This is a genomic window from Streptomyces sp. UG1 (genome assembly GCF_049974585.1).
Classification (GTDB): domain Bacteria; phylum Actinomycetota; class Actinomycetes; order Streptomycetales; family Streptomycetaceae; genus Streptomyces.
In genome coordinates, this window is the sequence record NZ_JBNGGG010000064.1 from 1 (window position 1) to 43,407 (window position 43,407).

36 protein-coding genes, 2 tRNA genes and 1 pseudogene are annotated in these 43,407 nt (G+C 70.3%); 30 read left to right on the plus strand and 9 right to left on the minus strand.

Features of this window, described 5'->3' with window-relative positions; translation table 11 throughout:
• Positions 1-73: 73 nt before the first annotated feature.
• A complete protein-coding gene (locus tag ACP4J3_RS46275; protein WP_426543502.1) occupies positions 74-634 on the minus strand; it encodes a CGNR zinc finger domain-containing protein in 561 nt (186 codons plus the stop codon).
• A gap of 337 nt (positions 635-971) precedes the next feature.
• Positions 972-1,385: an SsgA family sporulation/cell division regulator gene (locus ACP4J3_RS46280; protein WP_004002642.1), complete on the minus strand. Its 414-nt coding sequence runs from the start codon at positions 1,383-1,385 to the stop codon at positions 972-974.
• 191 nt (positions 1,386-1,576) lie between these two features.
• Between ACP4J3_RS46280 and ACP4J3_RS46285 the strand changes: the two genes are divergently transcribed.
• From ACP4J3_RS46285 to ACP4J3_RS46315, 7 genes are all read left to right on the plus strand, one after another.
• A complete protein-coding gene (locus ACP4J3_RS46285; RefSeq protein ID WP_426543504.1) occupies positions 1,577-2,032 on the plus strand; it encodes a TIGR02611 family protein in 456 nt (151 codons plus the stop codon).
• An 88-nt stretch (positions 2,033-2,120) separates the two neighbouring features.
• Positions 2,121-2,192, plus strand: a tRNA-Val gene (locus ACP4J3_RS46290).
• 392 nt (positions 2,193-2,584) lie between these two features.
• On the plus strand, positions 2,585-3,874 hold the full coding sequence (locus ACP4J3_RS46295) for an ABC transporter substrate-binding protein (RefSeq protein WP_426543506.1): 1,290 nt from the start codon (positions 2,585-2,587) through the stop codon (positions 3,872-3,874).
• Entirely contained in the window at positions 3,874-4,872 is a 999-nt protein-coding gene (locus ACP4J3_RS46300) for a carbohydrate ABC transporter permease (RefSeq protein WP_426543508.1), read from the plus strand. The genes ACP4J3_RS46295 and ACP4J3_RS46300 overlap by 1 nt, the downstream gene beginning before the upstream one ends.
• The gene (locus ACP4J3_RS46305; protein ID WP_426543510.1) at positions 4,872-5,753 is read left to right on the plus strand and encodes a carbohydrate ABC transporter permease; all 882 of its coding nucleotides are present in this window, start codon (positions 4,872-4,874) and stop codon (positions 5,751-5,753) included. Before ACP4J3_RS46300 ends, ACP4J3_RS46305 begins: the two co-directional genes overlap by 1 nt.
• Positions 5,754-5,765: 12 nt before the next feature.
• On the plus strand, positions 5,766-6,365 hold the full coding sequence (locus tag ACP4J3_RS46310; RefSeq protein WP_426543512.1) for a hypothetical protein: 600 nt from the start codon (positions 5,766-5,768) through the stop codon (positions 6,363-6,365).
• A 154-nt stretch (positions 6,366-6,519) separates the two neighbouring features.
• On the plus strand, positions 6,520-9,261 hold the full coding sequence (locus tag ACP4J3_RS46315; protein ID WP_426543514.1) for a Tat pathway signal sequence domain protein: 2,742 nt from the start codon (positions 6,520-6,522) through the stop codon (positions 9,259-9,261).
• A 77-nt stretch (positions 9,262-9,338) separates the two neighbouring features.
• Here ACP4J3_RS46315 and ACP4J3_RS46320 read toward each other — a convergent pair whose 3' ends face one another.
• A complete protein-coding gene (locus ACP4J3_RS46320; protein ID WP_426543516.1) occupies positions 9,339-11,969 on the minus strand; it encodes an SCO7613 C-terminal domain-containing membrane protein in 2,631 nt (876 codons plus the stop codon).
• A 101-nt stretch (positions 11,970-12,070) separates the two neighbouring features.
• Here ACP4J3_RS46320 and ACP4J3_RS46325 point away from each other — a divergent pair, with 101 nt between their 5' ends.
• Both ACP4J3_RS46325 and ACP4J3_RS46330 read left to right on the plus strand, forming a co-directional pair.
• Entirely contained in the window at positions 12,071-12,529 is a 459-nt protein-coding gene (locus tag ACP4J3_RS46325; protein WP_426543518.1) for an SRPBCC family protein, read from the plus strand.
• Between the two features lie 39 nt (positions 12,530-12,568).
• Positions 12,569-12,640 (plus strand) — tRNA-Val (locus tag ACP4J3_RS46330).
• Between the two features lie 85 nt (positions 12,641-12,725).
• Here ACP4J3_RS46330 and ACP4J3_RS46335 read toward each other — a convergent pair.
• On the minus strand, positions 12,726-13,451 hold the full coding sequence (locus ACP4J3_RS46335) for a 3'-5' exonuclease (protein ID WP_426543520.1): 726 nt from the start codon (positions 13,449-13,451) through the stop codon (positions 12,726-12,728).
• Between the two features lie 167 nt (positions 13,452-13,618).
• Here ACP4J3_RS46335 and ACP4J3_RS46340 point away from each other — a divergent pair, with 167 nt between their 5' ends.
• The 3 genes from ACP4J3_RS46340 to thrS all read left to right on the plus strand — a co-directional run bounded on the left by ACP4J3_RS46340 (position 13,619) and on the right by thrS (position 17,679).
• The gene (locus ACP4J3_RS46340) at positions 13,619-14,185 is read left to right on the plus strand and encodes a DUF4365 domain-containing protein (protein WP_426543522.1); all 567 of its coding nucleotides are present in this window, start codon (positions 13,619-13,621) and stop codon (positions 14,183-14,185) included.
• Positions 14,182-15,411, plus strand: coding sequence for a hypothetical protein (locus ACP4J3_RS46345; RefSeq protein ID WP_426543524.1), 1,230 nt, complete (start codon positions 14,182-14,184; stop codon positions 15,409-15,411). Before ACP4J3_RS46340 ends, ACP4J3_RS46345 begins: the two co-directional genes overlap by 4 nt.
• 291 nt (positions 15,412-15,702) lie before the next feature.
• Entirely contained in the window at positions 15,703-17,679 is a 1,977-nt protein-coding gene (gene thrS / locus ACP4J3_RS46350) for a threonine--tRNA ligase (protein WP_426543526.1), read from the plus strand.
• A 29-nt stretch (positions 17,680-17,708) separates the two neighbouring features.
• On the opposite strand, the gene ACP4J3_RS46355 is transcribed toward thrS, so the two are convergent.
• Positions 17,709-18,368: a potassium channel family protein gene (locus ACP4J3_RS46355; protein WP_426543528.1), complete on the minus strand. Its 660-nt coding sequence runs from the start codon at positions 18,366-18,368 to the stop codon at positions 17,709-17,711.
• Between the two features lie 78 nt (positions 18,369-18,446).
• Between ACP4J3_RS46355 and ACP4J3_RS46360 the strand changes: the two genes are divergently transcribed.
• Positions 18,447-18,995 carry an HIT family protein gene (locus tag ACP4J3_RS46360; RefSeq protein ID WP_426543530.1) on the plus strand — a complete coding sequence of 183 codons (549 nt, stop codon included), beginning with the start codon at positions 18,447-18,449 and terminating at the stop codon, positions 18,993-18,995.
• A gap of 138 nt (positions 18,996-19,133) precedes the next feature.
• Here ACP4J3_RS46360 and ACP4J3_RS46365 read toward each other — a convergent pair whose 3' ends face one another.
• Complete coding sequence (locus tag ACP4J3_RS46365) at positions 19,134-20,795, minus strand: hypothetical protein (protein WP_426543532.1); 1,662 nt, start codon at positions 20,793-20,795, stop codon at positions 19,134-19,136.
• A 202-nt stretch (positions 20,796-20,997) separates the two neighbouring features.
• A complete protein-coding gene (locus ACP4J3_RS46370; protein WP_426543534.1) occupies positions 20,998-23,196 on the minus strand; it encodes an elongation factor G-like protein EF-G2 in 2,199 nt (732 codons plus the stop codon).
• A 218-nt stretch (positions 23,197-23,414) separates the two neighbouring features.
• Between ACP4J3_RS46370 and pgsA the strand changes: the two are divergent.
• From pgsA to ACP4J3_RS46445, 15 genes and pseudogenes are all read left to right on the plus strand, one after another.
• Positions 23,415-24,178, plus strand: a pseudogene (gene pgsA / locus ACP4J3_RS46375) (phosphatidylinositol phosphate synthase).
• Positions 24,175-25,083, plus strand: a complete 909-nt coding sequence (locus ACP4J3_RS46380; RefSeq protein ID WP_426543536.1) for a phosphatidylinositol mannoside acyltransferase — start codon at positions 24,175-24,177, stop codon at positions 25,081-25,083. Before pgsA ends, ACP4J3_RS46380 begins: the two are co-directional and overlap by 4 nt.
• On the plus strand, positions 25,080-26,255 hold the full coding sequence (locus ACP4J3_RS46385; protein WP_426543538.1) for a glycosyltransferase family 4 protein: 1,176 nt from the start codon (positions 25,080-25,082) through the stop codon (positions 26,253-26,255). Before ACP4J3_RS46380 ends, ACP4J3_RS46385 begins: the two co-directional genes overlap by 4 nt.
• Before the next feature lie 190 nt (positions 26,256-26,445).
• Entirely contained in the window at positions 26,446-26,988 is a 543-nt protein-coding gene (locus tag ACP4J3_RS46390; RefSeq protein WP_426543540.1) for a hypothetical protein, read from the plus strand.
• A gap of 129 nt (positions 26,989-27,117) precedes the next feature.
• Positions 27,118-28,023: a pyridoxal 5'-phosphate synthase lyase subunit PdxS gene (pdxS, locus tag ACP4J3_RS46395; protein WP_426543542.1), complete on the plus strand. Its 906-nt coding sequence runs from the start codon at positions 27,118-27,120 to the stop codon at positions 28,021-28,023.
• Between the two features lie 13 nt (positions 28,024-28,036).
• Positions 28,037-28,645, plus strand: coding sequence for a pyridoxal 5'-phosphate synthase glutaminase subunit PdxT (pdxT, locus tag ACP4J3_RS46400; RefSeq protein WP_426543544.1), 609 nt, complete (start codon positions 28,037-28,039; stop codon positions 28,643-28,645).
• Positions 28,646-28,693: 48 nt separating this feature from the next.
• Entirely contained in the window at positions 28,694-29,446 is a 753-nt protein-coding gene (locus tag ACP4J3_RS46405) for a YebC/PmpR family DNA-binding transcriptional regulator (RefSeq protein WP_188286953.1), read from the plus strand.
• A 110-nt stretch (positions 29,447-29,556) separates the two neighbouring features.
• A complete protein-coding gene (ruvC, locus tag ACP4J3_RS46410) occupies positions 29,557-30,096 on the plus strand; it encodes a crossover junction endodeoxyribonuclease RuvC (RefSeq protein WP_426543546.1) in 540 nt (179 codons plus the stop codon).
• Positions 30,093-30,698 (plus strand): Holliday junction branch migration protein RuvA, encoded by a 606-nt coding sequence (ruvA, locus tag ACP4J3_RS46415; protein WP_426543548.1) that lies wholly within the window; start codon positions 30,093-30,095, stop codon positions 30,696-30,698. Before ruvC ends, ruvA begins: the two co-directional genes overlap by 4 nt.
• Positions 30,699-30,755: 57 nt before the next feature.
• On the plus strand, positions 30,756-31,823 hold the full coding sequence (gene ruvB, locus ACP4J3_RS46420; RefSeq protein WP_426543550.1) for a Holliday junction branch migration DNA helicase RuvB: 1,068 nt from the start codon (positions 30,756-30,758) through the stop codon (positions 31,821-31,823).
• A gap of 176 nt (positions 31,824-31,999) precedes the next feature.
• Positions 32,000-32,497 (plus strand): preprotein translocase subunit YajC, encoded by a 498-nt coding sequence (gene yajC / locus ACP4J3_RS46425; protein ID WP_426543552.1) that lies wholly within the window; start codon positions 32,000-32,002, stop codon positions 32,495-32,497.
• A gap of 132 nt (positions 32,498-32,629) precedes the next feature.
• On the plus strand, positions 32,630-34,369 hold the full coding sequence (secD, locus tag ACP4J3_RS46430; RefSeq protein ID WP_426543554.1) for a protein translocase subunit SecD: 1,740 nt from the start codon (positions 32,630-32,632) through the stop codon (positions 34,367-34,369).
• Between the two features lie 3 nt (positions 34,370-34,372).
• Positions 34,373-35,485 carry a protein translocase subunit SecF gene (gene secF / locus ACP4J3_RS46435; protein ID WP_426543556.1) on the plus strand — a complete coding sequence of 371 codons (1,113 nt, stop codon included), beginning with the start codon at positions 34,373-34,375 and terminating at the stop codon, positions 35,483-35,485.
• Positions 35,482-36,021 carry an adenine phosphoribosyltransferase gene (locus tag ACP4J3_RS46440; RefSeq protein WP_426543558.1) on the plus strand — a complete coding sequence of 180 codons (540 nt, stop codon included), beginning with the start codon at positions 35,482-35,484 and terminating at the stop codon, positions 36,019-36,021. The genes secF and ACP4J3_RS46440 overlap by 4 nt, the downstream gene beginning before the upstream one ends.
• A gap of 349 nt (positions 36,022-36,370) precedes the next feature.
• Entirely contained in the window at positions 36,371-38,893 is a 2,523-nt protein-coding gene (locus ACP4J3_RS46445) for a RelA/SpoT family protein (protein WP_426543560.1), read from the plus strand.
• 56 nt (positions 38,894-38,949) lie between these two features.
• On the opposite strand, the gene ACP4J3_RS46450 is transcribed toward ACP4J3_RS46445, so the two are convergent.
• Together ACP4J3_RS46450 and ACP4J3_RS46455 are read right to left on the minus strand one after the other, a co-directional pair.
• Positions 38,950-40,179: a DUF349 domain-containing protein gene (locus tag ACP4J3_RS46450; protein WP_426543562.1), complete on the minus strand. Its 1,230-nt coding sequence runs from the start codon at positions 40,177-40,179 to the stop codon at positions 38,950-38,952.
• A gap of 135 nt (positions 40,180-40,314) precedes the next feature.
• Complete coding sequence (locus ACP4J3_RS46455) at positions 40,315-41,133, minus strand: peptidylprolyl isomerase (RefSeq protein WP_426543564.1); 819 nt, start codon at positions 41,131-41,133, stop codon at positions 40,315-40,317.
• 180 nt (positions 41,134-41,313) lie between these two features.
• On the opposite strand from ACP4J3_RS46455, the gene ACP4J3_RS46460 reads away from it, so the two are divergent.
• Both ACP4J3_RS46460 and hisS read left to right on the plus strand, forming a co-directional pair.
• The gene (locus tag ACP4J3_RS46460; RefSeq protein ID WP_426543566.1) at positions 41,314-42,021 is read left to right on the plus strand and encodes an MBL fold metallo-hydrolase; all 708 of its coding nucleotides are present in this window, start codon (positions 41,314-41,316) and stop codon (positions 42,019-42,021) included.
• Between the two features lie 11 nt (positions 42,022-42,032).
• A complete protein-coding gene (gene hisS, locus ACP4J3_RS46465; RefSeq protein WP_426543568.1) occupies positions 42,033-43,295 on the plus strand; it encodes a histidine--tRNA ligase in 1,263 nt (420 codons plus the stop codon).
• The last annotated feature ends 112 nt before the right edge of the window (positions 43,296-43,407 follow it).

The following is a 43,407-nucleotide window of genomic DNA, read 5'->3' on the forward strand; positions in this document are numbered from 1 at the left end:
GGTCCGCTACGAAGCGACCGTGCTGGTCGCAGCCATCAACGAGTGGCTGTGACCAGCACTTTCACAACAGGCCCTAGCCGGCCGCTTCCTTGCGGCGGGCCCGGTAGGCGGCCACATGCAGACGGTTTCCGCAGGTGCGGCTGTCGCAGTAGCGCCGCGAACGGTTGCGGGAGAGATCCACGAAGGCGTGCCGGCAGTCCGGCGCCTCACAGCGCCGCAGCCGCTCCTGCTCCCCGGCCACCACGAAGAAGGCCAGGGCCATACCGCAGTCCGCCGCCAGATGGTCGGCGACGGAGGCGCCTGGGGCGAAGTAGTGCACATGCCAGTCGTAGCCGCCGTGGTCCGTGAGCTGCGGCGTGGTGCCCGCGGCGGCGACCAGCTCGTTGATCAGACTCGCGGCGGCCCGGGCGTCCGGCGCCGAGAAGACCGCGGCGAACCGCCCGCGCACCTTGCGCACCGCCGACAGATCGAACTCCGACAGCACCCCGACATCGCTGATTTCGTGCTTTCGTACGAACTCCTTGAGCGCCGCGACATCCGGCAGCCCCTCCGGCGTCCCGTCGTCCTCCGGTGCGGTGTTCACCAGATCCACCACGGCATCGAGAGCACACCGGGTGTCATGGGTGATCAGCACGTTTCGCTCCCTGGCCTGGAGGGGTCGGGCGCGGTGCCCGCCGATGCTGGCCGATGGTAGTGGCTCGCGAAGCCCGCACAGGGGCCGCGCTCGCACATTGCTGCGATTACAACGCCGCAGGGGTGCCGACGGTTCCCGCCCGGGGCTGGTTCTCTCGACGGCCCTCGCCGCAGCCCTCCTCGCAGCCCCTGTCGCACCACGAGCCCCGTCACCCACACGCAACACCAACGCCGCCCCCGCGGAGCGGAGACGGCGCTGCTGTGTGCCGTATGCGGTTGTCTTGGCCCGAGCCGTCTCCCCGAGTCGACGGCGCCGGGCGGCTTCGTGGGACCTCGCCCTAACTTTCCGCCAGGATGTGAGAGAGCTCCTGATCGAGATCGAAATGCCGATGCTCCGTGCCGGGGGGCACGGCGGCGTCCGTCCGCTTCAGGAACGACTCCAGAGCCCGTGCGGGCGCCTCGAGCAGCGCCTCGCCCTCCGGGGAGCTCAGGGCGATGCAGACGACGCCCTGACCATGACTGCGCGACGGCCAGACGCGGACGTCGCCGGTGCCGGTGGGCCGGTGCAGGCCCTCCGCGAGGAGGTCGCGGGCGAACACCCACTCGACGGTCTCCTCGGCTCCGGTGTGGAAGGTGGCGTGCACGGCGTAGGGGTCGGCCGTGTCGTACCGCAGGCCTGCGGGGACAGGCAGGGAGGACTCGCTCGACACAACGAGGCGCAGGTGCAGCTCGCAGCTGACCGTGGTGTTCATAAGCGCCAGGGCCTTTCGCTCAGTGTGCGCTCGGGGATTCGCACGTCGGCGAAATCGACATGCCACCTACGGTGCCGTTGTAAACCCCTCTGAGTGTTTTGCGTGGCTTTACGTAACTCTTCCGGCCGAGAACCCGTTCGCGAGGTAGGACCATTCCGGTGACTCGTTTCCCTCCGGTAGGGTCTGGCCGTATGAATACGGGGAGTAACGAGCCGGGCGGGGTTGCCGTGGCGACTGACGAGACTGAAGTGGACGGTGTGAACCGCGACGAGCAGGGCCTGGGCTCGAGAGCGCCGGAGTTCATCAAGGCGCGCAGGGTGCTGCACCTGAGCTGGCAGGTGGGCGTGTTCATCATCGGTCTGGCGATAGTGATCGCCGGCATCATCATGCTGCCGTTGCCCGGTCCCGGCTGGGTCGTGATCTTCGGCGGCATGGCCGTCTGGGCGACCGAGTTCGTCTGGGCCCAGCTCGTGCTGCGCTGGACCAAACGCAAGGTCACCGAGGCGGCCCAGAAGGCGCTCGATCCGAAGGTGCGGCGCCGCAACATCATCCTGACGTCGATCGGCCTCGTGATCGTCGGTGTGCTCGTCGGGATCTATCTGTGGAAGTTCGGCATCGTCATGCCCTGGAAGATCAAGGACCAGTGATCCGCGCGGGGGGTGCGGACGTCGGCCGGTACGGGTTCGCGCTGGTCACACGCACCCCCTGACATGGGGTAATGTTCTTCCTGCGCCCGGGCGATTAGCTCAGCGGGAGAGCGCTTCGTTCACACCGAAGAGGTCACTGGTTCGAACCCAGTATCGCCCACCCGGATCCGGCGGCCCGTCTGCGACAGTGCGGACGGGCCGTCGGCGTTTCCACCTCTGACGCCTCGGGCGGCGGTGCCCGTGCGGTCCCGGCCCGTTCAAGGTCACGCCCCGTCAGCTCGCCCGCCGTCGGGCGGCTTTCGGTCGACCGATGTCCGCGCATCGGTGCCCGCTCCCCGTTCGATCCATCGGCCGGACGCCCCTCACCTGCGAGATCGCACCGCCGACCCGGTCGGTCCGCTCTGATGCGCCGTCAACTCGCCGCGCAGGCCCACAAGAAATTCCTGTCCGAATCATTGACGCACCCCGAGGCCCTCCGTAACTTGTGCCAGCAAGCGCTTACTTGAAACGATTCATGCAGGCGGCATCGACGCTGCGGGGAGGGGCCCGACTGTGGGTACCAACAGGAATGTCGACAGGCGCACGATCCTGAAGGCGGCCGGCGCCACGGCCGCCACGCTCGGGCTGGCCTCGACCACGGCCTGCGGGGGTGACGGGGGCACCTCCGCCGACGGGACGGTGACGATCCGTTACGCATGGTGGGGCGCCGAGGACCGCGCCCAGCGGATCAACAAGACCATCGACCTCTTCCACAAGAAGTACCCGAAGATCAAGGTCAAGACAGACTTTCAGCCGTACACGGACTTCTGGAAGAAGTTCAACACCCAGGCCTCCGGAGGGAATCCGCCGGACGTCTTCCAGAATGCCATTGGATTCCTGCGCAAATACGACGCGAAGAATGTGCTGCTCGATCTCAGCGAGCAGGTCAAGGCCGGCAACCTCTCCATGGACGGATTCCGCGCGGGCCTGGAGAAGTTCGGCGAGATCGACGGAAAGCTCCTCGGCGTCCCGGTCGGCTCCAACTCCATGGCCCTCGTCATCGACAAGCCCGTCTACACCAAGGCCGGCGTGACGCCGGAGCAGGGCTGGACCTGGGACGACTACCACGCGGCGATGCGGAAGATCCGCGACAAGGCGGGACGCGCCGGCGACACCGGCCCGTACAACGTCATGTACCTCTATGACCTCTATCTGCGCCAGAACGGCAAGGCGTTCTTCACCGAGGACGGACTCGGCTTCACCGAGGCGGATCTGACGGACTGGTGGACGAAGGCCGAGAAGAGCGTGGAGGAGGGGCTCTACGCCGACCAGAAGAAGGTCATCCAGATCAAGCCCAAGTCAGCGGTCTCCGGGGAGATCGCCGCCGGCGAGTTCACCTGGGACAACTTCACCATCCGCTACACCGCCGAGGGCAAGAGCGAGTACGGCCTGGCCCCCATCCCGACCACCGACGGCAAGAAGACCGGCCAGTACCTCGGCTCCCTGATGCTCAGCGCCTCCAAGCGCACCGAGCACCCGAAGGAGGTCGCCCAGTTCATCGACTTCATGGTGCACGACCCCGAGGTCGCCAAGATCATGGGCTACGACCGGGGGGTGCCGGCCACGCAGGCGCAGTTCGACGCGTTCGAGCCGACGGACGAGGTCAACAAGGCGATCGCCGCCTACGAGACGTCCCTCGTCGAGGCGGGGGTCCTCGAACCGATCACCCCGCATCCGGCCGGCGCGGACATCTGCGAGGCCGCCTTCCTGCGCATCGGTGAGGAACTGGGCCTGGGCAAGCGCTCGGTCGGTGACGCCGTCAAGCAGTTCTTCACCGAGTCGAAGACGGCACTCGCGGGCTGATGGGAACCACCGTGACACACGCCCCTGCGATGGAGGGCCTGGCCAAGGACTCCGAGCCGCGGCACGGTCCGGTGGGGCCCGAGCGACCCGCCGCCCTCAAGCGGCGGGTCCGCCGGGAGAACCTGGCCGGCTATCTCTTCATGTCCCCCTGGATCGCCGGGTTCCTGCTGCTCACAGCGGGTCCGATGGTCGCCTCGCTCTACTTCGCCTTCACCGACTACAACCTCTTCGACGCGCCCCAGTGGATCGGCCTCGACAACTTCTCCGAGATGTTCGGCGACCCGCGCTGGCGCCACTCGGTGCGGGTGACGCTCTGGTACGTCGTCGTCGGCACGCCGCTCAAGCTGCTCGCGGCGCTGGGCGTCGCCCTGCTGCTGGCGCAGAAGCGGCGCGGGCAGGCGTTCTACCGGGCCGCCTTCTACGCCCCTTCGCTGATCGGTGCGAGCGTCTCCGTCGCGATCGTGTGGAAGGCGATCTTCTCGGACGACGCGATCGTCGACCGCACCCAGAAGATCTTCGGGATCGACGTCGGCGGCTGGACCGGTGACCCGGACCTGATCATCTACAGCCTGGTGGCGCTCACGGTCTGGCAGTTCGGCGCCCCGATGGTGATCTTCCTCGCCGGACTCAAGCAGGTCCCGCGGGAGCTGTACGAGGCGGCCGAGGTCGACGGGGCCGGCAAGCTGCGGCGGTTCTGGAACATCACCCTGCCGATGATCTCCCCCGTCCTCTTCTTCAACGTCCTGCTGGAGACCATCCACTCCTTCCAGATCTTCAGCTCGGCGTACATCGTCGGCGGTGGCGCCGGAGGCAACGCCTGCGGTCCGGCCGACGGATCGATGGTCTACACCTGCTATCTGTACGTCCAGGGCTTCGAGAACAGCCGGATGGGCCTGGCCTCCGCCATGGCCTGGATGCTGCTCGTCGCGGTCGCCCTGGTGACGGCGGTGCTGTTCTGGTCCCAGAAGCGCTGGGTGCACTACGAGGAGGGCGCCTGATGAGCACCCACGATCTCTCGACCGCGCGGGCGTCGGGGGCGCTGCGCCGCAGGCTGCCCGGTTCCCTCGCCTGGCACATCGGGTCGCTGGTGATCCTCGCGGTGATCCTCTACCCGGTGATCTGGGTCATCGGCGGCTCCTTCAAGAAGAGCGAGGACATCGTCGGCAGCCTGGACCTGTTCCCGGGCGACCCGGTCCTGGCCAACTACACGAGCCTGGCCGACGGCATCGCCGACATCTCCATCTCCACCTTCTTCTTCAACTCGCTCTTCCTCGCGGTCGGCTCGGTGATCGGGATCGTGGTGTCCTGCTCGCTGACCGCCTACGCCTTCGCGAGGATCCGGTTCGCGGGCCGGAATCTGCTGTTCACACTGATGATCGGCACGCTCCTGCTGCCGTACCACGTGCTGCTGATCCCGCAGTACGTGCTGTTCCGCAACATGGAGATGATCAACACCTACACCCCGCTGCTGCTGGGGAAGTACCTGGCCACGGAGGCGTTCTTCGTCTTCCTGATGGTGCAGTTCATGCGGAACCTGCCCAAGGAACTCGACGAGGCGGCCCGTCTCGACGGCTGCGGGCACTTGAGGATCTACTGGTCGATCATGCTGCCGCTGTGCCGGCCGGCCCTGATCACCAGCGCGATCTTCACCTTCATCAACTCCTGGAACGACTTCATGGGCCCGCTGATCTACCTCAACGAGCCCGACAAGTACACCGTCTCCCTCGGCCTGAAGATGTTCGTCGACCAGGAGGGCCTGGCGAACTACGGCGGCATGATCGCCATGTCGCTGGTCGCCCTGCTGCCGGTCCTCGCCTTCTTCATGGCCTTCCAGCGGTATCTGATCGACGGCATGGCGACGTCCGGACTGAAGGGCTGAGGGGCGGTCACGATGGCTGGGGCGCGGGTGAAGGCTCGTACGGCTCGTGGGGAGTCGGTGTTCGCCGAGCGGTTCGGCGTCTTCGCCGAGTGCCTGCTCACCGGGGTGTGGATCGCGGTGGCCTCGCTGGGGGTGGTCACCTACCCGGCCGCCTTCGCCGCCGGGGCCCGGCATCTGCGGCGCCGTATCGCCCATGAGGGCGGTGGCCTGCGGGAGTTCGTCGCCGACTTCCGGGCCGCGGTGCGCGGCGGGTGGGTCGTCGGGCTCGCCGGGTGGGCCGTGGCCGCCGCGGTCTGGGTGGACGTCCAGGCCGCGCGGGCCGGGATTCCCGGTGGGCCGCTCGTCGGGGCGATCGGGCTGTTCGCGCTGATCGGGGCCGTCGTGGCGCTGCTGCGGGCGGCGGCCTCCTGGACGCCGGACGCCGGTTGGCGGGCGCTGCTCGCGGGCGCCGGGCGGCGCACCGTGCTCGATCCCGCCGGGTCCTTCCTGATCATCGGAGGGCTGGCCGTCGTGGCCGCCTCCGCCTGGTTCTCCGCGCCGCTGGCGGTGCCCGTCCTCGGGGCCGTCGTGGCCGCGGCCGTCGCCGTGGAGGAGCGCTACCGGCACCGCTGAGCGGCGGTGCCCCCGCACCCAGCACGCAGTCGGCACCGCAGACGCGCGGTGCCCTCGCACCAGGTCGGCGCCCCGGGCGCCGTACCTCTCACTGTCATGCCCCTGACCGCTTGCAAGGAAGTTCTCCCGCACGGAAAGGAAAGGCTGCATCTCTATGTCTCCCATCCCTCGCAGGTCCCTCATCAAGGCGGCCGCGGTCGCCGGAGCCGCCGCGCAGTTCAGTTGGGCACTAGGGGCGAACGGCGCACAGGCCGCGCCGAGAGCCGAGGCGGCCGACGCCGATCCCGTGACCCTGGACTGGCTGGAGGACGGCGGCCTGGGCGCCGCACCCGGCTCCACCGTGGGTGTGCCGTGGCCGAAGGGCGCGTACGAGGCGGACCAGACGTTCGCGCTGACGGACGCGGACGGCAACGCCGTGCCCGTGCAGTCCTGGCCGATCGCCTACTGGCCGGACGGCTCGCTGAAGTGGACGGCCCACGCGGTGAGTTCGGGCGACGGCAAGCTCACCCTCGCCGCCGGTGAGGCCGCCGTACCCGCCAAGAAGGTCACCGTCGACAAGAGCGGCGGCACCATCGACGTCTCGACCGGCGTCATCACCGCGAGCATCGGCAAGTCCGGCGCCACGCTGATCAAGTCCGTCAGGCGCGGCTCCACCGAGATCGCCAGGAACGGCCGGCTCGTGCTGATCCGCCAGCCCGAGATCGAGGACGAGGACCAGGGCGCGGTCAGGACCGAGCGCTTCGAGGGGGCCATCTCGAAGGTCGACGTCGAGCAGGACGGCCCCGTCCGCGCGGTCGTCCGCATCGACGGCAAGCACCGCAAGGGCAGCCGGAGCTGGCTCCCCTTCTCCATCCGCCTCTACTTCTACGCGGGCGCCGACTCCTTCCGCATGGTGCACACCATCACCTACGACGGGAAGCAGGAGCCGGGCAAGGCCGGCGGCGACTTCATCCGCGGCCTCGGCATCCGCTTCACCGTGCCGATGCGCGACGAGGCCTACGACCGCCACATCCGCATCGGCGGCGAGGGCACCGGCCTGCTCCGCGAGGCCGTCAAGGGCATCACCGGACTGCGCCGAGACCCGGGCGCGGCCGTGCAGGCGGCCCAGTTCAAGGGCGAGAAGCTGCCCGACCCGTCCACCTGGGACCAGCGGGTGACGACCCGGCTCCAGTACATCCCCGAGTGGGGCGACTACACCCTCTCCCAGCTCTCCGCCGACGGCTTCACCCTGCGCAAGCGCACCAAGAAGGGCTACGGCTGGGTCGGCGCCGGCGGTGGCCGGCGGGCGTCCGGCTTCGGGTACGTCGGCGGCGCGAGCGGCGGGTTCTCCTTCGGCCTCAGGGACTTCTGGGAGAAGTTCCCCGCCCAGCTCGACATCCGCGACGCCCACACCGACGAGGCCGAGGTCACCATGTGGCTCTGGTCGCCCGAGGCCCAGCCCATGGACCTGCGCTTCTACCACGACGGCATGGGCCAGGACACCTACCCCGAGCAGCTCGAAGGCCTCAACATCACCTACGAGGACTACGAGCCCGGCTTCGGCACCCCCTACGGCATCGCCCGTACCTCCGAACTCCTCTTCTGGGCCAACGACTCGACCCCGAGCGCCGAGAAGCTCGCCGAACAGGTCGAGGCCGTACGCACCCCGCCGCAGCTCGCCGCCCCGCCCAAGCAGCTCATCAAGGCGGGCGTCTTCGGCGGACTGTTCGCCGAGCCCGACCGCTCCACGGACGCCAAGGCGAAGATCGAGGACCACCTCGACTTCCTCTTCACCTATTACAAGGACCAGGTGGAGATGCGCCGCTGGTACGGCTTCTGGGACTACGGCGACATCATGCACTCCTACGACGAGGCGCGGCACCAGTGGCGTTACGACGTCGGCGGCTACGCCTGGGACAACTCCGAGCTCTCGCCGGACCTGTGGCTGTGGTTCGCCTACCTGCGCTCCGGCCGCGCCGACATCTACCGCTTCGCCGAGGCCATGACCCGGCACACCGGCGAGGTCGACGTCTACCACCTCGGCAAGTGGGCCGGGCTCGGCACCCGGCACGGCGTCCAGCACTACGCGGACAGCGCCAAGCAGCAGCGCATCGCCAACACCACGTACCGCCGCTACTTCTACTTCCTCACCGCCGACGAACGCGTCGGCGACCTCATGCACGCCAACGTCGACTCCGACGAGACCTTCCTCGTCCTCGACCCCATCCGCAAGATCCGCACCGAGCCGTACGAGCCGGACCGCAACGCCCTCTCCATCGGCTTCGGCACCGACTGGAGCGGACTGGTCTCCGCCTGGCTCACCGAGTGGGAGCGGCGCGGACCCAAGTGGGAGAAGGCCAAGGCCAGGGTCCTGTCCACGATGGAGACCATCGCCGCCCAGCCCAACGGCTTCGTCCAGGGCAACGCACTGTACGACCTCGACACCGGGAAGTTCGCCATCGACAAGGAGCCCAAGGTCGGCGTATCGCACCTGTCGGCGATGTTCGGCCTGGTCGAGCTGTGCGCCGAGCTGATCGACCAGGTCGACATGCCGAAGTTCAAGGAGGCCTGGCTGGACTACTGCCGCTACTACAACGCCAGCAAGGCCGAACAGGCCGCGCGCTACGGCTCCAACTTCGGCACGCTGCTGCTCTTCCAGGGCCACTCGCGCCAGGACGCGTACGCCGCCGTGCAGTTGGGCGACGACGCGCTGGCCGCGCGGGCGTGGCAGCAGTTCTACAACAGCCGGGACACCTGGGACTACAAGGAGTCCACGGACTGGTCCACGAAGAAGATCGAGGGGCCGACCGCGCTGGTCCCCGGGAGCGAGGCGTCGTGGGTGTCCACGAACGCGACCGCGCTGTATGGGTTGGCCGCGATTCAGAACTTGGCGCTGGTGGGCGACAAGATGCCGTGATGTTTCGCCGGGGGCGGAGGGGAACTGCGGGTCCGTGGTGGCTGGTCGCGCAGTTCCCCGCGCCCCTTTGGGGCGCGTCAGCTCATCCTTCCCAGAACGTCCCGCATGCGCCGGACGTCCCGCAGGCGCTGCTCGTACGTCGCCCCCAGTGCGAGCAGGAGGAGTCCGGCCAGGGCGGGCGGCACCCAGCGGGGGAGGGCGTCGGTCACCTGGGCGATGTACGGGGCGAGTTCGTGCAGGGCGTCCAGGGCGAGCGCCGAGGCGCCGATCAGCAGCGGTGCCTGGAGGTGGTGCCGGGCGCCCAGCAGGGTGATCGCCAGGGCGGCGAGGCCCAGCAGCAGGGGGCGCGTCCAGTGCACGTCGCCCCAGGCCGCGAGGAGGCTCGGCACGAGGGTGGCGGCGAGTCCGGGGCCGTACGCCGTCCAGGACGAGACCTGCGGATCGCGGCGCCTGCGCAGGGCGCCGACCAGCAGCGCCGGGACGGTGACCGGCAGGGTGTACGCCTCGGGCATTCCGACGTCCCAGGCCGCCAGGCGTACCCACGTGGCCAGCACGAAGAGCGCGGCGGAGGCGTAGCCGACGGGGCGGCGGTCCGGGCGGATCGCCGTACCGGCGGTGATCACCCCGCACAGCGCCAGGACCAGGGCGAGCATCGGCAGGTCGGCCGTGGCCGCGGCCAGTCCGACGGCGAGCAGCGCGGCGAACGCGCCCGCCACCTCGACCGGCACCGCAGCCCGCGCGTCACCGAGCCGTGCCGCGAGCAACGCCGCCGCCACCGGGACCGCCAGGACCAGCAGGGCGGTGTACTGCGGCGCCCAACCTGCCGCAGCACCGGTCGCGCAGGCGAGCGCGGTGGCGTACGCGAGCGCGGCCGGGGCCGTGAACGGCGTGAGGTGCCGCTTCCAGGAGGCCGCCGCGAACAGTGCCGTGAGAGCGGAGAGCACGGCGAGGGTCGCGGGCTCGGTGGACAGGGAGAGGAAGGCGAGGGGGAGGGAGGTGAGGAGGGCGAGGACGGTGGCCGTCGAGCGCGGGGTGGGGAAGCCGACGGGGGCGGAGGGTGCCGAGGGCTCCTGGGCGGCCGTCGAGGGCTCCGCCGCAGCCGCCGAGAGCCCCTCCGACGTCGCTGAGGGCTTCGCCGTGGCTGTCGCGGATTCCTCCGATGCCGTTGAGGGCTTCGCCGTGGCCGTCGAAGATTCCTCCCACGTCGCTGAGGGCTCCGCCGCAGCCGCCACGGACTCCTCCGACGCCACGGATGGCTCCACCGTCGCCGTACCCGGCCCCACGTGCTTGACCGGCGGAAGCCACGCGGCCGTCGCCAGCGCCCCGGCCGTCGTCACCCCGAGGGCCACCAGCCCCACGGCATACGGGACTTCGAGCACCGCCGGAAGGACCAGCGCCGTCGCCCACGCCGGCAGCAGCGCGCCAGTCAGGGCTCGGGGGCGCCACGCCGCGTCCCGCATCGCGACGAGCAGGACCGCGGCGACGATCGCCAGGACGACCGGCACCGTCTCCGCGTTCGGCGGCCACGACGCGTAGACCGTCACCGCCTGACGCACGTCGCCCGGCGCCCCGGACCACACCCGCTCCATCCACGCGACCGGACCCAGCAGGGCGATCCCCACCAGCGGCAGCGTCCACAGCACGGCGAGCCCCTGTACGGCGACGGAGGCCCGGGTCAGCCCGCCGCGTACTGTCTCCGGCAGCCGGTCCACCCGTACCGTCGCGAGCAGCGCGATCCCGCACGCCAGATACGCCGGAACCGTCCACGCCTCCGGCAGCGCGGAGCGGGCCGTGCCGCCGAGCGCGGCGACCGTGAGGAGGCCGGCGGTGACGGCGAGGCCGCCCGCCTGCTGCTCGGCGACCCGCTGCCAGGCCGCCGTCAGCGCGATGCCCGCCGCGAAGAGGAGGAGCGCCGCCGCACGGGCGGCGGCGCTCGGGCCGGTGGCCGTCCATGACAGCCAACCGGCGGCCCATACGCCCCAGGCGCCCATGCCGTACGCACCGATCGCGGCGGTGATCCGTACGGACCCGGCGGGCACCCGGAGCGCCACACCCGTGTCGAACCCGGCCGTCACCAGCACGGCGGCCGTGATCCCGAACAGGCCGGCGTCGGCCGCCACCGCCCAGAGGGTGAGCGGGAGTTGGGCGGCGACCAGCGCGGCGGGCAGCGGCAGACGCAGCTTTGAGGTGCGCGGCAGCAGGCCGTACGCCGTCCACAGCGCCGCCAGTACCGCCGATGCGGCGGCGGCGTAGCCGGTGGCGTCCACGTCGGGCAGGCCGACCTCGTGCAGCGCGTACGCGTCGAGCACGGTCAGCGCGAGCCCGAGCCCGGCCACCGACCCGGCTGTCGACCGCAGGCCCCGCTTCAGCAGCGGCACCGGCGCGGCCAGCACCGCCACCGTGGCCCCGCCGAGCACCAGGGCCCGCCCGGCGATCCCCAGGTGACCCCAGCCGACCAGCGTGAACGCCATCGCGGCGATGGTCAGCAGAACTCCGCCGAGTGCGAGCAGGACGTTCTGGACCCGGGGCGCCGAGGCCTCGGGGCGCGGCGGTGCGACGGGGGCCGGGGCCGACGGGGGCGTCGCCGCTTGCAGCGCGGTGACCAGCCAGGCCCGACGGTGCAGCAACTGGGCCCGGCGGGCGTCCAGTTGGCGCAGCTCGAAGTCGAGGAGCCGCAACTCCTCGGCCGGTGGCGGAATGTGCGTCATGGCAGAAGTGTGGTCCGCGTCACGTCGTACGGCATGAGTGCGCGTACTCAGAACGTACTCAGATGCGGGGGAAACCCACCGCACACGGGCAGACTCGGCGCATGGACTGGAGCCACTACCGCTTCCGCACCCGGTGGGCCCTGCCCGCACCGCCCACCGCCGTGTACGACGTGCTGGAACAGGCCGAGGACTACCCCCGGTGGTGGCCCCAGGTGCGCGAGGTGAACCGGATCGACGACACCAGCGGCGTGATCACGATCCGCTCCGCCCTGCCGTACGACATGGTCTTCGTCGCGCGTGCGGTGCGGCGGGACCGGGAGGCCGGAGTGCTGGAGATCGCCATGTCCGGGGACTTCGACGGCTGGGCGCGCTGGACCATCACCCCGCGCGGCCCCGGCAGCCTCGTCCGGTACGACCAGGAGGTCGATGTGAACAAGCCGCTGCTGCGGCGGTTCGCGGTGCCGGGGAGGCCGGTCTTCCGGGCCAACCACTGGCTGATGATGCGCGCCGGGCGGCGGGGCCTGCTGGCCCACCTGGCCGGTGGTCATCAAGCGGTTTGAAGGAAACGCGCGGGGACCTGTATTGTTCAGTGCGTTCCCGGGCGATTAGCTCAGTGGGAGAGCGCTTCGTTCACACCGAAGAGGTCACTGGTTCGAACCCAGTATCGCCCACCGGGAGAAGGCCGGTCCGTCCGATGCGGACCGGCTTTTTTCGTTGCTCAGGCCTTGCTCAGCGTTGCTCCGGCTTTTTCGTCGCTCACGCCGCCGCCGGCAGATCCGGGCGCAGTGGCCACGCCGGGTCCACCGCCTCCTCGCTGCCGCTGCGCGCGAACCACGCCTGCAGACCGCGCGCCTGTGCCGCGTGCCACACCGCCTGGAGCGTGTGCAGCTCGGCCGGGGACAGCCGCTCCAGACGGGCCGCGAAACGGCGCCCCACCGCCCGTACGACCTCCAGCGAGGCCAGTGCGTCGGCCGCCGCGTCGTGCGCGCCGTCCAGCGTGACGCCGTAGTGCGCGCACAGGTCGGTCAGGGTGCGGCGGCCCTTGCGGTAGCGGTCCAGATGCTTGTCCAGGACGCGCGGGTCGAGCACCAGCAGCGGCGCCCGCTCGAACCAGTGGCCCAGGGACGACGCGCGATGCCGGCGCAACTCGCGGTCCAGCAGCGTCAGATCGAACGGTGCGTTCATCACCACTATGGGCCGGCCCGCCGCGGCCTGCCCGGACAGTTCCTCCGCCATCTCCTGCATCACCGGCGCCGGCCAGCGGCCGTTGCGCTGGAGATGATCCTCCGTCAGTCCGTGCACCGCCGTCGCCGCCTCGGGCACCGGAACACCCGGGTTCACCAGCCACCGGGTCACCCGCGGCCGGGTGCCCGGGGCGTCCTGGACGACGACGGCCGCCGAAACGATCCGGTCGGTCTCGACGTCCACGCCTGTCGTCTCCGTGTCGAATGCCGCCAGCGGGCCCTCATACCAGCACGCCATACCTACACAACCCCTCGTTCACCCACGGCAGATGACGTACCGTCTTCTGCCCGTTTGGTGATACCCGGGCCGTTTGCGGCGTACGCCGGAAGGACACAACAGGAGTGCGGGTCCTTGCAGTTCAGCGACCCGGACGGGGATTCACTTGGCGTGGAAGGCTGTTCGTCATGGCGATAGCGCAGCCCGAGCGGGGCGGGCTGCTGCCCGAACGCACGGGCCCTCATCGCGGTTCACTCGCCACCACCGCCTGCATGGAGACACTGCAGGTGGGCTATCTGCACGCCGTCGCGGCGGCGGCCGGGTGCTCGCTGTCGCAGCCGTTCCCGGACAACGGCATCGACTGGCACGTCAGCCACAGCGCGCCCGGCCACACGGTCGACGACGAGGTCACCATCAAGGTGCAGCTCAAGGCGACGTACCAGATCCCGCCGAACCCGCCCGGCCGTTCCTTCTCCTTCACGCTCGACAACGACCACCTGGCGAAGCTCGCCCGCACCCCGGTGTCGGTGCACAAGATCCTGGTCGTGATGATCGTGCCCCGTTCGCGGGATCAGTGGCTGCGCGCCGGCCACGACCGGCTCGATCTGCGGCACTGCTGCTACTGGGTCAATCTGGCCGGACACCCGATCACCGGGCGGCGCCGCACCACCGTGCGGATACCGACCGCGCGCATCTTCGACGACCGGGCGCTCTGCGAGATCATGACGCGGGTCGGGACGGGAGGCAGACCATGACGCATCGCCCCCTGGAGGAACCACTACGACCGGTACGGCCGCACCCCGTCGACGCCTCCTGGGACCGTCCCCCCGAGCCCGGCGACGTCGACCCCGCCGTGCTCGGCGCCCTGCTGCGCCGGCACGGCTGGCAGCGGCGCGGGGGAGCGGCCGGCCGCTACGGCCGCTGGACCCCGCCCGGACCGGGCGGCAGCGGCACCAGCCTGCTCGTCCCCGAGTCCCGCGCCTTCCCCGACAGCGACGACCTGCTCGGCGAGGCGCTCCTCGCCCTGTCCCGCAGCGGCACGCCCTCCGCGCGCGAGGTGCTGGTCGGACTCGCCGTGCCCAGCGACGAGATCCGCTGGTGGCGGGACGCGCCGAGCGGGCCCGCGGGGGCCGCGCCCTGGACCGTCGAAGAGGAACTGCGCACCGCGGCCCGCCAGATGCTCCTCGCCGCCGCGCTCGCCACACGCGCGCGTGCCGGCTACTACGGCGCCCGGCACCGCCGCTCGGCCGCCGCGATGCTGGAGAACGTCCTCGTCGGCTCCGGCGCCGGCGGCCACCACCTCGCCGCCTTCGTGCCCGTCGGCACGGGCCGCCCGCTCGCCGTACGCCTCCACCAGGCCCTGTACGCCGCCCGCGAGGCCATCGACTACCAGCGCGCCACCGGCGGCATGGACGCCTTCGACGGCGCCGTCGAGGCGGGTGTCAGCCGCGAGCTCACCGAAGCGCTGGTGGCGTTGGTGCGTGGCACCGAGGGCGCGCGCGTCGCCGTCGAGTGGGCGCCGGCGGCCGGCGTGCCCGAGGACTGCGGGGCCGGTGTCGAGCCCGTCGAGTTCTCGCCGGGCGACCTGCCGGTGCTGCGCGAGGCCGCGGCGCGCTATCTGCGCGAGGAGCCGTCCGTGCCGGTCAGGCTCACCGGCGCGGTCGTACGGATGCGCAGGTCCGGGCCGCGCGGCGAGGGCACCGTACGGCTGCGGGTCATCGCCGGAGCCGAGGTGCCGCACGTCCGGCTGACCCTGGACGAGGAGTCGTACCGGATCGCCGGTCACGCCCACCTCGTCGGGCTGCCGGTGCGCGTGCACGGGAGGCTGGAGAGCCGGGGCGGCTTCCGCAAGATCACCGGGGCTTCCGGCGTCGTACCGGTCCAGGTGGACGAGGCCGAACGGGACCGGCTGATGAAGTCGCTCCAGGAGGATCTGGACTTCTTCGAGGAGGCGTGCGGCGGGGAGGACGCCGGGGACTGAGGGGGGCGGTTGCGGGGCTGGGCCTTGCAGCTGAGGTGTGGAAGGTCTGGCTCGGTCGCGGAGCCGGCTCCGGTTCGGCAGTGCCCTGAAGGGGCGCGGGGCTGTATCGATGTGCGGCTTCGCCGCGTGGGCGCGACCCGCCACGACGAACCCGCAGACGACCGCCGACCCATCGCGGCCCTCCCAGCGGAGCGTGACCGTTTCGCGGTCGACCGTCCGGGGTCGGTACGATCGCGTAATGCGCGCGCTCCTGGTATGGCGCCGCACCCCACCTTCAGTCAGGAGAGACCGGTGTCAGACGTCCGTGTGATCATCCAACGCGATTCCGAGCGGGAAGAGCGCGTGGTGACGACGGGCACTACGGCCGCCGACCTCTTCGCCGGCGAGCGCTCGATCATCGCCGCGCGCGTGGGCGGCGAGCTCAAGGACCTGTCGCATGTGCTCGCGGACGGCGAGGAGGTCGAGGGCGTCGAGATCTCCTCCGAGGACGGCCTGGGCATCCTGCGGCACTCCACCGCGCACGTCATGGCGCAGGCCGTGCAGGAGCTCTTCCCCGAGGCCAAGCTGGGCATCGGCCCGCCCGTCAAGGACGGCTTCTACTACGACTTCGATGTCGAGAAGCCGTTCACGCCCGAGGATCTCAAGGCCATCGAGAAGAAGATGCAGGAGATCCAGAAGCGGGGGCAGCGTTTCTCCCGCCGGGTCGTGACCGACGAGGCGGCGCGTGCGGAGCTGGCCTCCGAGCCCTACAAGCTGGAGCTGATCGGCCTCAAGGGCTCCGCCTCGTCCGACGACGGCGCGGACGTCGAGGTCGGCGCCGGTGAGCTGACGATCTACGACAACCTGGACGCCAAGACCGGCGACCTGTGCTGGAAGGACCTCTGCCGCGGTCCGCACCTGCCGTCGACCCGCGCGATCCCGGCGTTCAAGCTGATGCGCAACGCGGCCGCCTACTGGCGCGGCAGCGAGAAGAACCCGATGCTCCAGCGCATCTACGGCACCGCCTGGCCGTCCAAGGACGAGCTGAAGGCGTACCTGGACTTCCTCGCCGAGGCCGAGAAGCGCGACCACCGCAAGCTGGGCAACGAGCTCGACCTGTTCTCCGTCCCGGAGCAGATCGGCTCCGGTCTCGCGGTCTTCCACCCCAAGGGCGGCGTCGTCCGCCGCGTGATGGAGGACTACTCGCGCCGCCGGCACGAGGAGGAGGGCTACGAGTTCGTCTACACCCCGCACGCGACGAAGGGGAAGCTCTTCGAGACGTCGGGTCACCTGGACTGGTACGCCGAGGGCATGTACCCGCCCATGCAGCTCGACGAGGGCGTGGACTACTACCTGAAGCCCATGAACTGCCCGATGCACAACCTGATCTTCGACGCGCGCGGTCGTTCCTACCGTGAACTGCCGATGCGCCTCTTCGAGTTCGGGACCGTGTACCGGTACGAGAAGTCGGGCGTCGTGCACGGCCTCACGCGCGCGCGTGGCTTCACCCAGGACGACGCGCACATCTACTGCACGCGCGAGCAGATGTCGGAGGAGCTCGACAAGACGCTCACCTTCGTCCTCGGCCTGCTGCGCGACTACGGCCTGACCGACTTCTACCTCGAGCTGTCGACGAAGGACCCGGAGAAGTTCGTCGGCTCCGACGAGGTCTGGGAGGAGGCGACCGAGACGCTGCGCCAGGTCGCCGAGAAGCAGGGCCTGCCGCTGGTGCCGGACCCGGGCGGTGCCGCCTTCTACGGGCCGAAGATCTCCGTCCAGACCAAGGACGCCATCGGCCGCACCTGGCAGATGTCGACCATCCAGCTCGACTTCAACCTGCCGGAGCGCTTCGACCTGGAGTACACCTCCGCGGACGGCTCCAAGCAGCGCCCGGTCATGATCCACCGGGCCCTGTTCGGCTCCATCGAGCGGTTCTTCGCGGTGCTCCTGGAGCACTACGCGGGCGCCTTCCCGGCGTGGCTCGCCCCGGTCCAGGCGATCGGCATTCCGATCGGCGACGGGCACGTGGACTACCTGGAGAAGTTCGCCGCGGCCGCCAAGAGGAAGGGCCTGCGCGTCGAGGTCGACTCGTCCTCGGACCGGATGCAGAAGAAGATCCGCAACGCCCAGAAGCAGAAGGTGCCCTTCATGGTCATCGCGGGCGACGAGGACATGGCCAACAACGCCGTCTCCTTCCGCTACCGCGACGGCTCGCAGGAGAACGGCATCCCGTTCGACGAGGCCATCGCGAAGATCGCGAAGGTGGTCGAGGAGCGGACGCAGGTCTGACCGGGCCGTGACCGAGGCCCCCGGAAGGCTCAGCCTTCCGGGGGCCTCTTGTCGCCCTCGCGGGAGAAGATCTGCAGCAGCCAGGAGGAGAACGACCCCGTCACGGCGCCGAGCAGGGCCAGCCCGCCGGCCATCATCCCCATCGCGATCGCCCGGCCGCCTGCGGTCACCGGCGTGATGTCGCCGTAGCCGACCGTGCTGATGGTCGCGGCGGCCCACCACACCGCGTCCCCGAACGTTCGCATGGTGGTGCCGGGCGCCCCGCGCTCCTGCTGGAACACCGCGAGGGCGCCGGCGAAGCCGAGGAGCAGGGTCGACAGGCTCGCGTAGGCGATCACGCGGGCGTGCAGGGAGAGCCGGGGCGCCCCCTGCCGGTGCTGGATGGCGTCGTAGAGCGGCACGATCCGCAGCGGGCGCAGCAGCGGCAGGACGACCACGACCGTGTGCAGGAAGTGGGTCCTGACGAAGCGCGGGAAGCGCAGCCCGCTGAGGATCCAGCACACCATGTAGTCCGTGGCGAACAGCAGCCAGAGCGCGAGCAGCGTGAACCAGCACACGCCCCGCCAGCCCGGGGGCATGCTCACGGCAAGGACGCGGGCGGCATAGGTGGCCAGGAAGAGCAGCGAGGCGAAAAACAGCGGGATCTCGGTGCGCTGTTCCCAGCGGGTGTAAAGGCTGTCGTCGTCCACCGGCCAAGCTTGGCCGGTGCCCGTGGCCCGGCCGCCCCGGCGACACGCCGTGAACGGACGAAGCCATATGCTGCACGCATGACGAGTGAGCCGGAGCAGCAGTGGGGAGTGGGGATCCAGGACGCCTTCCAGCGCCTGTGGACGCCCCATCGGATGGCCTACATCCAGGGTGAGAACAAGCCGACCGGTCCTGGTGCGGACGACGGCTGCCCCTTCTGCTCGATCCCGGCCAAGTCCGACGAGGACGGGCTGGTCGTCAGGCGCGGTGAGCAGGTGTACGCGGTCCTCAATCTCTACCCGTACAACGGCGGCCACCTGATGGTCGTGCCCTACCGTCACGTCGCCGACTACACGGACCTCACCGAGCCGGAGACCATCGAGCTGGCCGCGCTGACCAAGCAGGCGATGACCGCGCTGCGCACCGCCTCCGGCGCCCACGGCTTCAACATCGGCATGAACCAGGGCACGGTCGCAGGCGCCGGCATCGCGGCCCACCTCCACCAGCACATCGTCCCGCGCTGGGGCGGCGACACGAACTTCATGCCGGTGGTGGGCCACACGCGGGTGCTGCCGCAGCTCCTGGCCGACACGAGGAAGATGCTGGCGGAGGCGTGGCCGACGGCGTGATCGGTCGGCCGACGGTGACACCGATCAGCCCGTCCGGCGTTTGAGGACGAGGCCGCTGAGGCCGAAGGGGGGGTCTGGGGGCACAGCCCCCAGGGCCGGCAACCCGGGCCCGCCCCACCCGGCTCAACCGCCGGAGGCCTACGCGTCGTAGACGTCGGCCTTCCGCGGCGTCGGATCCTGCACGGCCGTACTCAAGAACGCCGAGCGCGTGCCGAACTTCTCCGTATTCACGCCGTTCTCCTCCAGCACCTTGATCGCCGAGGCATGCACCACCCGCAGCACCGGCGTGGCGGCGCGCAGCGCGTCGTCGGCCATGAAGCGGTGCCGCCACGGCTGATCCGCCCACGCGTGCCGCAGTCCGAACGGCTCGGGCAGCCCGATCGTCCCGCCGAGCCAGTTGAGCAGCGGCGGATACCAGGAGATCGGGGCCCGGACCGCCAGCCGCACCACCTCGTCGCTGTTGACCAGCGGAAGCTTGATCTTGCGGGTCTCCCACGGCTTGAACGACTTGGTGACCTCCTTGGTCGGGGCCTCGGGCTTGTCGTGGAACAGCCCGTTCACCGGGCCGAGGGCGTGCCCGGTCACCTCGATGCGCAGCGTCTCGTGCAGCACGGTCACCGTGATCAGCATCGTGATGATCAACTGCCCGTCCCACAGTGTCCACTGCACGCCCAGGTAGTGCCGGTCACCGCTGCCGAACTGCTGCTTGTTGCAGATGTCCTGGATCGCGTGCGACTTCACCTGGTACGCCTCGACGTCCGTGCCCTCCGGACGGGACACCGCCTTGGCGCCCTCGGCGATCGGCGTGACCACCCAGTGCCGTATCGAGGGCTTCGGGAAGCCGCCGGTGTTCAGCGGGCCGCGCTCCAGCATCCGCAACTGGTCGTGGATCGAGCGGATCACGTCCCAGCTACGGAAGGGGTGGATCTCCCGGGTGGGGTCGGCGGGCACCAGGTCCTCGGCCAGTTGCCAGCTGCCCCAGCGCGTGCCCATGCCGAGTATCCCCTTGGGCCCGGCGTAGAACACGGAGTTGGACTGCTGTTCGGCGCTGAGCTTGGCCAGGGACTGGCGCAGTTGCTCGGCCTGGGTCTCGGTGGGGCTGGTCGGCACCGCCTCCGGCACCTTCGCGCCGACGCTGCTGCCGGCCAGCAGGCTGTCCCACCGCTCCCGCAGGTCCTTCGCGGTGCGCTCGCAGACCTGCTTGGCCCAGAACCAGCCGAGGACGGGCATGACGACCGAGGCTCGCGCATACCAGGCCCAGAAGCCGGTGAACGGCATGCGGATGAAGAAGATCACGGCGAGCGCGCCCGCGGCGACGAGCAGCACCGAGGCGAGCGCGCCGCCCCGCTTCTGGTCCCGCTTGGCGATCGTGGTGCGCAACTGGAAGACCAGCAGCCACAGCAGCAGGCCGGGCAGGAACAGCACGCCGCAGATCACCGTGATGGCGCTCAGCAGCCGGTCGCGGTCCTTGCGGATGTTGTTGGCGGCCAGGCAGTGCTCGACGACGACCTGCGGCTCGGTGCCGAAGGACTGGATCAGGGGCTTGCGGCCGCTGCCGAGCATGCGGTCGACCACGGCCCGCGAGTAGGCCTCACCCAGGTTGGGCCGGAAGATCTTGGCCCACTTGCGGCCTTCCTTGACATCGGTCTGATGCCATTCGTTGTCGGCCTTCTTGATGTCCTCGTAAGGGTTGTCGCGATAGGCCGCCGAGGCCAGCGCGAACGTCGCCGTCTGGCTCTCGCCCGCCACGCGAGGCACCTGCGGACCGAAGATGTCCGCGTAACCGCTCTCAACGGTCATTCCCGCCCCCGATCGCCGCACTGTCGCTTCTGCGGCCTTCCCGACTTCCGTACTGCGCACACCTGTTGATCAATGTTCAGAGTATCCCCAGGCACCGACAATCGTCGGCGGACGGCCAAAGCCGCCCGCCGACGCGGAGGGGAGCGTTCCGCAAGGGCCGTTCGGTGGCGCTCAGGGGCCACTTGGCGGCGCCCGGCGCCAACTACGAGGCGTCGCGCGCCTCTTCACGAATCCTTTCCGCGATCTGCGGCGGCATCGGTTCGTGCCGCGCGTAGGAACGGTTGAAGCGCGCGGTGCCGTGCGACAGCGAGCGCAGATCGACGGCGTACCGGCCGATCTCGATCTCGGGCACCTCGGCCTTGATCAGGGTGCGGCCACCGCTGGTCTGCTCGGTGCCGAGGACGCGGCCGCGCCGCCCGGACAGATCGCTCATCACGGCGCCGACGTAGTCGTCGCCCACGAGCACGGACACCTCGGCCACCGGCTCCAGCAGATGGATCTTCGCGTCGGCCGCCGCCTCGCGCAGCGCGAGCGCGCCCGCCGTCTGGAACGCGGCGTCGGAGGAGTCCACCGAGTGCGCCTTGCCGTCGAGCAGCGTGACCCGGATGTCGACGAGCGGATGACCGGCCGCGACACCCCGGGCCGCCTGGGCCCTGACGCCCTTCTCCACCGACGGGATGAACTGCCGGGGCACGGCGCCGCCGACCACCTTGTCCACGAACTCGATGCCCGAGCCGCCCGGCAGCGGCTCCACCTCGATCTCGCAGATCGCGTACTGCCCGTGGCCGCCGGACTGCTTCACATGCCGCCCGCGGCCCGCCGACTTGTCCGCGAACGTCTCCCGCAGCGAGACCTTGTGCGGCACGACGTCGACCTGGACGCCGTAGCGGCTGCGCAGCCGTTCCAGGGCGACGTCCGCGTGCGCCTCGCCCAGCGCCCACAGCACCACCTGGTGGGTGGACTGGTTCTGCTCCAGCCGCATCGTCGGATCCTCGGCGACCAGCCGGGCCAGGCCCTGCGACAGCTTGTCCTCGTCCGGCTTGCTGTGCGCCTGGATGGCCAGCGGCAGCAGCGGATCGGGCATCTGCCAGGGCTCCATCAGCAGCGGATCGTCCTTGGCCGAGAGCGTGTCGCCGGTCTCCGCGCGGCTGAGCTTCGCCACACACGCCAGGTCGCCGGCGATGCAGTGGCTGAGCGTGCGCTGCTGCTTGCCGAAGGGGGCCGAGAGGGCGCCGATCCGCTCGTCGACGTCGTGGTCCTCGTGCCCGCGGTCCTCCAGACCGTGCCCGGAGACGTGCACCGTCTCGTCGGGGCGCAGCGTGCCGGAGAAGACCCGTACCAGCGACACCCGGCCGACGTAGGGGTCGGACGCGGTCTTCACGACCTCCGCGACCAGCGGCCCGCCCGGATCGCACGGCTTGAGCTCGCGCGGTTTGCCGTCGATCGTGGTCACCGCCGGCGCCCGGCGCTCCAGCGGGGTCGGGAAGCCCCGCGTGATCAGCTCCAGCACCTCGACCGTGCCCAGGCCCTGGCGGGCTCCGTCGGTGGCGGGCGCCGCGGCCAGGACGGGGAAGAACGTGCCGCGCGCGACGGCCCGCTCCAGATCCTCGATCAGCGTCTTGACGTCGACCTGCTCACCGCCGAGATAGCGGTCCATGAGGGTCTCGTCCTCGCTCTCGGCGATGATCCCCTCGATCAGCCGGTTGCGGGCCTCCTCGATCCCGGGCACCTGGTCCTCGCCCGGCTCGGACTCCTTGCGCTCCCCGGTCGCGTACTCGAACAGCTTCTGCGACAGCAGCCCGATCAGACCGGTCACGGGCGCGTGCCCGTCCGCGCCCTGCGGGCCGTGCAGCGGCAGATACAGCGGGAGCACGGCGTCGGGGTCGTCCCCGCCGAACGCCTCCGCGCAGATCCGCGTCATCTCCTCGTAGTCGGCCCGCGCGGACTCCAGGTGGGTGACGACGATCGCGCGCGGCATGCCGACGGCCGCGCACTCCTCCCACACCATGCGGGTCGAGCCGTCCACGCCGTCCGAGGCGGAGACGACGAAAAGGGCCGCGTCCGCCGCTCGCAGACCGGCCCTCAGCTCCCCGACGAAGTCGGCGTACCCGGGGGTGTCCAGAAGGTTGACCTTGATGCCGTCCCATTCGACCGGCACCAGGGAGAGCTGCACCGAGCGTTGCTGCCGGTGCTCGATCTCGTCGTAGTCGGAGACCGTGCCGCCGTCCTCCACGCGGCCCGCCCGATTCACTGCCCCCGCGGTGAGCGCGAGAGCTTCCACCAACGTGGTCTTGCCCGATCCGGAGTGGCCGACCAGCACCACATTCCGTACGGACGCGGGGTGGTCGGCCGCTGTAGCCCTGCCGGCGGCTCCAGGGTGTGCGTTCGCCTTGTCGCCCATGATCCTGCCTCCCGTACACGGTGAGGTCACTGTGGGCGCGGACACGCGGATCCGCGTGCGATGGCGGCTCCGGTGACGCCCGCGGTCCTTCGAGCTTTCCACTCCCGTCACGGTGCGTCCATACGGCGGACGCGATCGCGCCGTCCCACGCCGGTGGATCTCCCCGCCGACCCCCGCAACGAGTGCCCGGCGGTCGCACTGACGCGCGCGTGGCTACGATGGGCCAGCCGGTGGCCAGCAGGGGCCGCACGGTGCCACACCGACCCTCGGGAAGGCCATGCTGAACAAGTACGCGCGTGCGTTCTTCACGCGTGTCCTCACGCCGTTCGCCGCATTTCTGATCAGGAGGGGCGTCAGCCCTGACACGGTCACCCTGATCGGCACCGCCGGTGTGGTCGCGGGCGCCCTGGTCTTCTACCCCATGGGCGAGTTCTTCTGGGGCACGGTCGTGATCACGCTCTTCGTGTTCTCCGACCTCGTCGACGGGAACATGGCCCGCCAGCTCGGCCGCTCCAGCCGCTGGGGCGCCTTCCTGGACTCCACCCTCGACCGGGTCGCCGACGCCGCGATCTTCGGCGGCTTCATCCTCTGGTACGCCGGTGACGGCGACGACCTCGTGCTGTGCGCGGTGTCGATCTTCTGCCTGGCCAGCGGCCAGGTGGTGTCGTACACCAAGGCCCGCGGCGAGTCGATCGGCCTGCCGGTGGCCGTCAACGGCCTGGTCGAGCGCGCCGAGCGCCTGGTGATCTCGCTGGTCGCGGCCGGTCTCGCGGGCATGCACAAGTTCGGGGTACCCGGCATCCAGTACCTGCTGCCCGTCGCCCTGTGGATCGTCGCCGTCGGCAGCCTCGTCACGCTGATCCAGCGGGTCGTCACGGTCCGCCGCGAGTCGGCCGAGGTGGAGGCCGCCGAGGGAGCGCAGGAGAAGCCGCAGAACGCCTCTCAGCAGAACGCCTCTCAAGGGAGCGAGGCAGCCAAGTGAGTGCCCAGGAGCGGCTCACGGACGCGCTGTACGGGCTCGGCTGGGGCACGGTCAGGAAACTCCCCGAGCCGGCCGCCGTACGCCTCGGGCGCACCATCGCCGACATCGCCTGGAAGCAGCGCGGCAAGGGCGTCCAGCGCCTGGAGAGCAACTACGCGCGCGTGGTGCCCGACGCGAGCCCGCAGCGCCTCGCCGAGCTCTCGCGCGCGGGCATGCGCTCGTATCTGCGCTACTGGATGGAGTCCTTCCGGCTGCCCGCCTGGAGCGCCGAGCGCATAAAGAACGGCTTCGACCCCAAGGACGTCCACCACCTCACCGACGGCCTCGCCTCCGGCCAGGGCGTCATCCTCGCCCTGCCGCACCTGGCCAACTGGGACCTCGCGGGCGCCTGGGTCACCACCAAGCTGCAGACGCCGTTCGCGACGGTCGCCGAGCGCCTCAAGCCCGAGACGCTCTACGACCGCTTCGTCGCCTACCGCGAGGGCCTAGGCATGGAGGTTCTGCCGCACAGCGGCGGCACCGCCTTCGGCACCCTGGCCCGCAGGCTGCGCGACGGCGGCCTGGTCTGCCTGGTCGCCGACCGCGACCTGTCCGCCTCCGGCGTCGAGGTCGACTTCTTCGGCGCCACGGCCCGGATGCCGGCCGGACCGGCACTGCTCGCCCAGCAGACCGGGGCGCTGCTGCTCCCCGTGACGCTCTGGTACGACGACTCCCCGGTCATGCAGGGCAGGGTCCACCCCCCGGTCGAGGTACCCGGGACAGGTGACCGGGCCGAGAAGACGTCTGTCATGACACAGGCGCTGGCCGACGCCTTCGCCTCGGGAATCGCCGAACATCCGGAGGACTGGCACATGCTCCAGCGCTTGTGGCTCGACGACCTCGACCCCACGAAGGGACCCTCGTGAGGATCGGCATCGTCTGCCCCTACTCCTGGGACGTCCCAGGCGGCGTCCAGTTCCACATCCGCGACCTCGCCGAGTACTTCATCCGGCTCGGCCACGAGGTGTCCGTCCTCGCCCCCGCCGACGACGACACCCCGCTCCCGCCGTACGTCGTCTCGGCGGGCCGCGCCGTCCCCGTGCCGTACAACGGCTCGGTCGCCCGTCTGAACTTCGGCTTCCTGTCGGCGGCCCGGGTGCGCCGCTGGCTGCACGACGGCCGGTTCGACGTCATCCACATCCACGAGCCGACGTCACCGTCGCTCGGCCTGCTGACGTGCTGGGCGGCCCAGGGCCCCATCGTCGCCACCTTCCACACCTCCAACCCCCGCTCCAGGGCGATGATCGCCGCGTACGCCATCCTCCAGGCGGCCCTGGAGAAGATCAGCGCCCGGATCGCGGTGAGCGAGTACGCCCGGCGCACGCTGGTGGAGCACCTGGGCGGCGACGCGGTGGTCATCCCCAACGGCGTCGACGTCGACTTCTTCGCCAAGGCCGAGCCCAACCCCGACTGGCAGGGAGACACGATCGGCTTCATCGGCCGCATCGACGAGCCCCGCAAGGGCCTGCCGGTCCTGATGAAGGCTCTGCCGAAGATCCTCGCCGCCCGCCCGCAGACCAGGCTCCTCGTGGCGGGACGCGGCGACGAGAAGGAGGCGGTGGAGAGCCTCCCCGCCGAACTGCGCGCCCGCGTCGAGTTCCTCGGGATGATCAGCGACGAGGACAAGGCCCGCTTCCTGCGCAGCGTCGACCTGTACGTCGCTCCCAACACCGGCGGCGAGAGCTTCGGGATCATCCTGGTCGAGGCGATGTCGGCCGGCGCCCCCGTCCTCGCCTCCGACCTCGACGCCTTCGCCCAGGTCCTCGACCAGGGCGCGGCCGGCGAACTGTTCGCCAACGAGGACGCGGACGCCCTCGCCGAGGCGGCCGTACGCCTCCTGGAGGACCCGGCGCGCCGGGCGGAACTGCGGGAGCGGGGCAGCGCGCACGTACGCCGCTTCGACTGGTCGACCGTCGGCGCGGACATCCTGTCGGTGTACGAGACGGTGACGGCGGGCGCGGCGGCGGTGGCGGCGGACGAGCGGGCCGGGGGCGGCGGGAGCGGGTTGCGGGCCCGGTTGGGGTTGGCGCGGGAGTGACGGGGCGCCTGGGGGCTTTCGGCGCCGGTTGATGTAAAGGCGCCGGTCGGTGGAAATCAGCCCGTCCGGCGTTTGAGGGCGAGGCCCCCTTCAGGGCCGAAGCGGGGCTCTGGGGGCGACCGCGTCCGGCAACGGCACCACCAGCGCCCCGCACGGCGTACGGCTCACCCCGCGGAGCTAAGGTGCGGCCGTGACCGCAACCCTCATCTGGATCCTCGTCGCCCTCGTCGTCATCGGCCTCTACCTGAGTTGGACCGCGGGCCGCCTCGACCGGCTGCACGCCAGGATCGACGCGGCGCGCGCCGCGCTCGACGCGCAGTTGCTGCGCCGTGCCTCGGTGGCCCAGGAGCTGGCCACCTCCGGCGTACTGGATCCGGCCGCGTCGATCGTCCTGTACGAGTCCGCCCACGCCGCCCGCCAGGCCGAGGAGGAGCTGCGGGAGGTCGCCGAGAGCGACCTCAGCCAGGCGCTGCGGGCGGTGTTCTCCGTGCCCCAGCAGGTGGAGGCCGTACGGGAGGCGCCCGGGGGCGAGGAAGCGGCCCGTGAGCTGACCGAGGCGGTCCGCCGGGTACCGATGGCCCGGCGCTTCCACAACGACGCCGTACGGGCCGCCAGAGCGCTGCGCAGGCACCGCAAGGTCCGCTGGTTCCGGCTGGCCGGCCACGCGCCGTTCCCCATGGCCTTCGAGATGGACGACGAGCCGCCGGCGGCCCTCGCCGACCGGGCCGCCTGACCAGCGCGTTCGCGCCACCGGGCCGGAAAAGGATCCACCGGCTGCTCATTGGCCCTTGCTGTGGCCTGGTCCGCTCCCGTTTCCTCGGTGCTTGCAGTAACCCTCTTTTTCCACCGAGTGAGGTCACCCGTGTCCATCTCCGAAATCCAGACCCCCGAGACCGGTACCGCCCGCGTGAAGCGCGGCATGGCCGAGCAGCTCAAGGGTGGCGTGATCATGGACGTCGTCACGCCGGAGCAGGCGAAGATCGCCGAGGACGCGGGCGCCGTCGCCGTCATGGCCCTGGAGCGGGTTCCGGCCGACATCCGCAAGGACGGCGGCGTGGCCCGTATGTCCGACCCGGACATGATCGAGGGCATCATCGACGCCGTCTCGATTCCGGTCATGGCCAAGTCCCGCATCGGCCACTTCGTCGAGGCCCAGGTCCTGCAGTCCCTCGGCGTCGACTACATCGACGAGTCCGAGGTCCTCACCCCGGCCGACGAGGTCAACCACTCCGACAAGTGGGCCTTCACGACCCCCTTCGTCTGCGGCGCCACCAACCTGGGCGAGGCCCTGCGCCGGATCGCCGAGGGCGCGGCCATGATCCGCTCCAAGGGCGAGGCCGGCACCGGCAACGTCGTCGAGGCCGTCCGCCACCTGCGCCAGATCAAGAACGAGATCGCCAAGCTGCGCGGCTTCGACAACCACGAGCTGTACGCCGCCGCCAAGGAGCTGCGCGCCCCGTACGAGCTGGTCAAGGAGGTCGCCGAACTCGGCAAGCTCCCGGTCGTGCTGTTCTCCGCCGGCGGCGTCGCCACCCCGGCCGACGCCGCCCTGATGCGACAGCTCGGCGCCGAGGGCGTCTTCGTCGGCTCCGGCATCTTCAAGTCGGGCGACCCGGCCAAGCGCGCCGCCGCCATCGTCAAGGCGACCACCTTCTACGACGACCCGAAGATCATCGCGGACGCGTCCCGCAACCTCGGCGAGGCCATGGTCGGCATCAACTGCGACACCCTCCCCGAGGCCGAGCGCTACGCCAACCGCGGCTGGTAAGGCACCGGATTCCATGAGCGACACCCCCGTCATAGGCGTCCTGGCCCTCCAGGGCGACGTACGGGAGCACCTCATCGCCCTGGCCGCGGCCGACGCCGCGGCCAGGCCGGTGCGGCGCCCCGAAGAGCTCGCCGAGGTCGACGGCCTCGTCATCCCCGGCGGCGAGTCCACGACCATCTCCAAGCTGGCCGTCCTCTTCGGCGTGATGGAGCCCCTACGCGCGCGCGTGCGCGACGGCATGCCCGTCTACGGCACCTGCGCCGGCATGATCATGCTCGCCGACAAGATCCTCGACCCGCGCTCGGGCCAGGAGACGATCGGCGGCATCGACATGATCGTGCGCCGCAACGCCTTCGGACGCCAGAACGAGTCCTTCGAGGCGGCCATCCACATCAAGGGCGTGGCGGGCGATCCTGTGGAGGGCGTCTTCATCCGCGCCCCCTGGGTCGAGTCCGTCGGCGCCGAGGCCGAGGTCCTCGCCGAGCACGACGGCCACATCGTCGCGGTCCGCCAGGGCAACGCGCTGGCCACGTCGTTCCATCCGGAACTGACCGGCGACCACCGCGTGCACGGCCTGTTCGTCGACATGGTGCGCGCGAACCGGGCAGCCGAGTCCTTGTAGGATCTCTGGCGTTCGTTCATAGATGGGTTACGCGAAGGAGACAGGCAGATGTCCGGCCACTCTAAATGGGCCACGACGAAGCACAAGAAGGCCGTCATCGATGCCAAGCGCGGCAAGCTCTTCGCGAAGCTGATCAAGAACATCGAGGTGGCGGCGCGCATGGGCGGCGTCGACCTCGACGGCAACCCGACGCTCTACGACGCCGTTCAGAAGGCCAAGAAGCAGTCGGTGCCGAACAAGAACATCGACTCCGCGATCAAGCGCGGTGGCGGTCTCGAGGCCGGCGGCGCCGACTACGAGACGATCATGTACGAGGGCTACGGCCCGAACGGCGTCGCGGTGCTCATCGAGTGCCTCACCGACAACCGCAACCGCGCCGCCTCCGACGTCCGCGTCGCCATGACCCGCAACGGCGGCTCCATGGCCGACCCCGGCTCGGTGTCGTACATGTTCAGCCGCAAGGGCGTCGTCATCGTCCCCAAGGGCGAGCTGACCGAGGACGACGTCCTGACCGCCGTCCTGGACGCGGGCGCCGAGGAGGTCAACGACCTCGGTGAGTCCTTCGAGGTCATCAGCGAGGCCACCGACCTGGTCGCGGTCCGCACCGCCCTGCAGGAGGCCGGCATCGACTACGACTCCGCCGACTCCAGCTTCGTGCCCTCCGTCCAGGTCGAACTGGACGAGGAAGGCGCCAAGAAGATCTTCAAGCTGATCGACGCGCTCGAGGACAGCGACGACGTGCAGAACGTCTTCGCCAACTTCGACGTCAGCGACGAGATCATGGAGAAGGTCGACGCGTAACGCCGCCGCGAGCTGTACGGCTCAACGGGCCGACGGGACACACCCGTCGGCCCGTCGCATTGTCAGCGGTACCCGATAGCCTGCACAAACAGGCGATCGAAGGAGGGGCGGTGCGCGTACTCGGGGTGGACCCCGGACTGACGCGGTGTGGTGTGGGCGTCGTCGAGGGGGTCGCGGGCCGTCCGCTGACGATGGTGGGCGTCGGCGTCGTCCGCACGCCGGTGGACGCCGAGTTGGGCCATCGCCTGGTCGCCATCGAGCACGGCATCGAAGCCTGGCTGGACGAGCACAGGCCCGAATGCGTCGCCGTGGAGCGGGTGTTCAGCCAGCACAACGTACGCACGGTGATGGGCACCGCCCAGGCGAGCGCCGTCGCCATGCTCTGCGCCGCCCGCCGCGGCATCCCCGTGGCACTGCACACCCCCAGCGAGGTCAAGGCCGCCGTCACCGGAAGCGGGCGCGCCGACAAGGCCCAGGTCGGCGCCATGGTGACCCGGCTGCTGCGGCTCAGCGCCCCGCCCAAGCCGGCCGACGCCGCCGACGCCCTCGCGCTCGCCATCTGCCACATCTGGCGCGCCCCCGCGCAGAACCGACTCCAGCAGGCCGTCGCCCTGCACACCGCCAAAGCACCGAAAGGCCGTACGGCATGATCGCCTTCGTCAGCGGCACAGTGGCCGCACTCGCTCCGGACGCCGCGGTCGTCGAGGTGGGCGGGGTCGGCATGGCCGTCCAGTGCACGCCGAACACCCTGTCCACGCTGCGCCTCGGCCAGCCCGCCAAGCTGCACACCTCGCTGGTGGTCCGCGAGGACTCCCTCACGCTGTACGGCTTCGCGGACGACGACGAGCGGCAGACGTTCGAGCTGCTCCAGACCGCGAGCGGCGTCGGCCCGAGGCTGGCCCAGGCGATGCTGGCGGTGCACTCGCCCGACGCCCTGCGCAGAGCCGTCGCCACCGCCGACGAGAAGTCGCTCACCGCCGTCCCCGGCATCGGCAAGAAGGGCGCCCAGAAGCTGCTCCTGGAGCTGAAGGACCGCCTGGGCGAACCGATCGGCGCGCCCGCCGTCGGCGCCCCGGTCACCCAGGGCTGGCGCGACCAACTGCACGCCGCGCTGATCGGCCTCGGCTACGCGACCCGCGAGGCCGACGAGGCGGTCGCCGCGGTGACCCCGCAGGCCGAGGCCACCGAGGGCACGCCGCAGGTCGGCCAGTTGCTGAAGGCGGCGCTGCAGACCCTCAACCGAGCACGCTGACCGGCCACGTGAAGACACCCGCGTACGACACCCATTGCGACCCCCGAGGCACACTCAATGAACTGGGACGACACGACCGACACCCCCACCCCCGAGCGGCTGGTGGACTCTGTCGCCGACCGTGAGGACCAGGCCGTCGAGGCCGCCCTGCGCCCGAAGGACCTGGGCGAGTTCATCGGCCAGGAGAAGGTGCGCGAGCAACTCGACCTCGTCCTGCGCGCCGCACGCGCGCGCGGCGCCACCGCCGACCACGTGCTGCTCTCCGGTGCGCCCGGCCTGGGCAAGACCACCCTGTCGATGATCATCGCGGCCGAGATGGGCGCCCCCATCCGCATCACCTCCGGCCCCGCCATCCAGCACGCCGGCGATCTCGCCGCGATCCTCTCCTCCCTCCAGGAGGGCGAGGTCCTCTTCCTCGACGAGATCCACCGCATGTCCCGGCCCGCCGAGGAGATGCTGTACATGGCGATGGAGGACTTCCGCGTCGACGTGATCGTCGGCAAGGGTCCGGGCGCCACCGCCATCCCGCTGGAGCTGCCCCCGTTCACCCTGGTCGGCGCCACCACGCGCGCGGGCCTGCTGCCGCCCCCGCTGCGCGACCGCTTCGGCTTCACCGCGCACATGGAGTTCTACGAGCCCGTCGAACTGGAGCGCGTCATCCACCGCTCCGCCAACCTGCTCGACGTCGAGATCGAGGCCGACGGCGCCACCGAGATCGCGGGCCGCTCCCGCGGGACCCCCCGTATCGCCAACCGCCTGCTGCGCCGGGTACGCGACTACGCTCAGGTCAAGGCGGACGGGATCATCACCCGGGACATCGCCGGAGCCGCCCTCGCCGTGTACGAGGTCGACGAGCGCGGCCTGGACCGGCTCGACCGCGCCGTCCTCGAGGCCCTGCTCAAGCTGTTCGGCGGCGGTCCCGTCGGGCTGTCCACGCTGGCGGTCGCGGTGGGGGAGGAGCGCGAGACCGTCGAGGAGGTGGCCGAACCCTTCCTGGTGCGGGAGGGCCTGCTCGCCCGCACTCCCCGTGGCCGGGTCGCCACCCCCGCCGCATGGGCCCACCTCGGCCTCACCCCGCCCCGCTCCGCCGCGGGAAACGGACAACAGGACCTGTTCGGGGCGTGATGGATCTGTGACGGCGAGCTCAGTGGCCGGAGCAGGAACCCCGGTGCCATGCTGAGCGTTGTTCCATGCGCGGATGCTCGCTTAGACTCCGCCGATGCCGCCTTTGTCGGCGGCACACAAATCCCCCAACCATCAGGCCGCTCACCATCGCGGTCGTGTGAAGGAAGTTCCGACCCGTGAGTCTCGTGACCCTCCTCCCGTTCATCGTGCTCATCGGGGCCATGTTCCTGATGACCCGGTCGGCCAAGAAGAAGCAGCAACAGGCCGCCGACATGCGGAACCAGATGCAGCCCGGATCCGGTGTCCGCACGATCGGGGGCATGTACGCCACCGTCAAGGAGGTCAGCGACGACACCGTCCTCCTCGACGCCGGCCCGGGCGTGGAGCTCCTCTTCGCCAAGAACGCGATCGGTGCCGTCCTCTCCGACGACGAGTACAACCGCATCGTGCACGGCATCGAGCACGACCTGAAGTCCGACGTCGTCCCGGACGACGCCTCCTCCCTCACCGAGACCGACGAGCCCGCCGCTGCCGCCGCCTCCGACGAGAAGTCCGTCGACCTCGGTAAGAAGGACGAGACGGAAGAGGCGGACGCGCCGTCCGACGCCGTGACCGCCGACGCGAAGGCGGACGACGAGTCGAAGAAGACCGACGGCGACTCCGACGCGAAGTAGCCATGTTCCGGGGCGCGCGGGCCGCGCCTGCGCGCCCCCGGGCATGCCGACTTCGCACGGGATCCCGACACCATGCCATGGCCGCCCGTCCCCCGACCCGGGGCGAGACGGCCCGAGAGGGAGTACGAGAAGGTGGCAGCACCTAAGAGGGGCCGGAACGCGAGCGCCCAGAGCAAGCCAGGGCGCTCGCTGGCCCTCATCCTGATCGCCATCGCGGCGCTCACCGGGGGAATGTTCGCCTCGGGGCACACCACTCCGCGACTCGGCATCGACCTGGCCGGCGGCACGAGCATCACGCTGGAGGCGCGCAACGAGCCCGGCCAGCCCAACGCGATCAACAAGACCAACATGGACACTGCGGTCGCGATCATGGAGCGCCGCGTCAACGGTCTCGGCGTCCAAGAAGCCGAGGTGCAGACGCAGGGCAACAGCAACATCATCGTCAACATCCCCAAGGGCACCAACTCCAAGCAGGCCCGGGACCAGGTCGGCACCACCGCCAAGCTCTACTTCCGCCCGGTCCTCGCCACCGAGGTCTCCGGCGGCGCCGCGACTCCCACGCCCACGCCGAGCGCCTCCGGCAGCGCCCCGGCCGACTCCGGCGACAAGGCGACCGACAAGGCGACTCCCTCCGGCTCGGCCAGCCCGTCGGCGAGCTCCACCACCCAGGGCCGCGCGGTCACCGACGCCCTGAAGGCCGACCCCACGCCGTCCGACAGCGCCTCTCCCTCCGCGAGCGGCAGCCCCACCGGTGACCCGGCGAGCGGCAAGCTCGAAGCGCAGTACGCCGCCCTGGACTGCACCAAGGAGTCGGCCCGCGCCAAGGCGGGCGACGGCGCCAAGCCCTCCGAACCCACCGTCGCCTGCGGTCAGAACTCGCAGGGCCAGTGGCAGAAGTACATCCTCGGCCCCGCCGAGGTCGACGGCACCGACGTCGACGACGCCCAGGCCGTCTTCAACACTCAGTCCGGCGCCGGCTGGACCGTGACCATGAAGTTCACCGGCGCGGGCGCCAAGAAGTTCGCCGACATCACCGGCAAGCTGGCCAAGAACCAGTCCCCGCAGAACCAGTTCGCCATCGTCCTGGACGGCGACGTGGTCTCCGACCCCTTCGTCCGCGAGGCCCTGACGGGCGGCAACGCCGAGATCTCCGGCAACTTCAACCAGGAGTCGGCCCAGAGCCTCGCCAACATGCTGTCGTACGGCGCGCTCCCGCTGTCCTTCGTGGAACAGAGCGTCACCACCGTCAGCCCCGCCCTCGGTGGCGACCAACTGGAGGCCGGTCTGATCGCCGGCGCCATCGGACTCGCCCTGGTCGTCCTCTACCTGCTGGTCTACTACCGCGGCCTGTCGTTCGTCGCCGTCCTCTCGCTGCTGGTCTCCGCCGCCCTCACCTACACGATCATGTCGCTGCTGGGCCCGGCCATCGGCTTCGCACTGAACCTGCCGGCGGTGTGTGGTGCGATCGTCGCGATCGGTATCACCGCGGACTCGTTCATCGTGTACTTCGAACGCATCCGGGACGAGATCCGCGAGGGCCGTTCGCTGCGCCCCGCGGTCGAGCGGGCCTGGCCGCGCGCCCGGCGCACCGTCCTGGTCTCCGACTTCGTGTCGTTCCTCGCCGCGGCCGTGCTGTTCGTGGTCAGTGTCGGCAAGGTGCAGGGCTTCGCGTTCACGCTCGGCCTGACCACTCTGCTCGACGTGGTCGTCGTCTTCTTCTTCACCAAGCCCCTGATGACGATCCTCGCCCGCAAGAAGTTCTTCGCCGGCGGTCATCGCTGGTCGGGTCTCGACCCGAAGAGCCTGGGTGCCAAGCCGCCGCTGCGCCGCACCCGCCGTCCCTCCGCCCCCATCGAACCGAAGGAGGCGTGAGAGATGTCCAAGCTCGGCGACCTCGGCGCCCGACTGCACCGTGGCGAGATCGGTTACGACTTCGTCAAGAACCGCAAGATCTGGTACGGCATCTCGATCCTGATCACCATCGTCGCCATCGCCGGCCTGGCCGTGCGCGGCCTGAACATGGGCATCGAGTTCCAGGGCGGCGCCGTCTTCAACACTCCGAAGACGAGCGTGTCGGTCTCCCAGGCGGAGGAGTACGCGGAAGACGCCTCCGGCCACGACGCGATCGTCCAGAAGCTCGGCAACGACACCCTGCGTATCCAGGTCGCCGGTATCGACACCGACCGCGCCGACCAGATCAAGGAGGAGCTCGCCAAGGACCTCAGGCTCGACCCGGAGCGGCTCAACGCCGAACTGGTCGGCCCCAGCTGGGGTGACCAGATCGCCAACAAGGCCTGGCAGGGCCTCGGCATCTTCCTGGTCCTCGTCGTGATCTATCTGGCGATCGCCTTCGAGTGGCGCATGGCGGTCGCCGCCTTCGTGGCCCTGATCCACGACATCACCATCACGGTCGGCATCTACTCCCTCGTCGGCTTCGAGGTCACGCCCGGTACGGTGATCGGTCTGCTGACGATCCTCGGTTACTCGCTCTACGACACGGTCGTCGTCTTCGACAGCCTCAAGGAGCAGACCAAGGACATCACCAAACAGACCCGGTGGACCTACAGCGACATCGCCAACCACTCGATCAACAGCACTCTGGTCCGCTCCATCAACACCACCGTGGTCGCGCTGCTGCCCGTGGCGGGGCTGCTGTTCATCGGTGGCGGTTTCCTCGGCGCCGGCATGCTCAACGACATCTCGCTGTCGCTGTTCGTCGGTCTCGCGGCCGGTGCGTACTCCTCGATCTTCATCGCCACGCCGCTCGTCGCCGACCTCAAGGAGCGCGAGCCGCAGATGAAGGCCCTGCGCAAGCGCGTGCTCGCCAAGCGAGCCCAGGCCGCGACGCAGGGCGGGCTCCCGGACACCCCGGTCACCGACGACGAAGGCGACGAGCCGGAGGACGCCGCCCCCGCGGTCGTCGGCCCGCGCCACCAGCCCGCGTCCCGCAACCGAGGCCGCGGCCGACCTTCGGGGAAGCGCCGATGACCGACGTCAAGGAGCTTCTGCTCAGCCGCATCCGCGATGTGGCGGACTACCCGGAGCCGGGCGTGATGTTCAAGGACATCACCCCGCTCCTGGCGGACCCGGCCGCGTTCACGGCGCTCACCGACGCGCTGGCCGAGATCGTCGGGAACACCGGGGCCACGAAGATCGTCGGCCTGGAGGCCCGCGGCTTCATCCTCGGCGCCCCGGTCGCCGTCCGCGCGGGCGTCGGCTTCATCCCGGTGCGCAAGGCGGGCAAGCTCCCCGGGGCGACCCTCAGCCAGGCGTACGACCTGGAGTACGGCTCGGCGGAGATCGAGGTCCACGCCGAGGACCTGAACTTGGGCGACCGCGTCCTCGTCATCGACGACGTCCTGGCCACGGGCGGCACCGCGGAGGCCTCGATCCAGCTCATCCGCCGGGCCGGCGCCGAGGTGGCAGGCCTGGCCGTCCTGATGGAACTGGGCTTCCTCGGCGGCCGCACCCGCCTGGAACCGGCCCTGGCCGGGGCCCCGCTGGAGTCGCTGCTCACCGTCTGACCCGAGCCGCACCGACCGCAGCACCGGATGCCGCGCACCTGCAGGCCAGGCGCGCGGCATCCGTGCGCCGAGCGTCGGCCCACGGATGCCGCTCGCCCTCCGACGGCGTGAAACCGGCGGTCATCCCTGCTGCGACGGACCGCGATCAAACCGCGCGTCAGCCACAGGAAACCCTCACGCCACCCCCAGGACACGGCGAGGACGGCCCACGGAATCCCGCGACAGCCCCTTGTGTTTCTCCGGTAGACGCCCCTCACATCGGGCTACGGGCGATCCTGGGGCGCAGGATCGCTACCATGGGGTCTCCGGAGCCTGACCGGGGGACCCGGATCGCGCACGAGGAGCCCTCTTGCCAGACGAGGCCCAGCACCTGACCGCCGCCAAGCCCGAGTCCGCCTCGGCCCCCGCGGCGAAGCCCGCGCCGAACGCGCCACACGCGAAGAACGACGCGCGCGGGACGGTCGAGCATGCCCAGTCCGCGCCCGTCGACAAGCCGGCCGAACCGCCCCGCCCCAAGCCCACGCCGTCGGCGCCCGCGGTCCGCCCGAACACCGGCCAGCCCGCCCGCACCGGCTCCTCCAACCGCGTCCGCGCCCGCCTCGCCCGCCTCGGCGTCCAGCGCTCCAACCCGTACAACCCGGTCCTGGAGCCCCTGCTGCGGATAGTCCGCAGCAACGACCCGAAGATCGAGACCGCCACCCTGCGCCAGATCGAGAAGGCCTACCAGGTCGCCGAGCGCTGGCACCGCGGCCAGAAGCGCAAGAGCGGCGACCCGTACATCACCCACCCGCTGGCGGTCACCACCATCCTCGCCGAGCTGGGTATGGATCCGGCCACCCTGATGGCGGGCCTGCTGCACGACACCGTCGAGGACACCGAGTACGGCCTCGACCAGCTCCGCCGCGACTTCGGCGAGTCGGTCGCCCTGCTCGTCGACGGCGTCACCAAGCTGGACAAGGTCAAGTTCGGCGAGGCCGCGCAGGCCGAGACCGTGCGCAAGATGGTCGTAGCCATGGCCAAGGACCCCCGCGTCCTGGTCATCAAGCTCGCCGACCGCCTGCACAACATGCGCACCATGCGCTACCTCAAGCGCGAGAAGCAGGAGAAGAAGGCGCGCGAGACCCTCGAGATCTACGCGCCGCTCGCCCACCGACTCGGCATGAACACCATCAAGTGGGAGCTGGAGGATCTCGCCTTCGCGATCCTCTACCCCAAGATGTACGACGAGATCGTACGGCTGGTGGCCGAGCGGGCACCGAAGCGTGACGAGTACCTGGCCATAGTGACCGACGAGGTGCAGCAGGACCTGCGCGCCGCCCGCATCAAGGCCACCGTCACCGGCCGCCCGAAGCACTACTACAGCGTCTACCAGAAGATGATCGTCCGCGGCCGCGACTTCGCGGAGATCTACGACCTGGTGGGCATCCGCGTCCTCGTCGACACGGTCCGCGACTGCTACGCCGCCCTCGGCACCGTGCACGCGCGATGGAACCCGGTCCCCGGCCGGTTCAAGGACTACATCGCGATGCCCAAGTTCAACATGTACCAGTCGCTGCACACGACGGTCATCGGCCCCAACGGCAAGCCGGTCGAACTCCAGATCCGCACGTTCGACATGCACCGCCGCGCCGAGTACGGCATCGCCGCGCACTGGAAGTACAAGCAGGAGGCCGTCGCCGGCACCTCCAAGGTCCGCACCGACGTGCCCAAGGCCGGCAAGGGCAAGGACGACCACCTCAACGACATGGCGTGGCTGCGCCAGCTCCTCGACTGGCAGAAGGAGACCGAGGACCCGGGCGAGTTCCTGGAGTCCCTGCGCTTCGACCTGTCCCGCAACGAGGTCTTCGTCTTCACCCCCAAGGGCGACGTCATAGCGCTCCCGGCGGGCGCCACCCCGGTCGACTTCGCGTACGCCGTCCACACCGAGGTCGGCCATCGCACCATAGGAGCGCGGGTCAACGGCCGTCTCGTACCGCTCGAATCCACCCTGGACAACGGCGACCTGGTGGAGGTCTTCACCTCCAAGGCACCCGGCGCGGGCCCCTCCCGCGACTGGCTCGGCTTCGTGAAGTCGCCGCGCGCCCGCAACAAGATCCGGGCCTGGTTCTCCAAGGAGCGCCGCGACGAGGCGATCGAGCAGGGCAAGGACGCCATCGTCCGCGCGATGCGCAAGCAGAACCTGCCGATCCAGCGCATCCTGACCGGCGACTCGCTCGTCACCCTCGCCCACGAGATGCGCTATGCGGACATCTCGGCGCTGTACGCGGCGATCGGCGAGGGCCATGTCTCCGCACAGAACATCGTGCAGAAACTGGTCCAGGCCCTCGGCGGCGAGGAAGCGGCCACGGAGGAGATCGACGAGTCGGTCCCGCCGACCCGCAGCCGCAGCCGCAAGCGCCGCTCCAGCGCCGACCCGGGCGTCATCGTCAAGGGCGTCGAGGACGTGTGGGTCAAGCTGGCCCGCTGCTGTACGCCCGTACCCGGCGACCCCATCATCGGCTTCGTCACGCGCGGTAGCGGCGTATCGGTTCACCGCAGCGACTGTGTGAACGTGGAGTCACTGTCCCGCGAGCCCGAGCGCATCCTCGAGGTCGAGTGGGCGCCGACCCAGTCCTCGGTCTTCCTGGTCGCCATCCAGGTCGAGGCCCTGGACCGCTCCCGCCTCCTGTCGGACGTCACCCGCGTCCTGTCCGACCAGCACGTCAACATCCTCTCCGCGGCCGTCCAGACCTCCCGCGACCGCGTCGCCACCTCCCGCTTCACCTTCGAGATGGGCGACCCGAAGCACCTCGGGCACGTCCTGAAGGCGGTCAGGGGAGTGGAGGGCGTGTACGACGTGTACCGCGTGACTTCGGCGCGCAGCCGGTCGTAGACGACATGCGAAAGGGCCCCGCACCCGAGGTGCGGGGCCCTTCACCGTACGGTCTCTCAGCCGCCGAACTCCTGCAGACCCTTCAGCGCCTGATCCAGCAGCGCCTGACGGCCCTCCAGCTCACGCTCCAGCTTGTCGGCCTTCGCGTTGTTGCCCTGGGCGCGCGCCTGCTCGATCTGGCCCTTGAGCTTGTCCACGGCGGCCTGGAGCTGACCGGTCAGCCCCTCGGCACGCGCGCGTGCCTCCGGGTTGGTCCGGCGCCACTCGGTCTCCTCGGCCTCCTGGATGGCCCGCTCGACGGCGTGCATCCGGCCCTCGACCTTCGGCCGGGCGTCCCGCGGCACATGGCCGATGGCCTCCCAGCGCTCGTTGATCGAGCGGAAGGCGGCACGCGCGCCCTTCAGATCGCTGATCGGCAGGAGCTTCTCGGCCTCACCGGCCAGCTCCTCCTTCAGCTTCAGGTTCTCGGCCTGCTCCGCGTCGCGCTCGGCGAACACCGAGCTGCGGGCGGCGAAGAAGATGTCCTGGGCGCCGCGGAAGCGGTTCCACAGGTCGTCCTCGTGCTCGCGCTGGGCGCGGCCCGCGGCCTTCCACTCCGACATCAGCTCGCGGTAGCGGGCTGCCGTCGGACCCCAGTCGGTCGAACCCGACAGCGACTCGGCCTCGGCGACCAGCCGCTCCTTGGCCCTGCGGGCCTGTTCGCGCTGCGCGTCCAACTGCGCGAAATGCGCCTTGCGCCGCTTGGAGAACGCCGACCGGGCGTGCGAGAAGCGGTGCCACAGCTCGTCGTCGGACTTGCGGTCCAGCCGCGGCAGGCCCTTCCAGGTGTCCACCAGGGCCCGCAGCCGCTCGCCGGCCGCCCGCCACTGGTCGGACTGCGCCAGCTCCTCGGCCTCCGTGACCAGCGCCTCCTTGGCGTGACGCGCCTCGTCGGACTGCCTCGCCCGCTGCGCCTTGCGCTCCTCGCGGCGCTTGGCGACCGTCTCGACGAGCTTGTCGAGCCGCGTGCGCAGGGCATCCAGATCACCGACCGCGTGGTGCGCGTCGACCTGCTCGCGCAGATGGTCGATCGCGGTCTGGGCGTCCTTCGCCGACAGGTCGGTGGTCTTCACTCGCTTTTCGAGGAGGCCGATCTCGACAACCAGGCCCTCGTACTTGCGCTCGAAATAGGCCAGCGCCTCCTCGGGGGTGCCGGCCTGCCAGGAACCGACGACCTGCTCGCCGTCGGCCGTACGCACGTACACGGTCCCCGTCTCGTCGACGCGGCCCCACGGGTCGCTGCTCACAGCGCCTCCTCCACATGATGCCTGCGAGGGGCTTGTGCTCCCCCGGGCATCGTCCACAGTTTCGTCACGGCCAACATAGGCGACCGGCGGGTTGCCTGTCCGCATCCCGCGCGACCGAAATTCCGCAGTTGGCGGTCAGGATTTCGTGACCGTCGCCTTGTTGATCACAACCGTCGCGTTCGGCGCCCCGTCGCCCTGGCCAGTGCTCTCGCCGGCGTCGGCAATCTTCTTGAGTACCTTCATGCCGGATTCGGAAACGGTACCGAACGGTGTGTAGCTGGGCGGAAGCTGACTGTCCTGGTACACCAGGAAGAACTGGCTGCCACCGGAGTTCTTCTGCCCGGTGTTCGCCATCGCCACCGTGCCCGCCGGGTAGATGTTGTCCTTCAGGCTTTTGTCCTTCAGGTTCTCGTCCGGAATCGTGTAGCCCGGACCGCCCGTGCCGGTGCCCGTCGGGTCGCCGCACTGGAGCACGTAGATGCCGTTGGTGGTGAGCCGGTGGCACTTGGAGTGGTCGAAGTAGCCCTTGCCGGCCAGGAAGTCGAACGAGTTGACCGTGTGCGGCGCGGCCGACGCCTTCAGGTCGATGTCTATGTCGCCGCACGTCGTCGCGAGCTTCATGGTGTACTTCGCCGACTTGTCGACCGTCAGCTCCGGCTCCTTCTTCCAGGTCGCCGTCTTGACCTTGCCGTCGGCCGGCTTCTCGCACGGGTCCGGCGCCTTGCTGGTCGGCGTCGGGCTGACCTCCGCGCCCGCGTTCTCGTTCTTGGTGCCGTCGTCCTTGAGCACTCCGGTCGTGTACAGCGCGAGGCTGCCGATGATCACGACGCCGAGCACCGACGCGATCACCGAGTTGCGCATGCGCGCCTTGCGTCGCGCGGTCGTACGCCGCTCCTGCTGCCTCAAGAACTTCTCCCGGGCGAGCTGACGCCGCCGCTGTTCCTGGCTGACCACCGGGTTCTCTCCTCATGCGTCGTATGTGTCGACCGGTACGCGTGTGTTCAGCGAGTCGACCGCCTGCGTGTGCCCCGTACCGTATATGGGTTCGCTGAGGAATCGGCAGCGCCGGTAGGCTCTGACGGCAGGCGGAGTCCGCCGACAAACCACTCGTGTCGACACAAACGAAGGACGATCGTGCTCATTGCCGGGTTCCCCGCCGGGGCCTGGGGGACGAACTGTTATCTCGTCGCCCCCGCCGCCGGTGAGGAGTGCGTGATCATCGACCCGGGCCACGAGGCGGCCCCTGGAGTCGAGGAGACGCTGAAGAAGCATCGGCTCAAGCCCGTCGCCGTCGTCCTCACCCACGGCCACCTCGACCATGTGGCCTCGGTCGTCCCGGTGTGCGGCGCGCACGACGTACCGGCCTGGATCCACCCCGAGGACCGGTACATGATGACCGACCCCGAGAAGGCGCTCGGCCGCTCCATCGGCATGCCGCTGCTGGGCGAGCTGACCATCGGGGAGCCGGACGACGTCAAGGAGCTGACCGACGGCTCGAAGCTGGAGCTGGCCGGTCTGGAGCTGACCGTCGCGCATGCGCCGGGCCATACCAAGGGGTCGGTGACCTTCGGCCTGCCCGAGGCGGCGGAGATCCCGCCGATCCTCTTCTCGGGCGACCTGCTGTTCGCCGGCTCCATCGGACGCACCGACCTGCCCGGCGGTGACATGGCCGAGATCCTCGACTCGCTGGCCCGCGTGTGCCTGCCGCTCGACGACTCGACCGTGGTGCTGTCCGGCCACGGCCCCCAGACGACCATCGGCCAGGAGCGCGCCACCAACCCCTATCTGCGGCAGGTGGCCGCCGGCCTGGGAGCCCAGGAAGCTCCCCGACGAGGAATGTGACGAGACCTTCCGTGAGCACCTTCAAGGCCCCCAAGGGCACGTACGACCTGATCCCGCCGGACTCCGCCAAGTACCTGGCCGTCCGCGAGGCGATCGCGGCTCCCCTGCGCAACTCCGGCTACGGCTACATCGAGACGCCCGGCTTCGAGACCGTCGAGCTGTTCGCGCGCGGCGTCGGCGAGTCCACCGACATCGTCACCAAGGAGATGTACGCCTTCGAGACCAAGGGCGGCGACCAGCTCGCCCTGCGCCCCGAGGGCACGGCCTCGGTCCTGCGCGCGGCCCTGGAGGCCAACCTGCACAAGGCGGGCAACCTCCCGGTCAAGCTCTGGTACTCGGGCTCCTACTACCGCTACGAGCGCCCCCAGAAGGGCCGCTACCGGCACTTCTCCCAGGTCGGCGCCGAGGCCATCGGTGCGGAAGACCCGGCGCTGGACGCCGAGTTGATCATCCTGGCCGACCAGGCGTACCGCTCGCTGGGCCTGAGCGACTTCCGGATCCTGCTCAACAGCCTGGGCGACAAGGAGTGCCGCCCCGTCTACCGGGCCGCGCTGGTGGACTTCCTGCGCGGCCTGGACCTGGACGAGGACACCCGCCGCCGCGTCGACATCAACCCGCTGCGCGTCCTCGACGACAAGCGCGAGTCGGTCCAGAAGCAGCTCACCGGCGCCCCGCTGCTGCGCGACTACCTCTGCGACGCCTGCAAGGCGTACCACGAGGAGGTCCGCGAGTTGATCACGGCGGCCGGCGTCTCCTTCGAGGACGACCCGAAGCTGGTGCGCGGCCTGGACTACTACACGCGCACCACCTTCGAGTTCGTCCACGACGGCCTGGGCTCCCAGTCCGCGGTGGGCGGCGGCGGCCGCTACGACGGACTGTCCGAGATGATCGGCGGCCCCGCACTGCCGTCCGTCGGCTGGGCGCTCGGCGTCGACCGCACGGTGCTCGCCCTGGAGGCGGAGGGCGTGCAGCTCCAACTCCCGGCGTCCACCAGCGTGTTCGCGGTGCCGCTCGGCGAGGAGGCCCGCCGGGTGCTGTTCGCCAAGGTCACCGAGTTGCGCAAGGTCGGCATCGCGGCCGACTTCTCCTACGGCGGCAAGGGCCTCAAGGGCGCCATGAAGAACGCCAACCGCAGCGGCGCCCGCTACACGATCGTGGCCGGCGAGCGCGACCTCGCCGAGGGGGTCGTACAGCTCAAGGACATGGACTCCGGCGAGCAGTCGGCCATCGGCGTCAACGAGATCGTCGCGGAGCTGGAAGCCCGATTGGGTTGATCTTCCCCGGCGGGGGGGGGGCGGCCCCCCCCCCCCCCCCCCCGCCGCCCCCCCGGCCACAAACCCCCCCCCCCCCCCCCACCCCGCGCTGTGAAGTGAAGCCACGCACCGG

Coding starts and splice junctions, on each gene's coding strand:
- ACP4J3_RS46280 (WP_004002642.1), bottom strand. CDS start 1,385: ATGAACACCACGGTCAGCTGCGAGCTGCACCTGCGCCTCGTTGTGTCG.
- ACP4J3_RS46285 (WP_426543504.1), top strand. CDS start 1,577: ATGAATACGGGGAGTAACGAGCCGGGCGGGGTTGCCGTGGCGACTGAC.
- ACP4J3_RS46300 (WP_426543508.1), top strand. CDS start 3,874: ATGGGAACCACCGTGACACACGCCCCTGCGATGGAGGGCCTGGCCAAG.
- ACP4J3_RS46305 (WP_426543510.1), top strand. CDS start 4,872: ATGAGCACCCACGATCTCTCGACCGCGCGGGCGTCGGGGGCGCTGCGC.
- ACP4J3_RS46310 (WP_426543512.1), top strand. CDS start 5,766: ATGGCTGGGGCGCGGGTGAAGGCTCGTACGGCTCGTGGGGAGTCGGTG.
- ACP4J3_RS46315 (WP_426543514.1), top strand. CDS start 6,520: ATGTCTCCCATCCCTCGCAGGTCCCTCATCAAGGCGGCCGCGGTCGCC.
- ACP4J3_RS46320 (WP_426543516.1), bottom strand. CDS start 11,969: ATGACGCACATTCCGCCACCGGCCGAGGAGTTGCGGCTCCTCGACTTC.
- ACP4J3_RS46325 (WP_426543518.1), top strand. CDS start 12,071: ATGGACTGGAGCCACTACCGCTTCCGCACCCGGTGGGCCCTGCCCGCA.
- ACP4J3_RS46335 (WP_426543520.1), bottom strand. CDS start 13,451: ATGGCGTGCTGGTATGAGGGCCCGCTGGCGGCATTCGACACGGAGACG.
- ACP4J3_RS46340 (WP_426543522.1), top strand. CDS start 13,619: ATGGCGATAGCGCAGCCCGAGCGGGGCGGGCTGCTGCCCGAACGCACG.
- ACP4J3_RS46345 (WP_426543524.1), top strand. CDS start 14,182: ATGACGCATCGCCCCCTGGAGGAACCACTACGACCGGTACGGCCGCAC.
- ACP4J3_RS46360 (WP_426543530.1), top strand. CDS start 18,447: ATGACGAGTGAGCCGGAGCAGCAGTGGGGAGTGGGGATCCAGGACGCC.
- ACP4J3_RS46365 (WP_426543532.1), bottom strand. CDS start 20,795: ATGACCGTTGAGAGCGGTTACGCGGACATCTTCGGTCCGCAGGTGCCT.
- ACP4J3_RS46370 (WP_426543534.1), bottom strand. CDS start 23,196: ATGGGCGACAAGGCGAACGCACACCCTGGAGCCGCCGGCAGGGCTACA.
- pdxT (WP_426543544.1), top strand. CDS start 28,037: ATGAGCGACACCCCCGTCATAGGCGTCCTGGCCCTCCAGGGCGACGTA.
- ACP4J3_RS46405 (WP_188286953.1), top strand. CDS start 28,694: ATGTCCGGCCACTCTAAATGGGCCACGACGAAGCACAAGAAGGCCGTC.
- ruvA (WP_426543548.1), top strand. CDS start 30,093: ATGATCGCCTTCGTCAGCGGCACAGTGGCCGCACTCGCTCCGGACGCC.
- ruvB (WP_426543550.1), top strand. CDS start 30,756: ATGAACTGGGACGACACGACCGACACCCCCACCCCCGAGCGGCTGGTG.
- secF (WP_426543556.1), top strand. CDS start 34,373: ATGTCCAAGCTCGGCGACCTCGGCGCCCGACTGCACCGTGGCGAGATC.
- ACP4J3_RS46440 (WP_426543558.1), top strand. CDS start 35,482: ATGACCGACGTCAAGGAGCTTCTGCTCAGCCGCATCCGCGATGTGGCG.